Source organism: Thermoclostridium stercorarium subsp. stercorarium DSM 8532 (genome assembly GCF_000331995.1).
In the GTDB taxonomy this organism is placed as follows: domain Bacteria; phylum Bacillota; class Clostridia; order DSM-8532; family DSM-8532; genus Thermoclostridium; species Thermoclostridium stercorarium.
This window is the reverse complement of sequence record NC_020134.1, coordinates 1,324,577-1,382,247: the sequence shown is the minus strand read 5'-3', so window position 1 is coordinate 1,382,247 and position 57,671 is coordinate 1,324,577. Positions and strand designations below refer to the sequence as shown.

Below are 57,671 nucleotides of genomic sequence, written 5' to 3'. Positions count from 1 at the left end.
CCTCAGGCCATGCATAGCTTCCGCCGCCCCTGAAATGAGGAGCATTTCCGTCCTCAAAATAGAAATTATACGGATACGTTCTGTAAGTGCTGTGGTATGTCGGTTCACCGTCGGTCAAAAGAATAAGGTATTTTTCTATCGGATTTTCGTTAGTGCTTCTTGTGTCCGTTAATCTGTAATAGGCGCGTCTTAAACCGTCACCGATGTTGGTTCCGCCGTTAGCCTCAAGAGCGTTAACTCTGGATTTCACCGAATTGAGATTGGTTGTAAGAGATTGCACTATTCTGGCTACATCGTCATAGGTAATAAGCCCCACCTTAACTCCGCTTTTGCCACTGAGGTTGTCAAGAAATTTCAGCGCGGCTTCCTTTACAATATCCAGCCTCGATTTTTCTCTGCTTCTTGCCTGAATTGTCTGACCCGCCAGGTTAAAATTCATACTTCCGGAAGTGTCTATAACAAGATATATTTCTCTTTGAGGCTGCCTCACCGCCGTTGCCGGTATCGGATTGGGCTTTATCCGGTAAGTAACGGTGATTTCTTCATCCAAAAGTATTTTTGATCTGCTGATTTCCCTTGAAAGCTCAAGGACGGCTTTGGTATTGGGTTCAAGTGTTACCGCGCCAGCTGCAGAGCTTGTCCATAACCCCAACAACAATGTAAGCACAACAGCGAATACCATAATTTTTGAAAATACTTTTTTCTTACCTGAAAGCATTGTTATCATCTCCTTTCATTCTAATTTTTTATTTCATCTTCTTTTGGATAAAAGCCATCAGGTAACTTACACTGTTGTCAACATCGTCCTTCAGCGATTCAATAACAAATCTTTCATTTTCGCTTATTTCTTCATATACATCAACAAGTTCCCCTCTCTTCATCTCATTCAAATGCTGCTCTAACAGCGTAACTCCTTTTTCGCCGTTGATGAAGTTGGCCTTTATGAGTTTCTTAAATGTTTCAAGAAAGAGTTCGTCATTTATGTCATGAACAAGGGCAAAAATATTTTTCTCAAAATCCGGGCTGTTCAGGGATATGGTATTTTCCTTAACGAGCAGCGTCGCGCTCTTGTCCCAGAAACTTGTTATTTCTACATTCTCATTTTCGGCTGTTTTTTTGATTATATCGAATGTTTCGGCATTGTATTCGCCGACAAAAGCTTCTATTCTTTCCTGGCTCAGCTCCTCAATCTTTACCGGTCCGCGAATTCCTTCCACTTTTTCAGACTCTTCGGCCTGTTCGTCAATGATCCCTTCATTTTTGGCAAGTCTGTAAAGCAGCGCAATGGATTGTTCAATGGTGGCATTGCCCTTCGGATCTATAACATTGTTGCCGTAACCGGTGAGAATCTTGTTTTCAAAACAGTAATCAATATAGTATTTTGCCCAGTCGCTTATTTCAGATTCATCACTGTATTCATAGCTGTTTTTTACGGAAAAATCCTTTTCAGGCGAAATACGCATCAGCAAATTAACAACCAAAGAGGCTATCTCCTGCCTTGTTATATAATTATCCGGAAAGAAATTACCTTTTCCGTCGCCTTTTATAATGCCGGCATTATATGCCCTGACAATTTCCTGCTCGTATTTATGATTCAAAACATCATTAAAGGGTTTTTCATTTTCGGTATTGACCTGCTTTCCTGTTTTATCAAACACTTTCAAAGCCAGCAGAACATATTCGTATCTTTTTATATTGCTCTGGTAATTTGTCTGAAGTTCTTCCGGAACAAGGCCTTTAGCAATGGCCTCGGAAATTTCCTCTTCAGCCCAGTGGCTTGGTTGGCTCTTTGTATCGGTAGATGCCTGTGCCAATGCATTTACATTAACTGTTGCAAAAAACACCATGCCCGCTATTGCTGACACAATGATTTTCTTAAACCTGGACACGCTTAATCACCTCTTTTTAATTTGAAACATTATAATACTCATTCAGTCTGAATTTCTCAATATAAACCGAATTTTCGGCCTTTGCAAGAGACACGATATAGTCGTAACGATATGTAAAATATTCGTCGGTTATGCCGTTTGTCCTTTGAACAGTGGCATCGAAATTCACGTAGTAAAGTTTTATTTTATCCGAATAAGCAGGATGCGGAGTAACGGTAAAGTTTTTGATTTCCACAATTCTCTCCATGTTGTTTCTGAGCGGGAAAGAGTTTAGCGGATAATTTTCGCCGTAATTATCGTTTAATTCTATTAATTTGACTCCTTCTTCGTCAGTTGTAACACCAAGAACGTTCAGGAACTCGGATACCTGTTTTGTTCCCTGCTTCCATCTGTAAGACAGCAAATTCATTCTTTCCCGGTCAAGTTCGGTAAACCTTGAAAAAAACTTTGTAACAACTGCTTTTTCGGTTTCGTAGATTTCTCCGTCGGAAGGATTCCTGTAGCTGCCGTCATCATTTTTGGTCAGGTCGAGATAGGAAAGCCTTGTAATATTGTCATTATTAAATACAAACAGCCTGTTTTTCATGCCCGGCTTTATGTTTGATTCTGTGGCTCTGAGGATGCTGAAACCAACGTCGCTTTTCGTCAGTTCAACGTCGTACCTTATTTCCACTCTCATTAGATCAATATTTTCCGGCCCAATATCTCTCATTTTCGTATAAGTATTGTCTTCATTCTTCCGGTAGCTCGACGAAAACACGTCATCGGGTATTGCCTTCGCCTTGCAGTAAACCTTTGTAAAGTAGAGATAATTGTCGCCGTTTTTGGAAACAAACTCGGACACTATATTAGGAGTATCCTCTCCGTTTCCGGACTTCAGAATTTCCACATTATACCCTATAATTGTCATTCCGTTTACACTAACATATCTTGGAAGATGAATTCCTACCTCCGGATTACCATCCCCCTCTTTTATGGTTTTGTCGGCAATATAACCCCGAATATTGTCGGGAATTATGCCCGTTCTTGAATACTCATTGTAGCTGTCCACAGATGTATCGGCATATAAAGCGGTAAAATATTCGGAAATAACTTTCTTCGCCTTTAAGTCGTCATCAGCGGATATTGTTGCCGTAGCCGGCTTTTCTCCCACTCCTCCTTCATTCACGGTAACAGAAGCGGGTTGCATAACACCGCAACTTGTCCCGAATATTAAAACAGAAGCAATCAATAAGACAATACCTAATTTTTTCATATATCTCACCTCAGAGTATTCCTCTTAGAATATCCGAAAATTTTATTCCGTCAACTTCTTCGGTAAATCTGTCAAACAATTCTTCCCTTCCCGGGAAAATTACATTTCCTGAATTTAATACAACAGCCGCATAATCCCAGTTTCTGAAATTTTCAACGTTTGTATTGCCTACAATTCTCGGAAGCCTTGGATTTCCGTAACTGTCAAACTCCGCGGCAGACCCCCCGACTTTATTTCGGGGATCGTAGCCCCTGCCCGCGGCGATAATCGCCCCGTTCAGCGTGGCACCGTTTTCAACCGTAACCTTGCCCATTGTAAAAATTATTCCGTTTACCGTATCCCTGCTTATAATCAATTCCTTTTCAGGATTCAGATTTATAATTAAATAGTATTTTGAAGTATCTGAATAATTATCTTCGATGTATTGAACCAGATCCACTGGTTCGTTGTTGCCACCTTCAAATTTGATTACGGATTCCCACCGGTTTGCGTCAATTTCATCAAGTGCATCCCTAATTCTCAGAAATTCGGTTGTAGCACCCAAATTCCACGGCTCATGCATGCCGGGAGTAAATTTATAGCTTACTTCACTGTCCTGCGAAGCCGGGTAGTCCTTCCTTGCGAATACTTGTACTTGGCCTTTCAGATAACTCATAAGTATTTCCAGCCCTTTGGGCATTCCGGAAAACATATCGCTGTATTCATCCCAGTCATAATGTATAAACCTGTTAAGCAATCCGGGCTCAAGCCCTTCCACGGTGTCACCTATTCTGCATACCACAGATGCAGGTATCTCGATATCATTGCCCGCAAAATAAATCCTGTTATTTGCAGCAATGGCCTTGTGGCATAAGCCGGTGATTTTCGAAGGAACGTGAATATTGTTCGACCACGGCGTTACTCTGCTGCGTATTTCCTGTATCCAGTTCGTCCACGTCTCCCAATTAGCAGTCAGGTTTCTGTTCTGAGTCCAGCCGACATCTCCGAGTATAACCGAAAAACCGTTTCCGCCGTTTTTCTTTAAATCTTCGATATACTCCGCGGTATTGTCAAACCCTCCTGAAAGATATACAGGTCTGTTGCCTCTCCACGCCAAAGCCACATCTTCCAGCTGATACATTGTTCTGCCTCTTTCCACTTCCATCACGAAAGTCGAACCATTGACAAACGCATAGCCGTTAATGACAATCCTGGAGCGGATAAAATCATTGTTAAAACCTCCGGAATACATCGGAGCTATATTCAATACCGCGCTGGACGTGTCGTGGAAATACCCGTCTCCGTAACTTAACCCGAAATAATTACCGTTAATCGCTATATACGAATTTGCTCCGTTCATTTCTATATCGTCGAAGGTATACGCATCCCGTATAATTACTATACTGTCATCATATCCGAAAGCCTGGATTCCCTCTGCAACCACATCGTAATCCACAACAATGGCGCACTGCTGGCCCGCCGTTTCGTCAAACGTCCCTACGCGAAGCAGATTGTTTGTAAAGGCACTTCCTTTCTGAATGTGAAGAATTGCATTTTCTACCGCGCATATACCGCCCATGTAATACTGTTCCATCCGGTTAGGCTTATCAAGTCCGGTTCCAAAAACATACACATCACCGTTTATTGTTGAGACGCCGTCGCCTTTTGCCACAAGATCTCCCAAAGTATACACCGCACCGTTCAAAACAAACGGCTTATAAAGCCAAACTTCATATTCCTTAACCGCAACTACCTTTCTCCCGTAAGACCTGAACATTCCGTTTTCCATCTGGGCTTCAGCCGTAATCTCCAGCGGGAATTTCAGCTTATTGCCAATACGTTCAAATTCACCGCCATACCATGAATAAGACACTTTTACGCTCGCTTCATTCATCGAGGGATCCGCATATACAGGGATACTGTAACTGTTTATGACTTCACTGTCTCCTGCGTTTAACCTTTCAATTATGTCGTTTATAAACTGCTCCTCGCCCGTAAAAACAATTCCCCTTTTGGCGGCGAAATCCTCACTCGGCAGGTACTGATCAAGGTTGGAAATGGTTCTTTCCAGTGCTGACTCCGCAGCAATATATGCCATCTGGTTATGTTCTTCGCTTCTGACTATATTAAACAGCCGAACGGTGGAATAGGCTACGGCACCTCCGACAAGCATAACCACAAGCATTACCATTAAAACTGTGGGAATTGTGTTTCCCGTTTTGTTTTTTAAAATCCCCCTCATTTTTTCCATCTTTTTCAAGGCCTGTACACCTCAAACATAAATTCGAATTTGTCTGACTCATTGATAACAGGCTTTAAAGCCACCTTATATCGGTATACGTTTATACCCGCAGTACCCATATATTCCAAATCAAAAACATATTCCGGGTACTCATTGCCGGCCAGATCCTTTACTGGCAAGTATTCAAATTTGCCTGCTCCAGCGCGATTTAAATTCAGCGCTTTTTTGTTGGTGCCGGTAATTTCGGCGTCGTTCCGTACAGAATATGCGACATTCTCCTTAATGACCCTGATTACCGCATACCTTTTCAGCTGTTCTTCAGAATATTTTGATATTTTCGACATTGAGAAGAACAGCGAATAGATAACAACCGACAAAATTGCAACAATGGCTATCGAAACAACGGCTTCAATCAGTGTAAAGCCGTCTTTACAAATCCGGAAACAGGCGTATTTCGGCAGATTCCTACTCAGTCTCTTACCATTCATATCAGATATACACTTTCTCCTTATCGCTTTTTCTTTCTATGATATTTCCGTCCCTATCCATTATTCTGACCCTGTCACCCGTCTGTTCGCGTTTTATTATTAAGTTTCTTCCGGAATCGTTTCTGATGTAGACATTGACCCATATGTTTTCATTTTCCTTAACATCGTTTGCTATGTTGGATTGAATGAAAAAGGTATAATCCCTGTTTTCATTTTCAGGCAGACTGCCGGTTAATTTTTCGTTATAGCCGTTGGCATCAGCATATTCTATAGTATACTGGCTCTTTCCCAGTATAAGCGTTACGTCCACAGGCACGCCCACATGGTAACGTATTCTTTCACTTCTGTTGAATTGGGAATAGGTTTCAAAATTGTACCCTGCAAACAGGTACCCTCTGTGAAAAATTTTGAAATCGGCATTCATCAACGTGATTTCTGATGAACTGCCTGCGTTCCGGATACCGGTGTTTTCAAAAGCCTGCGTGTTTCTGGAGGGAAATGCTATATCAACCTTGTCCGTATCTTCTATGAAAACCGGCAAATCATTATTCTCAATAAATCTTTCAAACGCGGCTCTGGTAAACCTGGCAAGGTTATCGGCAGCATCTTTGTCAATGGAATAAAAGTATATGCTTACATTTACATCAAATAACTGTTCATTTGAGCTTGTAAGTCCGAACTCAGATGCGGTTTCGTCGCCGGCTGGGGTGATGTTAAGACTGTTTACGCTAACTTTTCTGCTTCCGCCCTCAACAAACTTCAAAAGCTCATTAATCCCTTCTTCAGTCAATATCGTCTTAAAACTTACCGGGAAAGCGTAGTATGTGGCATTTTCTTCGGTCAGTTCAATCGGACTGCCCAAGGATATGCCTTTCAGCCTTGTCCCGATTAGAAGCGCCAGATTTTCTACGAATTTAACACTGTCGGCAAAACCTGCATTGTCCATAAGATATTCGCCGAGCCGCTCATCTATTATTTCATTTTCTTTAATCTGTTTTTTAAATGTTTCAATGTTACTGTAATCCCTTTCAAGGGCGTCAAGCTGAGTCTGTACCGTTTGTATCCTGTTTTTTGCCTCTTTTATTTTCTGCATTGAAGACAATAACACAAACTTGACGAATACAAATATGTATACCAGAACGGCAAGAATAATCAGCATTGCTTTCTCTTTCTTAGTCAGGGTCATCAGTTTGCACCTCCCTGACTTTTAAGCGTATAGTTAAGTGTGAACTCTACATCGCTCTGGCTCTCTTCTATTGAAAGACTGTAGTTAACCGTATCAAAAATTTTAAGTCTTCCCAGATTAGCCATATAATCCACCGCTATAAAACTGCTTTCGGCAATGCCTTTTATTGTGACAGACTTTCCGTTGTAATTGACCGAGTTCAGAAAACACCCGGAAGGCAGCGCATTTTGAACGGTTAAAAGTATCTGTGAAGCTGGCACGTTTTGGGTCTCAATAGCGTTTATAATCGCCTTTTTGCTGCTTACCTTGCCTGTTATTGAAGCAAGCTGCGCCTTTACAGCGCGCACTTCATTGTATTTTTCATCACTAAGTTTTTTTTCAAGCGCCGCGGCCCTGCCTTCGAGTATCCGGACATAAATACCCGGCGTAAGCAAAACGGCAATCCCGATGGCAATAACCAGAGCCATTACCATTACTTTTGCCATGGGGATACTTTTTTTCTCTTTTTTTAATCCTTCCTCAAACGGAGTCTCTTCCACCAGAAAATTTATATCCTTCATTAAAATTCCTCCCTCAATGAAGCTTTGTCATGGGTAAGCATTCATTGCTTTAATCAATGCATAGCCCCGTTTGTACGCACTCATTAAAGCAATGACTAATTCACATTTTTATAAAACAGGCTGTATTGGGAAACAACGGGTTTTTTCAGGTTAAACCTGAATCTGCCTTCATTCGTGGACTCCGGCATTAATATCACGGTAAGGTTTTTTTCGGTTAAGTTATAAACAAATTTGCTTTCATCAGTGAGACCTTCAACCACAACAGTGGAATCAAAATAAAGTTTCCCACCGTCAAACTTCCACTTTCTTAACTCACCGTTAATCGTCAGACTGATAGTTTTGTACTCATTGCCTGCAATACAATCTTCAAAGGATATCTTCTCGGCGCCTTCTATATCGCGGTTAAGCCGTGAAAAGGCGTCCTGGACCGTAAACTGCTGTCTTCCGAACCTGGAATACGCCGCAGTTGAATTTGTGCTGAAAACCATAAGCTCGGTCAGTATCGCGGATATCATAACAACAAGCAGAAGCGCCAGTAAAAGCTCTGGAAATGTAAAACCTTTATTGTTTTTAATGTTAATCCCCTCCGGAATATTTTTTGTGCACTCCCATCCAAAAGATGGGAGTGCAATAATTAAATCTTTTACGGTTCTTCTTTTTCAGTCAGTTTTTATTGTAACTCCTGGCTTTTCCTCTTCCTCTTCCGTTCCTCCTTTAACAGCCTCAACAGTAACTACTTGCGTTTTTACATCGACATTTATTTTCCAACCCACTTTGTCAGGTGCTTGTGGCTTCATATCTTTAGAACCGTCCAAAAAGGGCCCATATTCGCCTGGTATATCAGTACCATCAATCTTCTCCGCGTCTACAGTACTTAGATCTCCTTCAAACGCAGCATTGCTTGGTTTTGTAAATGTTACTCCATTCTTTTCATCAATTTTAATTATACAAGACAATTTCTGTATAAGATCATCGGGATTTTCTTTGTCCACGTCCAGACAGCTCAGATCAGTGTCATTAGTAAGATTCATGTACGTTAAAATTGCCCTCTTGATATTTTCCGCGGTCTCGGCGTCTGCTCTTGTCTTGCTGGAATTAAGCACTCCTCCGAAGAGCATAATCGCCGTGGCTGCGATAACAGCCATGATGAGTATTGCCACAAGCAGCTCAACGAGCGAAAAACCTTTGTTTTGTTTTAGCAGTTTTTTCATCATTCTCAAACCTCCTAAAATTTTTTTATTTTAAGCATAAAAATGCTTAATAGGCCTCACGCTTTTAAATAAATTCCTGTTTTAATCAGGATAAAGGCAGTTTTTATAATCAGTAGGTGCTCAAATTCTGGTAAACGCTGAGCATCGGATACAATACGCTGAACAGTATAAATGCAACTATTCCGCCCAAAACTATCATTATTAACGGTTCAAGGAATGTCATAAGCCTCTGCAGCTTTTCTTCGGTCTGATCCTCATAAAAGTCAGCCGCTTTCTGAAGTGTTTCATCCAGATTTCCCGCCTCTTCGCCCGTTTTTATCATTGACAGCACCAGCGGCGGAAAATACTGCATTTCAGTGATTGACTGCGTCAACGTTCTTCCCTGTTTTAGGGTTTCAATGGCTTTCTCCATTCTTTCCTGAATTAATGAATTGCTGATTATCCTTTTTGTAATCTGAAGGGATTCAATAAGCAGCACGCCGCTCGAAAGCAACGTGGACAATGCCCTGCTGAACCTTGCGGTAAGTATCGTCTGAATTACATCCTTAACAATCGGGAGCTTAAGGGTTACTTTATCCAGAATTCTCTTTCCACGGTCTGTTTTAGACATGGTTTTTATTCCATAAATAAGCAATGCTGTTCCAAATAGAATAATATACCAGTATGAGCTACAAAAATAGCTTATGTTCAGCAATGTCTGGGTTAATGCCGGAAGATCCACATCCATTCCCCGTAATGCCTCGCCAAAGGTGGGAATCACCTTTAAAACCAAAACCGCCACCACAATAACCGCAACGGTCAACACTATTATAGGATACGTCATTGCACCTTTCAGTTTCTGTTGATGTTTATGTTCCTTTTCAAAATGTTCGGCCATTTTCACAAACACTTTGTCCAGCTGTCCGCTGACCTCTCCGGCTTCAACCATGCTTAACAGTATTGGCGGAAAGATATCTGGAAAGCTGCGCATGACATTTGACAGCGAAATACCCTTCTGTATGTTATTGTAGACATCGTTAAGGCATTCCCTGAGTGTCGGGTTTTCGGTCTGATATCTAAGAACGTCCAGCGCACCGGCAATGGATATGCCTGCTTCAAGCATAATCGCAAACTGGCGGCAGAACTGAGCAAGGTCCGCTATTTTAACCTTCTTTCTGAAAATTTTAAGCTGCGTTACGTCGTTGACAAAATTTTTTTCAGTAATTTCCAGGGGCTTATACCCATGCTTGTTGAAAAGGTCAAGCAACACTTCCTTGCTCTCAACCTTTGTTTCACCTGTGAAAATTTCCCCTTCGCTGTTTTTTACCTTATAAGTATATACCGGCATATAAACCTCCTGTTATAATGCTACTCCCAACGCATTAACAAGATAATTAAGCCTGTCCTTGTCAAGAGACGGACTGAATTCCAAACCGCCGATTTTGGCAACATTTATCCTGTAAGCAGGCAATCCGAGGTTTTCTTCGAAATATTCCTCGATGCCTTTCATCTGTGAACCTCCGCCTATAAGGAAAATTTTGCTTGGATGTTCACCGTTACAGCGCGTAAGATAGAAGTCTATGCACATCTTGATGTCCTTAATTATTGAATCCATTACTCTCATTGCGGCTTTGGAGCAAAGATACTCGTTGCACGGCGTCAAAATGGTGGACAAACCGTACATTTTCTTGTAAAGTTCGGCTTTGTGATATTCATGAGGCTGCAGGTCCAGTTCCTTGATAATCTCCTCGTCAATTTTGCTGCTGCCTTTGAGGATTACCCGATTGAACTCGGGAGTCTTGTCCTTCAGTATGTTAATAATAGTGGTTTCCGAACCCAAATCAAACACGATGCATGTGTTGTTGTCATGTCTTGGATTCAGCGGCTTTTTAAGATCATGCCCTGTGTCTATGTCGAGCTTGAAAAACTTCGATACACTGTTGGACGGAATATCAACCGCTATAGGCTTCAGCTTCAGCTGGTTCAGGATATTTATGTAATTATCTATAATTTTCTTGGATACAACGGTTACAAATACTTTTATCTTCTTCTGCCCGTCCACGACTGTTTCGCCGAGAAGTTTATAGTCAATCCTGTTGGAATTCATGTCCACAGGAATTGTGTCCCGAATCTCTTCCCATATTTTTTTGTCAACTTCGCTTTCAGGCACTTTATCAATCATAATTACCCTGGATATGATGTTGGTGCCCGACATAACTATCTTGGCTTCTTTAGAGTTGATGTTATGCTCTCTCAGGACACGACTTATTTCCGCAACAACAGCGTCCTTATCCTTTATTGCTCCGTTTTTTATGCAGCCTTTCGGTGTATCTCCGATACCATAATTAAGCACCGATAATACATTGTTTTTGCTCTTTTTGACCTGCACGATTTTGATATACCGAAAGCCAATATCAATTGTTATAAAATTGTTGGAGAAAAGATCCACCACTGCCATTTTTACTCCCTCCTTTCTTATTTAATTTTTTTATTCCAGCGCTATTAACTTTTTCATTGCCACAGGGTCCATGGCATACTGGCATGCATTTTCATAAGTAATCAAACCGCGTTTATATAAAGAAGCTATGCACGCATCCATGGAATGCATGCCGTATTCTCCGCCCGTATGAATGCTGCTGTTGATCTGATACGTCCTCGACTCCCTTATCATGTTTGCTATCGCAGGAGTTACTATCATGACCTCTGTAGCGACCACTCTTCCCGCATTATCAGCTTTCTTTATCAACTGCTGCGAAACAATCCCCTGTAGCACCGTCGACAGCTGGCTGCGTACCTGCCCTTGCTGATGCGGAGGGAATACGTCTATAATTCTGTCAACAGTCTTGGCCGCTCCCAATGTATGCAGTGTTGACAGAACCAGATGTCCCGTTTCAGCAGCGGTTAACGCAATGGAAATTGTCTCCAAATCTCTCATCTCACCAATCAGAATAACGTCGGGATCTTCTCTTAACACTGCTCTCAATGCGTTGCTGTAACTTTTAGTATCCGAGCCTATTTCACGCTGATTTATCACGCTTTTGTTGTGTTTATGCAAATATTCGATAGGATCTTCAATGGTTACAATGTGGCATCTTTTTGTACTGTTAATATGATCTATCATTGCGGCAAGGGTTGTGGATTTACCGCTTCCGGTAGGCCCTGTTATAAGGACAAGGCCTCTCTGCCTTTCCGCCAGTGAATAAAGGATATTCGGAAGCCCCAATTCACTGATTTTCGGTACTCTCGACGGAATAACCCTTATGGCTATGGCATAAGTTCCTCTTTGCCTGAAAGCATTGACCCTGAATCTTCCGACACCGGAGAGCATATAAGCAAAGTCAATTTCTCCTTCTTCTTCAAGAAACGCGAACTGCGAGTCGTTCAACAACTGCTTCACCAAACTCAGGCAATCTTCTCCTGTAAGTATGTGGTCATCGACAAAAAACAGCGAGCCGTGTTTTCTTATGACCACCGGTAAACCTGCACAAATATGAAGGTCTGAAGCATCCATCTCTACGGCTTTTTGCAAGTATTCGTTGATATTCATAAAATTACACCCTAATCATTTATTGAAACTACGCTTAACATTTCTTCAAGCGACGTAACTCCTGATAAAACGAGGCGGGCACAGCTGTCTTTAAGTGTCCGCATTCCGTTTTTTAATGCCACATGCATCAATTCTTCGTTGGTGGCGCGGCGCGAAATCAAATCCCGCATTTCAGAATTTATCGTCAGAATTTCGTAAGCCGCAATTCGCCCCTTGTATCCCGTGCCGTTGCATTCCGGACATCCTACAGGCTTGTACAGCTTTGTTTCCTCATTTACATTCAGTATTTTCATTTCGTGAGGTTTGGCTACGTATTCCTCCTTGCAGGCATTACACAGCCTTCTTACAAGCCTTTGGGCCAGAACTCCGACAAGGGATGAAGCTATAAGGAACGGTTCGATACCCATATCCATAAGCCTTGTTATGGAACTTACCGAATCGTTGGTGTGGAGCGTGCTTAATACCAGGTGACCTGTAATAGCTGCGCGTATTGCTATTTCTGCAGTCTCCCTGTCGCGTATCTCTCCCACCATGATAATGTCCGGGTCCTGTCTTAAGAAAGCGCGAAGCGCACTTGCAAAGGTCATCCCCGCCTTAACATTCACCTGAACCTGGTTTATGCCCCTGATTGTGGCTTCCACCGGATCCTCAACGGTCAGAATGTTGACGGTTGGCTTGCTTAACTCTCTCAACGCAGTATACAAAGTGGTGGACTTACCGCTTCCCGTCGGACCCGTAACAAGCACTATCCCATGGGGATGGGAAAGAATACTGTCAAATTTCTCTATGTCGTCATCAAACATTCCCAGTTCGTCCTTTGTTCTGTTGAACCCTTCCTTATCGAGGATACGGATAACGACTTTTTCACCGAAAACGGTAGGAAGTGTCGACACACGGAAATCATAGTTCTTGTTATTAATTTTCAATGCAACTCTTCCATCCTGGGGAACCCTCTTTTCGGCAATGTTAAGTCCGCTTATTATCTTTATGCGTGCTATCAGTATCTGCTGGATTTTTTTGTCCTGTCTCATAAACTCGGTAAGTTTTCCGTCGATTCTGAAACGTATCATTACACAGTCTTCATATGCTTCGATATGAATGTCGCTGGCTCCTTTGTCAACGGCGCTTTTGAAGATCATATTTACAAGCCGTACTATCGGAGCGTTTTCAACGTCGCTTATATCTATTGTTTTTTCAATCTGTTCCTCTTTCTTTACCTCTATTTCTATTTCTTCTTTTACCTTCTCAAGTTCGCTTTCAATATCAATTACTTCTGTTTCCTCTTCTTCCGCAGGCTCTTCAATTTTCTCTTCCTCTTTATAGTAAACCTCAATCTTTTCATTAATAATGTCGCCGTCAGCAAGAAGAGGTATTACTTCATAGCCCGTTGCAAGCCTTACATCATCTATAGCATATATATTGGCCGGGTCGCTCATCGCCACGTAGAGGGATTCACCCTCTACCTTCAGCGGTATAAGGTTATACGATTTTGCAAGTTTTTTATCAACCAGCTTTACAATTTCTTCCTGAATCTCCACATCTTTAAGATCTGTGTACTGAACCCCAAGCTGTTCTTCCAGTGCCTGGTATAACTGTTCCTTTGTTATAAAGCCTTCCCGGACCAATATTGAACCCAGCATTTCTCCTGTTTCTTTCTGAATTTCAAGAGCTTTTCTCAGCTGTTCGTTGTCAACCAATCCCTGGGAAAGAAGAATACTTCCCAGTTTTTGCTTATAGATTGTTGCTTTGTTTTCGGAACTTTCCTGTTCCTTTTTCTCTATTTTTTCTTCCGGTTGAACCGGGCTGGTTTCCTTTATTTCTGGTTCCTGTACCGTAAAAACTTTGTCAATTAAATCCCTCAGAAGGTCGGGATCAACCATCACAGGTTTTATGTCAAGGCTGGTTATCAAAGACGCACTGTCGATGGCGAAAATGTTTTTGGGATCTTTCATCGCCAGGAGTAATGTATTGTCTCTCTTTTCAAGGGCAAGCATTTCGAATTTTCTCGACAGTTTTTCCCCAATCAGGTACGGAATACTTTTATCAGGTATGGTGTATTCCGAAAGATCGAGAAATTCATAACCTTCCGTCTCAGCCAAAAACCTGAGCAGTTTACTTTTTTCTACTGTTATGTTGTCGTAACCATCAATTTTTACAGTTACAGACATTATTTTTATCACCTTATATAATTTATAAAATCATATCTTTTATTGGGATTTTCTGTACTTTAATTATATTTTCTGTGGAATATAAATCCTATAAGGCTTTAAACTTATTTAATTAGGAAACTTTTACTAATTTAACATAGGACTTTATGTCTATATTTTTTTTGTAATTAAAAATAAATTATGTTAACAACCCTTTATTTTATCAATGTTTATATTTTTTATTAACGAAAAAAGTCGAAGTTTGCATTTAGCCGGAAATTAACGTATAATTGAACAGTAAACATAAAGCTTAAATATTTAAAGAATTTAAAGAAAAGGCAGATTGGTATGGCTAACAAAGGCAAAGACAAAGATTTGACAAAAGGTTCTATTTTGGGGGGACTTATTGAATTTTCAGTTCCGCTTCTTTTAGGTCTTATTTTTCAGCAACTGTATAATACGGTTGACACTCTCGTTGTTGGAAATTTTGTAGGAAAAGAAGCACTTGCCGCCGTTGGCAGCACCACACCGATAATTAATACCCTTATCGGTATTTTCACAGGTTTTTCCATGGGGGCAAATGTAATAGTTTCTCAATACTATGGAGCCAATGATGAAAAATCGGTACACGATGCCGTACACACATCAATAATTATGTCTTTTTTCTTTTCGATTATCATAACGGTAATTGGAATAGCATCGGCTCCGATTATGCTCAATCTGATGGACACCCCGGATGATGTAATTCATGAAGCATCGGTTTACCTGGAAATCTATTTTGCCGGTGCAACAGGACTGGTATTTTACAATATGGGATCAGGAATACTACGCGCTGTCGGAGATTCAAAACGTCCGCTTTATTTTCTTATTTTTTCAGCGGTCGCAAATACCGTGTTGGATTTAGTATTTGTTATTAATTTTAAGATGGGAGTTGCAGGCGTGGCATGGGCGACGGTAATTTCACAGGTTTTAAGCGCCATACTGGTGCTTATTGTGCTTTCACGTACGTCGGGTCCGTACAGAATTTACTGGAATAAGTTAAAACTTAACAAACCCATGCTGGAAAGTATAATAAAAATTGGTTTACCATCCTCCGTGCAGCAGGGTATTACCGCATTTTCAAATGTTTTCGTCCAGGGATACATAAATAAATTCGGGTCTGCGTTCATGGCGGGGTATTCGGCATACGGAAAAATAGACGCCATCGCACTTCTGCCAATGCAGGCTATTGCAATGGGTTGCACGACATTTGTCGGACAGAACATCGGAGCGGGTAAAATCAAACGGGCAAAAAAGGGAATAAACATATCTCTGATATTATCAATGGTGTTTACCGTTATTCTTCTTATACCTTTAATTATATTTGCCGAGCAGGCAATCATGCTTTTCAACAGCGAACCTGACGTAATATATTACGGCACACTGTATATGCGCTTTGTCTCTCCGTTTTATCTGCTGAGCTGCATTAATCAGGTTTATGCCGGAGCACTCCGCGGTTCGGGAGATACCCGCGCGCCTATGATAATAATGCTGAGCTCCTTCGTAGCCTTCCGTCAGATTTATCTTTATGTTGTCTCGAACATATTCAGGGACAATTTCTATCCCATACTGTTTGCTTACCCTGCAGGATGGCTTGTATGCAGTATTCTGCTTGTTATCTATTACCACAAATCCAACTGGGAGCACAAAAGGATAATTATAAAGAACAACAATGTTACTGAGGAGAATTAAGTTTGAATACAAAATGAGTAGGAGGCTGTTCGTTATTTGAATGGCCTCCTTTTCTATCACCGTAAATATGTACGATTCTCACACTTTCTGGCTACAGCCCATGCCAGATACACAACAAGAAAGCCGGCTTCATTAAGAAGCCGGCTTTCTTTTGGCTGCGGACTAAGGATTCGAACCCTAACCAAATGAGCCAGAGTCATTTGTGCTACCATTACACCAGTCCGCATCGCTTTCGCACTTCATATTATAATACATGTTTTTGATTTATGCAAGAGTTTTTTATATGAAATATTTTTACTACAGTTGCAATATTTGGATTACAAAAGTTAATCAATTCGCTATTTAGTATTTAGCTTTTATCTGTTACCTTTAACAGTTCTTAAATTAGTATTTCAGTTGTTAGAAAAACTATTATCTAAGATATTGGCATAATAGAGTATTCGCTTAAGTACGTTGTGTATTTTTCTTTTTAAAACTAAAGCAAAAACCCGCTTACTGAATTCAGCGGGTTTGCTTAAATTCGTTGTAAGGTGATGTTTACGATAATTTAAATTCCTTTCAATTGTAATTTCGGCTTTCATCTACTCCCATAAATCCCTTATCAATTTCTCAATTCTCTCTTTACGCTCTTTTGTCTTCTCAATGTCAATTGTAATATGTTCATCCGTTATGCTCAGTACATCTCCTTCCCTGGCTTCTGGCGGAAGGTGGGATTTATGAATATTAATTATCCTTCTTTCCTCAGTTTCGCATACTGCGTATTCACCTTCAAAACGATCAATTATTACCTGCATATTACCCTCCTTTACTGCGGCGGTTTACATACACTGCACGGACTATAGCCTTTTTCCTTCGCATCCTTCAGAGATATCGGTATTTTAGATTCTGAAAGATATCTACAATTATCAGAATGGTATTTCGAACCCGTTTTCGTTATATATACGGTTACGTTTTTGGTTTCCGACGCTTTTTGCTGTGTTGAAGCAGATGTCGAAGGTACCGGTGAAGGTGTCGGCGTACCTGTTGCCTTTGCAGCAGGTGTCGGTGCAGGTGTCAGTGTGGGATTTTGCAGAATTCTTCCTTTTTCAGTATTAATCTTAATATTGTTGCCGTCACTTTCCATTATAACCGTTCCGGCTTCATCGGTTCTGTATGTCTTCACACCGGCCACTTTCAGTCTGTTCAGAATAATACTGTCCGGATGCCCGTACTGATTATCCTTTCCCACACTGATTACCGCATACTTCGGTGAAACGGCCTTTAAAAATGCAGGACTTGTAGAACTGCTGCTGCCATGATGCCCAACTTTCAGCACATCAGCTTTCAGGTCGTAATTTTTATTCAGCATTTCATCCTCGGATACTTTCTCAGCATCCCCTGTGAAAAGAAAAGATGTTTCCCCAAAAGTAAGTTTTATAACGACGGAATAATTATTCAAATCATCATAATTGTCACTGTTCGGAGCAAGTATTTCAGCATTCACGTTTTTCCCTAAATCTAAAGCTCCCCCTGCCGTTGCAGTATTTACTTTAAGCCCTTTTTTCTGTATGGCAAGAAGCACATCTTCATATGTTTTCGTATTGTGACTAATTTTGGGCATATACACTTTTCCGACTTCAAAGGTGTTTATAACCGTATCCAATGCTCCTATATGGTCTTCATGCGGATGAGTACCGACCACTACATCAATCTTGTTTATGCCCAGATTTTTTAAATAAGCTGTAATCAGGTCGCCATCTGCATTGTTTCCTGCATCAATTAACATATTCTTCTCAGGCGCCTGAACAAAAATACAGTCCGCCTGTCCCACATCGATAAAATGGACTTTTAGCGTTCCGTAAACATTATCCGTTGCCTTCTGGCCATTGGCATCTTTTGTTGAATCTGTACCCGTTTCCGTTGTTTCAGTTGCTTCAGAGCCGCTTACCGGAGATCCGTCAGCCGCTTTTTCAGACTCTGAATTGTTTCCGGCATTAATTCCGGGCGATGACAATTCCGCATCGTTCTGAGCAGTAACGTTGTTATCAACGGTATTTGAAAATTCCAAACTTATCTGATTATCATGGGTATTGACCGAAACAGTATTACCAGCGTCCTTTATCAGCTGACTGCCGGTGTTTTCTGTAATTACAGCGGCGCAGGCCGATAATATAAGAAGACAATAAAACAATGACGCCAAAGCCATCTTCCACGGCCTTTTGCTTCTAAAACCAAGAGGTAACATGGTAGGATTTTTATTAACCGCATTTTTTCTGCGAAAATACAGCAAAGCAACCAGATAACCAAAGTAGGGCAGAAACAGACCTATCAAAAACCATAAATACGGATTTGCATTATATTTCTGCGACCTGTAATATGTGGCGTATGCCAAGAAAAAATACACTAATATGGCAATGATATTTATTATCATTACTTTACCCTCCCCTAACTATTTATGTAAACAATTATAACATACAAATAAAAAAAGGGCATGTTTATACGCCACAATGCACATCATATTGGTTATATTACGTCCCTGATGCTACCTGTGTTCCCTTCAGCCCGGTTAAAACTGTTATAATGTGTAAAATAACTAATTTGAATACATGAATGCTAAATTATCAGATAAGGTTAACGTAAAAATTCACAGCGGACAAAAAGTATATTTTAGTGTAATTTTGCGGAACAGCATTGAATTACTGAAATGCTTTGCGATTAATATGTTTTAAATTGTTAAATCTAATAAAATTTCTGGCAGAACCCCGACAAAACAAATTTGGGTTTATTGAGAAGTTTTATGTAAGAAAAAACAGCTGATGGTATTTCAGACAGAGTTATAGTCTTAAGTAGTGGTGTAAATTTCGTGGAAGCTAATTGACAAAAGTAACCACGATATGATTTCTACTTTATTAGGGAAACAAAACAAAAACAAATAAAGTAGAGGAGGTCATACCGTGGCTACTAATAATAGAATGGCACTTTTAGAACAACTTAGCAAGTATGTTGTTGAAAAAGATAAAGATTTTTTAAAAGAAGCATTAACATTACTCATTAATGCCCTAATGGATGCGGAAGTTACATCAATAATAGGTGCTGAAAAGTATGAAAGAAATGATAGTAGAAACAACTATCGCAATGGATATCGCCTAAGAGAATGGGATACTCGAGTAGGAACATTACAGTTAAGCATTCCCAAGTTACGTCACGGAAGTTATTTTCCAAGTCTTTTAGAACCGAGGAAAATGTCAGAGAAAGCATTATTGAATGTAGTTCAGGAAGCCTATGTTCATGGAGTAAGTACCAGGAAGGTGGATGAACTTGTAGAAGCTCTTGGAATGAAAGGGATTGATAAAAGCGAAGTATCAAGAATCAGTAAGCAACTGGATGAATTTGTAGAAGAATTTAAAAACCGTAGACGAGAGTTGTCAAGAATTTTGTGTCTGATTAAAGTAACGTAACTGGAAAATTTGTTGTATTTCATAAATGTGAGCATTTATCATTGGTACCGCTTTTTTCCATTTTGTCCGCCTCAAGTTCTCCCTCTGTAAATATATGTTAATTTCCAATACTTCGACAGAGTTAAAGTAACCACCCGATCTTATCCGAATTTTTTCAACTAGACTGTTGATACTCTCTACACTGTTGGTAGTATAAACATGCTTCCTCAAGGATTCGGGGTATTTAATGAAAGCCATATAATGTTCTGCTTTCTCCATGAGAATGTTCATATATCGGCTATATTTACTCTTAAATTTACTGCAAAGGTCATAAAACTTTTGAACAGCTTCATCAAAGGAAGAAGCAAATTTTATTTTATCGAGTTCTTTATTGAATTCTGCGGCATCAGCTTTGGTCATGTATTTGCGGATATTTCTCTGAAGGTGTACAAAACAGAGCTGATGATCAGCATATGGATATACAGCTTTGACGGTCTCGATAATACCTGGGAAATCATCACTTACAACCACTAAAACTCGTTTAAGACCGCGGTTTATCAAGTCTTCAAAGACCTTGTTCCAATCGGCTCTGTTTTCTTTGCCGAAGAAGGTGTAAAGGCCAAAGATGTCTTTCTTACCTTCCATATCAACGCCAAGGATTATGTAGCATGCGGCTTTCTTCACTTTTGAGCCGTCTTTTATCTCACAATGATAAGCATCGATTAATAAAGCAAACACCGATTCGGGTAATTCCCGTTGTTTGAAAAGGTCTAATTCACTTTTTAGGTCATCTTTGATTTTGTTGAGTTCATCATCAGAGTAAGGAAGGTTGAGGCTTTTGAGGGTATTTAAGAGAGAAGATTCTGAATAACCGTTGACAACAAGGGACATAAGAAGGTCTGTATAGGATTCATCCACCCTTTTATACGGTTCAGGTAGGATGTGGGGTCTGAAATCGCCAGTGCGAGTTCTTGGGACAGAGATGTCCAGGTTACCCATAGGTGTACCAAGTTTTCTATCATAAAAGCCGTTGCCTTTGTCGTTCTCGTTTTTCAAGAGATAGATTTGGCGTTCAGACAACATAAACCAGTCGAGCAAATCCTCCAGCAACTTTTTGAGGGCAGGGCGTGATGGATCTGAATCAGAGCAATACTGGTTTAATACTTTTTCAACCGCCATATTTTTGACTGTTTCATAATAGGTATTTTTATCCATAATTACCAGCCTCCTTTGTGATTTTATTATACACCAGACACAATTTTATTTTAACACCCCCGTAGACTGGAAGGAGAATATCCTTACCTTTGGCTTGATGCCACTTTCCCCAAGGTTCGGGAAGGAGGCAGGGTATGCAGTATGGCACTAGTTATAGCAGTAGGAGTTAATCAACAAGGTGAACGGGAAATATTAGGTTTTGATGTAGGGATGAGTGAAGACGGGGCTTTTTGGGAGGAGTTTTTAAGAAGGCTGGTAGCAAGGGGTCTAAAAGGTGTAAGGCTTGTAATCAGTGATGCACATGAAGGGCTGAAGGCTGCAATAAAGAAGATTTTAACGGGAAGTGCATGGCAAAGATGCCGTGTACATTTTATGAGAAATGTATTAAGCCAGGTACCAAAGCATTATCAGGGGATGGTATCATCGATAATACGGACAATATTTGCCCAGAATGATCAGGAATCTGCGAGGGAACAGTTAAGGCATGTAGTAGATGAGCTTAAAAATCGTTTTCCAAAAGCAATGAAAATTCTTGAAGAAGCAGAAGAAGAAATCCTGGCATATATGGCTTTTCCTCGTGAGCATTGGGCACAGATACACTCTACCAATCCGCTGGAGAGACTTAACCGTGAAATTCGCCGTCGAACGGATGTTGTTTGCATATTTCCAAATCGTGAGGCGGTAATCCGATTGGTAGGAGCAATGCTCATGGAACAAAATGATGAATGGAAAGTAGGGCGGCGTTATTTCAGTTTGGAATCAATGTCAAAGATTACATCGATAAATGAATTTACATTGACGCCAGTAGCTTTATTACATAAATGAGGTGAAAAAATGATAAAGTAGAAATCATTTTACACCACTTGACAAGACACTATCCAGACAGACTCAAACATATAGTTTTAAATTGCATGCATTAAGATTCTCAGAACAAATAAAAAAGAGACAGTTTCAACTCCTCATAGGTAAACTCAAAAACATAGGGCATTTCAATCTTTGCAGGTAAAAACTTCTAACCAACCGCCGCCGGCGTCAGGCGTTACTTTCGCACCTTTCAATCCTTATAGGTAAACTTTAAAACCGTTGTGGATATAATGAATATGGCCAGCTAGGATTGTTTTAATTCCTTACAGGTAAACTTAAATCTTTTTTGGAAAGACAAGCCTTCGCTAAAAACGGTGAGTTTCAATTCCTTATAGGTAAACTTCAAACCCTAAAACCTGGCATAAAAAGCCGCTTTTATAAAATTGCAGTTTACAAGTTTTTAAGCATTAAAACCCGTAAATATTTGATACTGCTCGATTTTTACATCTGCCGATCCCTTGCTTTTATAAGCTACTGGCCATCGACAGAATTATTCCATAAATCAATTTACCATATATTTTTTCTATTTCAATTTATGCTTATAAATGAATAACGCCCGGGGTATTTTTAACTTGTCGCAGCATGAATTTGAATTTATTTCTGTAAACAATAGCCGCAACATCTTATGGTGTGGCTGAAAACTCCGGATTAGATCTCTTTCAGCTGTTATTAATATAATACCAACCTTAAAAGTTTTGCAAAATTATATCTATAGTAGGCAAAAGGTAAACAACTTAATTAACATTCAATTCGCTTCTAAACAACAAAACCCGCTAACCTTTGCTGTTAGCGGGTTTTATTTGGAGCTGGTGGGCGGACTCGAACCCCCGACCTGCTGATTACAAGTCAGCTGCTCTACCGGCTGAGCTACACCAGCATATCACTAAATGGCGACCCAGAAGGGACTCGAACCCTCGACCTCTAGCGTGACAGGCTAGCGTTCTAACCGGCTGAACTACTGGGCCAGTTTTAAAATGGTGACCCATGGGGGACTCGAACCCCCGTTACCGCCGTGAAAGGGCGATGTCTTAACCACTTGACCAATGGGCCCCAGAAGACTGACGAATATTATTTTAACTGCTGACGCTATAAAAGTCAAGCATAAATTTTATGATATTTTTGTTACAACAAATAAATGCTAATTGGAAAAACAAATGCAGCCCAAAGCTGAAGAGAGGCTGCATTCTTATTTCTTTCGTTTTTTCTTTTTCCCGTTTATGTGTTCCAAAACTTTATTATCCGTGTTCTTTTTCTTTTTGCCTGACTTGCCCCGTTTTTTCATGCCATTGCCATTTGAATCTTCCGCGTAAGGATCTGCCTCACGTGCGTTCACTGTCAGTACAAAATCCACCTGTCTTGTTTTCGGATCGGCATTTGTAACCACAACTTCGACAGTATCACCTATACGGTATATCCTGCCTGTCCTTACTCCAATGAGAACCTGCATTTTTTCATCATACTCATAGAAATCATCGTCCATGCTGGTAAGCCGTATCAAACCTTCTACGGTATTCTCAAGCTCTACAAACATGCCAAATGAGGTTATGCCCGAAACAATTCCGGTGAAGGTTTCCCCTATATGCTCCTGCATATATACGGCTTTCAGCTTCGCTTCATATTCCCTTTCGGCCTCCTCTGCGCTTCTTTCCCTTTCTGAACAGTGTTTAGTAACATCAGGAAGAATAGCCGAGTAATGTTCGTTTCTTTGTTCGTCGAATTTTCCGTGCAGATACTCCTTCATTATTCTGTGTATTATCAGATCAGGATACCTTCTTATCGGTGATGTAAAATGGGAGTAATAATCCGCGGCAAGGCCGAAATGCCACGTATGCTCATCGCTGTACTTTGCCTTCTGTAAGCTTCTCAACATCATTGTACTGATAATTCTTTCCTGCGGCGTTCCTTTAACTTTGTCAAGAACATCCTGCAAAGCTCTCGGATGCACATGGCCGCTGCCTTTAATTCTGACTCCGAAATTAAACAAAAACTCATTCAGCCTTTTGATCTTATCGGGATCGGGATCTTCGTGAATACGGTAAACAAACGGTATGTCGGCCCAGTAAAAATGTTCGGAAACCGTTTCGTTGCACAGCAGCATGAATTCTTCGATTATCTTGTTTGCAATTGTAATTTCATATTTTCCTATATTTACCGGCTTGCCGTTTTCATCCACGGTAATCTTTGTTTCTTCAAAGTCAAAATCAATAGCACCTCTCAGGCTGCGCCTTTTCATCAATATTAAGGCCAGTTCCTTCATTTTTTCAAACATCGGAACCAGCGGCCTGTATCTTTCAATTAAATCCTGATCCCTTTCTTCAAGTATTTTATACACATCGGTATATGTCATCCGTTCATTAACGTTAATTACGCTTTCAACGATCTCATGGTTTATTACACGGCCTAAGGGGTCAATTTCCATAAAAACTGAAAAGGCAAGACGGTCAACTTTGGGATTAAGGCTGCATATGCCGTTTGACAACTCCTTTGGAAGCATAGGAATAACCCTGTCGGGGAAATAAACGCTGGTTCCCCTTTTTAACGCTTCTTTGTCCAGTGGCGAGTTTTCTTTGACATAATGGGATACGTCTGCTATATGAACACCGAGGAGATAGTTCCCGTTCCCGGTAATTTCAAGGGAAACAGCATCATCCAAATCCCTTGCATCTTCGCCGTCAATGGTAACCATTGTTAAATTACGTAAATCCCGTCTGCCGGCGTAGTCTTTGGGAGTTAATTCCTGCGGTATGCTTCTGGCTTCCTGTAAAACCTCATCTGGAAACTCGACGGGTATTTTATATGCTTTCAAGATTGAAAGTGCTTCAACGTCCGTCGTATCCGCATCTCCAAGTATCTCAATAATCTGACCCTCTGCATTTCTTTCGGGTTCTGGGTATCTGGTTATTTGAACAACAACTTTCTGATGCGGTTTCGCACCCATTGACCTGTCAAGGGGTACGATGATATGCCCCTTTATTCTCCTGTGATCGGGAACAACGTAACCTACCGAATAGCTTTTTTCAAATGTGCCGACTATTTTATCGTTGGCGCGGGAAAGGATTTTGACAATTTCTCCTTCCGAATGCCTGTCGTCATTATAAAATTTTACAATACGGGCAATAACCCGATCGCCGTCCATAGCTCCCTTAACTCTGTCGCTTTGTATGAATATATCACTCTGATCGGGCTCGTCAGGCAACACAAAGCCAAACCCGCGCTCATGGCCCTGGAAAGTTCCTGTTACAAGGCCGATTTTTTCGGGAGCAACATAACGGTTCTTTTTGGTTTTATATATATGCCCTTCCTGTTCAAGCTCATCCAGGCATTTTCTGAAAAGCTCAATGTCTTCCTTTGGTACGTCAAGCGATACAACAAGCTCTTCAAATGTCAATGGGTGATATGAGCTATCGTGTATAAATCCCTTAATTCGCTCTTTTCTTTCCTCTAACATTACATCAGCCCTTTTCCGTTTTTCTTTGGCGCATTTATTTATTAATACAGCTATTCATACCATGTATTAATATCATTTAACATAAAAAATATAAATATACAATATTTTTACTTTATATATCATATTTAATATTTTTCATCGCATTAAGGCCTATCTCGAAAAATTTCTCCAGCGACAGGCCAAGTTCATTACATGTTGATATCTGTTCCTTATGTTCCCTATTTATAAATCCTTCTTCGTTAAATTTTTTTATAAGATAACCCACTGTCAGGTCGGAAATACTTCTGCCAGGAATGGCTGAAGCGCATTTTTCAATAAAGCGGGGCAAATGATCGCTGCAGTACAGTGCCTTATCCACCTTTCTCCTTCTCGGAAACCCCAGCTTTGGATTGTGGGACTTGATGGAATAAATTATTGCGGGATCAACACTAAGGCCTTCCAGAATATCTGCAGCCACCAGGCCGTGTTTTTCCAAATCCCCTTCTACAATATCCAGATCAATGTCATGAAGAAGCCCTGTAAGCCCCCAAGCCTCGGTTTCTTCATGCAAGAACTCTGCCAGTTCCCTCATAATGGCTTCCACCGCCAGACTGTGCCGTATTTTTTTCTCATCGGACAGCCTTGCTTTTAATTCGTCAAACGCCCTTTTCCTGTTCATATTTATCCCCCCGATTAAAAACGCTAAACATTCTCTGCCGTACAACTTCCATTATAACACAGGAAAAAGTTATTACCGCAATAATTTTTGCTTGATAATACCAGATTAAAATGGTAGCATATATATCATGTCCAGTTCGCAAAATCCTGGGCGGCACCCATTTATGGTGCCAAAACAAAACTACGGAGGTTTTTTATTATGAACAACAAAGTCTTGTACATTGCCAGAGCGGCATTGATTGCCGCAATTTACACAGTCGTAACCGTTCTGGTTGCGCCTTACGCTTATGGCATATTTCAGTTCCGCGTTTCAGAAGCCATGACAGTGCTTCCAGCCGTGATGTCTTCAGCAATACCGGGTTTATTTGTCGGGTGTCTTGTTTCAAATATTATAGGAGGTTACGGACCGATAGATATAATTTTCGGCAGCCTCACTACACTCATAGCTGCCATTTTTTCAAGGCAATTGAGAAAATATCCATGGCTTGTTCCTCTTCCGCCTGTTATATTTAACGCCGTAATTGTGGGCGGTTATTTACATTTCCTGTATTTTAAGGACACCCCGCTGCTTGCATGTATGGGCTGGGTAGGACTTGGAGAGCTGCTGGCATGCTATGCTCTTGGTTATCCGCTTCTTATGCTGCTGACGAAAAGATTCGGAGAATATTTTAAAGATTGGTAAACCGCAAAAAACCGCAGGCCTCTTTTACATATACGCAGCCTGCGGTTTGTCAAATGTATTCCATACCTGTTTTTAATGCTTTAATTTCCATCGGGATTAGATTACGCTTTTTTTCGGGCAAAACTTCATAAAGGGCCTTTTCGAGATTATCCACCGTTACTGTTTTTCTTTCCTTGATCAGCTTCCCAAGAAGAATTATATTAGCAAAAGCCATATTTCCCATCTCCGACGCCATTTTAGTGGCAGGTACCTTAAATGATTCAATGTCGCCGCGCTTAACATCCCTGTCCACTATCGACGAATCCATTACTATAACTCCTCCCTCCTCGACAAGATTCTCAAATTTGTCCAATGACGGCCTGTTCATCACTATTAATTCGTTACAGCTGTATAAAACAGGCGAATCAACGGGACGGTCAGAAATAACCACACTGCTGTTTGCCGTTCCACCACGCATTTCAGGGCCATATGAAGGAAGCCATGAGACATGTTTTCCGTCCAGCATTCCGGCATATGCCAAAAGTTTTCCTGCCATCAGTATCCCCTGACCTCCGAAACCGGCCAGGATTATTTCATGAACCATTTCTCATACCTCCAGGTTTTCTCCTTTGAATACTCCGATGGGGTATTGGGGAATCATCTCTTTTTCAATCCGTGTCATGGATTCAACAGGGCTAAGTCCCCAGTTTGTGGGGCATGTCGACAATAATTCCACAAGCGAAAAACCAAGTTTTGCAAGCTGTACCTTAAAGGCTTTTTTTATTGCCTCCTTTGCCTTTTTAATATGTTTTACATCATGAAGTGAAGCTCTTTCAATGTATGTCGGTCCCTGAAGTGTCGCAAGCATTTCACAGACGTTTATCGGGAAGCCGTGTAATTCTGCAATCCTTCCGTAAGGTGTCGTGGTTGTGAACTGATTTAACAGTGTTGTAGGAGCCATCTGGCCGGAAGTCATTCCGTATATCGTATTATTAATAAAAATTACCGTTATGTTTTCGCCCCTGGCAGCCGCGTGAACAATTTCCGCCGTTCCGATTGCCGCCAGATCCCCGTCTCCCTGATAGGTAAATACAACGCAGTCGGGCTTACACCGTTTAACCCCTGTTGCAACTGCGGGAGCCCGTCCATGGGGCGCCTGGATCATATCACAGGAAAAATAATCATAGCTGTTGTATGAGCATCCGACAGAGGATATACCCACCGTTTTCCCCTCAATCCCCAGTTCGTCCAAGACTTCCGCAACAAGTCGGTGGGCAATGCCATGTGTGCAGCCCGGGCAATAGTGCATGGACACATCCTTTAAAGCGTTAGGCCTTTGAAAAATTACAGCCATACATTCCCCTCCGTTTCCGCATGGGCGTCAATTTTAATACAACTCTTTCTCAACCTTTCCTCACATGTTCGTCATACATCCGGCGTATTATTTCCAGAATATCGTCCCGGACCGGAACCATTCCTCCCATACGTCCGTGAAAGTAAACCCTGCGTCTGCCGTTTACTGCCAGAAGCACATCCTCGATCATCTGGCCTGAACTCATCTCAACCGTCAGAAAGGCCTTTGCCATGTCCATCACCTTATCAAAAGCTTCTGCAGGAAAAGGCCAAAGGGTTATTGGCCTTATAAGCCCAACCTTTATACCTTCACGCCGGGCAATTTCTATTACGCTTTTGGCAATTCTCGCCACCGTTCCGTAAGCAACTATGAACAGCTCGGCTTCCTCATGTCTGTAAAGTTCATAACGGCACTCTTTCTGTTTAATAAGTTCATATTTTTTCTGCAGTTCCCGGTTCATTTTTTCAAGTACTGCCGGATCCAGATGTATTGAAGTAATTATATTCTGCTTTCTGTTATTGCCGTGACCTGTTACTGCCCAGGGCTTTTCATAATGTTCCACGGGTTCTTCGTCCCTGAACTCAACCACTTCCATCATCTGACCGAGAATACCGTCGCCCAATATCATTACGACAATTCGGTATTTGTCGGCAAGATTAAATGCCTCAACCGTTAGTTCATAAAGTTCCTGAACACTGGACGGAGCCAGAACAATCTGACGGTAATCTCCATGCCCGCCGCCTTTACATGCCTGGAAATAGTCGCTTTGAGACGGTTGGATGCCTCCAAGACCCGGGCCTGCCCGCATAATATTTACCACCACCGCAGGAACTTGAGCACCGGCCAAATATGAAAGCCCTTCCTGTTTCAAACTTATCCCCGGGCTTGAAGAAGAGGTCATTACCCTTGCCCCGGTACTTCCTGCACCGTAAACCATGTTTATTGCTGCCACTTCGCTTTCAGCCTGCAGAAAAACACCGCCCGCTTTTGGAAGTTTTCTGGCCATATAGTGGGCAATTTCGGTCTGCGGCGTAATGGGATAACCGAAATAATAAAGGCATCCTGCCCTTATAGCGGCTTCAGCAATGGCTTCATTTCCTCTCATCAACAGTTTCCGACCCATAAGCGCCTCCTTCATTTTTCTACCACAATGGCACAATCGGGGCAGATTACAGCACAAAACGCACAACCGATACATCCGGTCATGTCGGTAATTTCCGCCGGATGATAACCTTTTTCATTAAGACTTTGTTCATTTATTCTTATAATGCGCCTTGGGCATACACTTACACACAGTTCGCATCCCTTACACTTTTCTGATATAAACGTAACTCTTGCCAATAAAATTCCCTCCGGTTGCGGGTTTAACCATTTATATTCAAATTAAGAAGTTTATGTATTATTTCATTATATCATTAAATTTTCCATTTCTACAATATCAGGGAAATTAATTATCCTTTTCATCCACAGCACGGGTTCTTTCAAATCATGGACAACAATATCGTTTTTTGTCATAAACGCGTGAAAAGCAATGGGAATATTTGCAGACATGCTTATTGAGTGCGCAAACTCAATTCCTTTTACAATGTCGCCAGGAGTTGTGTGATTCATCAAGTGAGAATTGTTGATAAGGAAATCGACGTCCATTCCTGATGATTTTTTTATTTCTTCAAGTATTTCCAAAACCCCTGAAATGTTTGACGTTTCAGGACGAAAACAGTTAATAACAAAATAGAGGACAGCCTCGTCATCCCGTATTTCGCGCCTGTAACGCCCGATTACGAGTGCTCCGGCGTCGTCCCCGCCCGTATCCATTACAATTTGAAAACTTTTATCCATAAGGTACCTGCTGAACTCTCCGGTTAGTGCAGGCACGTCAACGTTAGTATTGGCAAATTTGGGCGCTATTACTTTAATGCCTTGCCTTTCCAGTTGGGATCGCGCCAAACTGCTCCTGAAATATGGGTTAACGGTATCCATATCGGCAAGGACAACCTTTTTTCCCTGCTCTGCCATTTTTATCGCCAGATTTACAGAAATCTCAGATTTCCCAACGCCATAATGGCCTGTTATTATGTGAATCCTTTTCTCCGACATTTTTTACCCTTTATTTATATTTAACCAAAATATATTATCATATGTCTTTCCACCGGCTTCTCCCAATGTCATACATATTATTACCGTAACGGTCGATCACCACAATCAGCGGAAAATTCACCACGGAGAGTTTTCTGACCGCTTCGGTCCCCAAATCCTCAAAAGCTATAATTTCCTGACTCTGAACAGATTTAGATATCAGGGCTCCGGCTCCTCCGACGGCCCCGAAATACACCGCGCCGTACTTTACCATTGCATCAATTACTTCCCTGCTTCTCTGCCCTTTGCCGATCATCCCGGTAATTCCCATTTCAATAAGTTTCGGCGTATAGTAATCCATTCTTCCGCTTGTAGTGGGCCCCGCCGAACCTATAACCCTTCCCGGCGGTGCCGGACAAGGCCCCATATAGTATATAACCTGGTCTGATAAATCAAAAGGCAGCTTTTCACCAGCAAGGATCATTTCAAACAGTCTTTTATGCGCAGCGTCCCTTGCGGTATATACCGTTCCGGATAATTCAACCACGTCGCCTGCCTTAAGAATTTCTATTTTATCTTTTGTAAGGGGCGTAGTTATTTTATGTTTCATCTATATCCCTCATTTTCCGGAACAGAATTCATCGTATACAATGGCTCATCCACTGTAAGCTGCGGGTTACCGCCTTTCAGCCCGTAAATCAATACCAGATTGGCGGGTTTTCCGGGTTTAGGATAAACCATTCTTATGCTCTTGGGTTCAATTTTATATTCCCTCATCCAGTAAAAAATCTCCACAAGCCTTTCGGGTCTGTGAACCATGAAAAAACGTCCGTGATACTTAAGAAGTTTTGAAGACACCGAAATAATTGACTCCAGCGTGCAATGAATTTCATGTCTTGAAACGGCTTTGTTGTCAGAAGGATTGATTAAACCCGTTCCAACCTTCCTGTAAGGAGGGTTTGTAACAACCGCGTCAAAATAGCCTACACCAAACCACTCCACCGCTTTCAGAAAATCGCCTTCAATAATCTTAACTTTATCACCGAGGTTATTGTATTCAACGCTTCTTTTTGCCATATCGGCTATGTCCGGCTGAATTTCAATTCCTGTAATATGTGATGCCTCTGTTTTCTGCGACAGAAGCAGCGGCAGTATACCAGTCCCGGTGCCCAAATCCACGATTTTCGAACCTTTTTCCACTCTTACGTAATCAGAAAGCAGAACAGCGTCAATCCCAAAACAAAAACCATCAATCTTCTGTATGATTTTTAAGCCGTTTAACTGAAGATCATCCAGTCGTTCTCCCTCTCTGAGGAAAGGCTGTTCCATTAAAAAAACTCCTTCTATATAGTCAGCTTGGGTTTTCTGAAAAAACAATATTACAGAAAGAGCCGGACTCAACGTCTGGCTCTGGCTCTGGCTGATAATAACCTTATAATATATTATTATTCCGGCTTCGGAGCGTCAACCGGGCATACATCGGCGCAAGCTCCGCATTCTATGCATTCTTCCGGATTAATAACATATTTGGTATCACCAGCAGAAATGCAACTGACAGGGCATTCGGATTCACAAGCTCCACAGCTTATGCAATCGTCTGTGATGTAATATGCCATAATCAAGTACACCTCCCAAATCATAGGAAACCTTTTGCGGTTTCCCCTGTTATCCTACAATATATTATAATTCGTGTCAATAGAAACAAAATAACAGTTTTCTTACGCCTATCGGCGAAAAAGGTTAATCCTCAAGCTGTTTCAGCAGTTCCATATCGGCTTCGTCCAACTGCTCCTCTGATTCCTTTTCAGCATCCTTTAAAAGTTTCACTTCCGAGGCGTGGTATTCCTTCAAATCGGGTTCGTTGTCGTTGTCCAGCTTGACCTTTACCTTCTCCTGAAGCAGGCTGACGTACACAACCGTCCCCGGCCCGTCAGGGGTCTGTACCAGCGCATTAACCTTCGGAATACGTTTCAAAAGATCCTCATAGACTTCATGCTCATACCTGAGACAACACATAAGTCTTCCGCAGATGCCCGAAATTTTTGTCGGATTAAGTGACAGGCTTTGCTCCTTGGCCATTTTTATCGATATGGGCTGAAATTCTGTCAAATGATTGCAGCAACACAGACACCTTCCGCATACACCAAGTCCGCCCATCATTTTTGCCTCGTCACGCACGCCAATCTGCCTTAACTCAATTCTTGTGCGGAATACCGCAGCAAGATCCTTCACCAGTTCCCTGAAATCCACACGGCCGTCGGCAGTGAAATAAAAAAGAATTTTATTATTGTCAAAAGTATACTCTACGTCAATTAATTTCATCTCAAGATTATGTTTCTTTATTTTCTCAAGGCAAATGCCAAATGCTTCCTTTGCCTTACGCTTATTTTCTTCCACATGTTGCAGATCCTCTTCGGTCGCCTTTCTTATGACTTTTTTCAGGGGAGCCACCACTTCGCTGTCATCCACTTCCCTTAAAGTCTGAACCACCTCGCCGCATTCAATTCCCCTTGCGGTTTCAACTATTACCTTTTCCCCGAGTTTCAAGTCAATCCCTGCAGGATCGAAATAATATATTTTACCGGCGTAACGAAACCTTACACCTATAACACTCACCATATATTAAACCTCCTGAATTTCCAGCAATAAAGTATCAATCCCCAGCTGCAAGTTAATGTTGTAGCTGAAATTGCGCCTCATTCTTTCAAGATTTGCTATCTTCTCAAAAAGGTTATGTTTTTGATAAGATGAAGCAATATGTTTAATGATACCTTTTTTATCAGAATTGATCAACCTGTCTTCCATTCCAAGTTTTAGCACCAGGCAGTCTCTGTATACCGACAGCAGAATATCAAAAACAGCCGGAATATTTTCCCTGTTATCCAGCAGTGTTTTGCGGAAATTTTCAATGTAATTCAAATCATCTGATTTTTCAAACAATTGAAATACCTGGGCGCGAAGATCGGTGATTGCCCCTTCCTCAATCATACGTATCGCGTTAAGCGGAATTCCGCTGGAAAATCTTAAAATAAACTCCCACTGGTCATTCGGTATATTATGCCGTGAACCTACAATCATTCTCATTTCTTCATCGGAATACGGTGTCATCCGTAAATTAACGGTACGGGACTGGATTGTAGGCAACAGAGCTTCAAAATTGGTGGTCAGGAGAATTATAATCACATATTTCGGAGGCTCTTCGAGAGTTTTTAGAAGACAGTTCTGAGCCTGAGGTGTCATAAGCTCCGCGTCGGGTATAAGATACACTTTTCTGTTGCCATAGGTGGGTCTGTGGGCGGCATGGTCCTGCAACTCACGGATGGAATCAACGCCTATCGACTTTTTGTCACTTACAACCTGAAAGAAATCGGGATTGGTTCCGCTGTTAAACGTCCGGCAGCTTATGCAGTTACAATTATATGAATTGGGATTCTGACACAAGAGGTCCTTTGCAAATGCACGGGCCAGCGTCTTCTTTCCTATGCCTTCAGGTCCTGAAAGTGCATATGCATGTCCCACCAAATCATGAGTTATCAGTCTTTTCAGATATCCGACCAACTCGCTCTGCCCTATAATTTTATCCAGTTCCAACCGCTAACATCCCCTGTCTTTTCAATATGATGTTGTGTTGTAATTACATTATAACATATGTACCTGATTACGTATAAATAATTGATAATCAATCAGATATGCCGTTACTACATAAATATATCCAAAATCAGGCCACGTATATCTTCAATTCTGGCAAGAATTTTCAAATGATCCCGTTCTTTTTTCAATACTTCCTGTGTCAGTTCCTCGAGGTTCTGGTTAATCCTTTTAACTATGGCGAAAATGCGGTGCCTTCCTCTTCTGTCCAGGTAGCTTTCCTTTGAAAACTTGGCAAAGCCACGGACGGCCTCTTCAAGAAACTCGGATATCATCTTTTTATATACCCTCAGTTCTGCAATATCCACTTTTTCACTTAACTTTTCGCCCTGCTTTATTATTTCATTTGCCATTTCCCTCAGTGTTTCATCCAGATTCTGTGATTCATGCCTTTGAAGATGGGTTTCAAAGGAAGTTTGTTTCTGTCCGACAACCCTGCTTCCTTCTGTATTTACCCTTCCTATGATATTTCTTTGGCTTCTGTTAGAACTGTCAATTTTAAGCTCCATTAAACTTCACCGTTTTCCCAAGATTTTTTCTAATCTTTATATCGGCAAATTAAATCATCCACATGCCTTTTTATTTGCAAAAAAACTTCTTCTGGCGGCAATAAACCGTTTATTCGCTTTATCCTTTCAGGATACATGTCTGCTATCATTACATAGCCCCTATATACCTTGTCATGAAAGGAAATATCCTCCCGTTCCAGCCTGTCGGGTTCAGATATGCCAAGCCGTCTTTTTAAGGCAGTCATCGGCTCTACATCCATAAAAAAAGTTATATCGGGAACCAGTTTCCGGGTCGCAATATCGTTTATGGCTTTAACCATATCCATTCCCATGCCCCTTGCAATTCCCTGATAAACGTAACTTGAATCGACAAACCTGTCGCAGATTACACATTTGCCGCTGTCCAGTGCCGGTATTATAACCTGTGAAACCAACTGTGCCCTCGACGCGGCATATAAAAGCATTTCCGTTATATTGTCCATTTCTGTGTTTTTGCTGTCAAGAATTATTTCCCGTATTTTTTCACTCACCGGAACACCTCCCGGCTCGCGAACAGTGACAACTTCAATACCTTTGCCGGCGATGTACTCCTTTAACAGTTTTACCTGCGTGGTTTTACCCGAGCCATCACCGCCTTCAAAAGTTATAAAAAGCCCTTTTTTCATTGAAATCCACCTTCTTCTTTGGAGTACGTTTTCACTACCCTTATTGTTCTTTGTCCTTTTTCGTCGGTACTCAGCCCATTAATTTCGGCTCCTGACCGGATTAACCTATCCAGATATTTTATATGATCCCTTGTTATCACCTCACCCGGGCATAAAACCGGTATACCGGGAGGATACGGTGTAACCAGTTCGGCGCTTGTCATGCCTTCGGCATCAGTTAAACCGACTTTTACAGATGAATCAAGAAAATCATAAAGCTCTGGTATACTGCATTTACCGGTTTTGAAAGGGAAATCAAATGATTTTTTTCTTGTCTTCCCTAAACTTCTGTCTATTTTTAACAAAGCATGCGTTACTTTATATAAGTCATCCGGTGTATCCGCGATGGTTGCGATAAATACCACATGGCAATAATCGCACATTTCAGCCGCAATTCGGTATTCATTATAAAGCATGTCATACAATTCATACCCGGTAATATTCGTCAGTGACGTATCTATCACAATCCTTGTCGGATCCCTTTTCAGCTTGCCGATAACATCGGGAACAACCCTCAGATTTTCCATACCGGAAAGCCTTGTCTTCATTTTCTCCAGATGATTAATCAACTCGTCATACCTACCGGCACCTTCTTCAACAGCAACTTTGCGCGCATATTCCATTGAAGCCATAATGATATACGACGGGCTTGTGGTGGTTATCATCGATATTGCTCTGCGAAGCTTCTCAACGTTTACGCGCTCGCTTCCGACATGCAGAACCGCAGCTTGCGTGAGAGCATTCAGAGTCTTGTGAAAACTTTGAATGCATATATCGGCCCCCTGCTCCAGTGCGGTTTCGGGAAATTTCCCGGAAAAAGCGAAATGGGCGCCGTGGGCTTCATCAACTATAAGTATTTTCCCGTTTGCATGCAGAAGCCCGGCCAGTTCGGCAAGAGGCTGACAAATCCCATAATAGTCAGGAGTGGTCACAAGGGCACCCTTGACATCAGGATGTTCGTCCAATGCCCTTTTCCATGAAACCAGCCGCGAAGGGAGTGCCAGATTGTATTCTTCATCGTATTCGGGCATTACAAACACCGGTTTAATGCCAAACAGCATCAAAGCATGAATAACTGATATATGGCAGTTTCTGTTAACAAGTACTTCATCCCCTCTCTTGAAGCATGAGAGGAAAGCGGCATGAATCCCGGAAGTTGAACCGTTTACAAGGAAAAAGGACTTTCTTGCCCCGAAGACCTTTGCTGTAATATCCATGCTTTCCGATATCGCCCCTTCGGGTCTGTGAAAATTGTCCAGCCCCGGAAGTTCGGTCAAATCAAACTCAAGAAGATTATCTTTAAAACGCGCGTCAAAACCCTTACCCTGCTTATGCCCGGGCATGTGCATGGGAATTCTTCCCGCAGAAATAAAATTATTAAGAGCGTCAATTAACGGTGTATCCAATGGTTTTCCCATTTGTTGCCTTCCCAACTTTTCATATTTTCTTTATTTAAGGATATTTTAAGTCGTGGGCAGGCTAAAAGCAAGAACGATACCGCATATATTTTTCATTCACTTTAAAAATCCTCTTTAAAATCAGATTTAACAAGAAAATCAAGGGTAATATATTAAAAGATAAATTTTATGGAGGTGCTTATGAATAACCGCTGGAAAGTTGAAAAACCTTTCGTTTTTGTAATATTCGGCGCTACGGGAGATCTTACGAAGAGAAAGCTAATCCCTGCAATATACGCACTGGCCATCGACAATCTCCTCCCCGATAATTTCTATATACTTGCGATAGGCCGAAGGGATTATACATCCGAAATTTTTCAGAATTTGATGGAAGAAGCCGTTAAAGATTATTCCCAGAGGGACTTTGAAAAAGAGGTATGGAACGGGATAAAGGGCCGTATAACATATATAAAATTTGATTTTTCCGCTCCGGAAGGATATTTGCTTCTGAAAAAGCATCTTGACATATTTTCGGAGAAAGGAATCCATAATCATTTGTTCTTTCTCGCCGTGGCGCCAAACCTTTTTGAACCGATAATAATTGAGCTTAAGAAAAACAATCTTCTTTCCGAAGGCAACGGCTGGAAAAGGGTAATGATTGAAAAACCGTTCGGCGAAAACCTGGAAAAGGCTTCCGAACTAAATAACATACTCACCGACGCCCTTCCCGAGGAAAGAATATACCGTATTGATCATTACCTTGGTAAGGAAATGATCCAAAACATCCTGACGTTACGTTTTTCCAACAGCATATTTGAGCCACTGTGGAACAGGTTCCATATCGATCATGTTCAGATAAGCATTCCCGAAACCGTTGGAATTGGCAGCCGCGGCAGTTATTATGACCGCACCGGCGTGCTTAAGGACATGGTTCAGAACCACATGTTTCAGTTACTTGCCATTATAGCAATGGAACCTCCCGTCAAACTCGACGCCGAGCATATAAGATTTGAAAAAATCCGGGTAATGCGCGCATTAAGGCCTTTCCCCGACAATCTCTCAGACAGCGAGATTGTTCTGGGGCAATATACCGAGGGCATTGTAGACGGTAAAGCCGTTCCCGGTTACCTGCAGGAAGAAAAAGTTGACCCGAATTCCAGAACGCCTACTTTTGCGGCGCTGAAACTCTGGATAGACAATTACAGGTGGCAGGGTGTCCCTTTTTATTTGCTTACAGGGAAACGCCTGAACAGGAAAAATGCCGAGATTGCCATCCAGTTTAAGGAATCTCCGGGAGTAAAACTTTACAGTGATTACGCCTGCGCGAAGCCTAACATTCTTGTTTTCCGCATACAACCCTATGAAGGTTTTTATTTCCAATTAAATGCCAAAAAACCCGGAAATTATTACGAGATGATGCAGGCAAACATGGACTACTGTCAGACGGCGGAATATGGGAACAACTCTCCCGAGGCTTATGAAAGGCTTATAATGGAAGCAATACGCGGAAACAATTCCCTTTTTACAAGCTGGGATGAACTCAATGTTTCATGGCGGTATATTGAGGATCTTGAAATGAAACTCAGCAGAAATTCCGTTCCCGTATACCCGTATCCCGCAGGCAGTGTGGGACCCGAAGCGGCGGTAAAGTTAATGGAAAACGACGGAAGGGCATGGTGGAATATGGATAACAGCATTAATTTCTGCACAAGGAGGATTTAATAAATGAAAATATACGACATCAGCATGGAAATAAAAAATGACATGATGGTGTATAAAAACCAGGCTCATAGGCGCCCCGCACTGGAACAGACACGATATATCGGCAAGGACGGGGTTAACGAATCGGTGCTTCACATAAACCTACATACCGGAACCCATATGGATGCGCAATGGCACGCGCTGGAAAACGGTAAAACTATTGAGGAAATTGATCTTTTCAAATGCATAACGCCATGCAGAGTGCTGGATTTTACCCACGTCGAGGGCTCAGTTACAAAAGATGAATTAACGATGAAAAACATAAAAAAAGACGATTTCATTCTTTTAAAAACAAAAAATTCATTCACTGATGATTTTGATTTCGGTTTTGTATACCTTGACAGTGAGGCAGCAGAATATTTGCAAAGTTTAGGAATAAAAGGTGTAGGTATAGACAGCCTCGGAATTGAACGCGGGCAAGCAGGTCATCCTACACATAAAGCCCTGCTATCAAAGGGCATAGTAATTCTCGAAGGCTTGAGGCTTAAGGATATCGAAGAAGGGGAATATCTCCTGTGCGCATTACCGCTGAAAATTAAAGGCGGGGACGGCTCACCCGTCCGTGCATGTCTTATTGAAATGTAAAATAAATTACCCCCCGGACTGATAAAACTGATCCGAGGGGTTTTTAACATTACTGTACTTTAATTTCTGTCCAAATCCTGCTGAATAATGATCTTGAATCTCCGAGGTCGATGAATACTTCACATTTATCCAGTACTTCCTCAGAAGGGTTGTAAGCGTCCATTTCGGCTACTTCCGGGTTTTCCTGCATAATTCTTTCAAATGCTTCGGTAACAGGCGACGCATATCCCACATATAAACTGTTCTGATAAGCGTTTTCAGGGTCCAGCATAAAGTTTATAAACATCTCTGCTTCTTTTTTATGCTGGCTGGTCTTAGGGATAACCATGCAGTCAAACCATAAATTCGAGCCTTCTTTCGGCACGACATATTTAATGTAGTCAATTCCTTCCCAGTAAATATCCATTGCAGAACCCGACCAATCCACCGCAATGGCGGCATCCCCGTTTATCATCATATCCTTTATCTCATCAACATAATACCCGTTAACCAGCGGTCTTTGCTGTATTAACAGCTGTTTGGCCTGTTCCAGCTTTTCGGTGTCGGTGGTGTTAAGCGAATATCCCAGCTTTTTCAATGCCACGCCTATGGTATCCCTCATACTGTCAAGCATCAGAATTTTCCCTGCATATTTTTCGTTCCACAGTATATCCCAGCTGTCCACTTCCTCATCAACCATTTCGGTATTGTACAAAATTCCCAGAGTTCCCCAGAAATAAGGCACCGAATATTCATTTGTAGGGTCATAGTTCAGATTTTTAAATCTGTCGCTTACATACTTGAAATTCGGAATATTGTTAAAATCAATCTTATAAAGCATGTCCTTTTTAATCATTTCCTCAATAACATAGTCCGACGGAAAAACCACGTCGTACTGGGTACCACCGGCCTCCAGTTTGGCCAGCATGTGTTCGTTGGTTTCATACAAATCCAGTTCAACCTTTATTCCCGTTTCCTTTTCAAATTTTTCCAGCAAGCCGGGATCTATGAATTCTCCCCAGTTGTATATCTGCAGAACAACCTTATCCTTGCCGCATCCCGGAAGTACCAGCAATCCTGAAATTATCAGCAGGCCTGTTATAATCAATATTCCAGCTCTTCTTTTCATGGTATAAGCTCATCTCCTTTTGTCGTTCTTTTATTGATTAACAGCAGCAGTATTACCACTGTCAGCAGCATTAAAGTAGTCAGCGCATTAATGGATGGCTTAACACCGCGTTTTGCCATCGAGTAAACAAGTATGGACAGGTTTGTAACACCCGAACCGGTGGTGAAAAAGCTTATGACAAAATCATCAATCGACAGCGTAAAAGCTATAAGTGCGCCTGTAATCACCCCAGGCATTATCTGAGGTATTATTACCTTTCTTAACGCGTACGACGGAGTGGCGCCCAGATCCAACGCCGCTTCGGTCATATTTTTGTCCATCTGTTTAAGCTTTGGCATAACCGACAAAATCACATACGGTATGTTAAAAACCGTATGAGATATTAGCATTGTCAAAAATCCAAGCCTCATATTCACCGATATAAACAGCGTCATCAGCGCTATACCCGTTACGATGTCTGGGTTTAAAACAGGGAGGTAGTTAATGTTAAGGGCAAGCTTTTTTCCAAAAAGCCCCATATTGTGAATCCCAATGGCCGAAAAGGTTCCGATAACGGTTGAGATTATCGAAGACAGCAGAGCCACCAAGAAGGTGTAATAAAGAGCCTTTATTATATCCCTGTCACGGAAAAGTTCAGCATACCATTTAAAGGTAAAACCGCCCCAATATCCTCTGGATTTTGATTCGTTAAAACTGTAGACAATCAATACCGCTATAGGAGCGTACAGAAAAATAAATATCAGTGTCAGATAAAACCTTTTCAGAAATTTTACCATCTCGGTGCACCTCCATTGCCGTCGTCCTTCTCAACCTTCGACATAATTGCCATGGATATCAGTATCATTATCATCAGAATAATTGACAAAGCCGAACCGAAATGCCAGTCACGCTGAACGGTAAACTGCTGTTCAATCAAATTCCCTATCAGAAGTTCCTTTCCTCCGCCGAGCAACTGGGATATTACGAAAGTACTCACCGCGGGCATGAAAACCATTGTTATACCGCTTATTATCCCAGGAACCGTCAGGGGGAGAATTACCTTCACAAAGGTTACCAATTTGTTTGCTCCCAAGTCCATCGCGGCTTCAAGAACGCTTTTGTCTATTTTTGACAATACAGTATAAATCGGCAGCACCATAAACGGCAGGAAGTTATAAATCATGCCCAAAATAACCGCCGTTTGCCCCGGCATTATCGAAAGCGTGGGTAATCCCATCCACGAAAGAAGTCTGTTTATAAAACCGTTTGGCGACAGTATTGACATCCACGCATATGTCCGCAAAAGAAAATTCATCCAAATCGGAACCAGAAAAAACATCAGCACTATATTCTTATATTTGGCCTTAATGGTCGATATTATAAGAGCCACAGGATAGCCAAGGATAAGGCAGCATATAGTCGAAATTATCGCCAGCTTGAAAGATTTCCATATTACGTTCAAATACATAACATCAAAAACCCGTTTATAATTGTTCAGCGAAAAAGTGAGCGAAGACGGGTCCTTGATGTTGCCTTCGGTCAGACTGTAAAACAGCACCAAAAGCAGCGGAACAACAATGAAGATGACCATCCACACCATATATGGATATGCAAGGAATCTTGCTTTATTTTTCACTTAGCTCCCTCTTTTCATTACATGTATGTCTTCCGGATTAAAAGTTAAACCTACATTAGCACCAACCGGCGCCATATCGGTACTTTGAATCATATATTCAAAGCCGCCGCCTTCAACAAGCATTTCATAATGAACGCCTTTAAACACAACCGACGTAACCACGCCCTGGATAAGCCCCTTATCCGGATCGGTGATATCTATGTCTTCGGGCCTTATAACCACATCCACGGGTTCATTGTGGCCGAATCCCTTATCCAGGCATTTAAACTTCCGCCCTGAAAACTCCACCAAATAATCCTCTATCATCACGCCTTCAATGATGTTGCTCTCCCCTATAAAGTCAGCCACAAACCTGTTTACCGGCTCATTGTATATATCCACCGGTGTTCCCACCTGCTGTATTTCACCGTTATTCATTACCACAACGGTGTCAGACATCGTCAGGGCTTCTTCCTGGTCGTGGGTTACATAAATAAACGTAATCCCCACATTTTTCTGCATATCCATAAGCTCAATCTGCATTTCCTTACGGAGCTTCAAATCCAGGGCACCCAACGGCTCATCCAGCAGAAGAACTTTCGGTTCATTGACCAAAGCCCTGGCAATTGCAACACGCTGCTGTTGTCCGCCGCTTAAAGAATCCACATGTCTGTTTTCAAATCCTTCAAGGTCGACAAGTTTCAGCATGCGCTTTATTCTTCTGTCTATTTCATCTTTCGGGAGTTTTTTTATTCTCAACCCAAAAGCTATATTCTCATACACATTCATATGAGTAAACAATGCATATCGCTGAAACACCGTATTTATGTTCCTTTTATACGGAGGTACATCATTAATCCTCACACCGTCAAAGTAAATGTCTCCTTCATCAGGGTCCTCGAAACCGCCTATCATTCTCAGAGTAGTTGTTTTCCCGCAGCCGCTTGGGCCTAAAAGGGTAACAAACTCATTTTCCCTGATGTAAAGATTAATATTTTTTACAGCCGTAACACCGTTATATCTTTTGGTCACATTCACAAGCTCAATTATTTTTTTGCTCATTCAAACCACCTCCCTGCAATATTCAGAAACTCGGCGGAGTCGAAATCCAGAGTACCTGTGCTGTCCTTTTTCCACCGTTTTTTATGCTGTGGGGCTGGTTTGCCTTATAATGGAAGCACTCTCCTTTTTTTACCTTGTAACGCTCTTTTCCAAGGGTTAAAATTATAGTACCCTGTAATACATATCCGAATTCCTCACCCTGATGGGGATCATCCTCTTCGGTTTCCCCGTTTTCACTCAGTTCAAGGATAATAGGCTCCATATCCTTCTTCTGCGCATTCGGAACAATCCATTTTATCCGGTAACCCTTTTCCTCAACTTCTTTCACAAAAACATCCTTCTCCTTGAAAACCACCTGTTCGGCTTTTTGTTCACTAAAAAATTCAGGTATACTGCTGCCGAGGCATTCCAGTATATCCTGAAGGGTGGCAATGGACGGGGATGTTAAATCTCTTTCAAGCTGAGAAATATATCCCTTGGTAAGTTCGCACCGGTCAGCCAGTTCTTCCTGGGTCAATCCATATTCCAGCCTTAACCTTTTAAGTTTAGCACCTATTTGCATATAATCCCTCCAAAACAATCTGCACCCATATAAACATAAAACCAGCCTGCAATCAGCATTATAGGTATTTTAAAACTAAAATTTTTCTCTTAAAAACAGTTTATTAAGATAAAAAAGTTTAGTTATATTAAACCCCAAATTTTGTATAAAACTTAAAGTTTAATATTGCTAAACTCAGAACGAATTATATTATTGCATGTTTTACAGGGTATGTCAATATATATTTTTAAAATATTTCAAGACTATAAATTGCAATATTAAATGCCGTGAAAAATTTGGTAAATCCATTGCTTACTGGAATAAATTCTATACATCATACCGCCATTTCTATGGCTGACCTATAACCAAACATTCTTCTTGGATATTCATTAATCCATCTCTCTATACTTTTTATTTTTGCTTTACTTACTTTTGATATATCTGTTCCTTTTGGTATAAATCTTCTTATCAGTTTATTAATATTTGATAGTGTCTTGTCAAGTGGTGTAAAATGATTTCTACTTTATCATTTTTTCACCTCATTTATGTAATAAAGCTACTGGCGTCAATGTAAATTCATTTATCGATGTAATCTTTGACATTGATTCCAAACTGAAATAACGCCGCCCTACTTTCCATTCATCATTTTGTTCCATGAGCATTGCTCCTACCAATCGGATTACCGCCTCACGATTTGGAAATATGCAAACAACATCCGTTCGACGGCGAATTTCACGGTTAAGTCTCTCCAGCGGATTGGTAGAGTGTATCTGTGCCCAATGCTCACGAGGAAAAGCCATATATGCCAGGATTTCTTCTTCTGCTTCTTCAAGAATTTTCATTGCTTTTGGAAAACGATTTTTAAGCTCATCTACTACATGCCTTAACTGTTCCCTCGCAGATTCCTGATCATTCTGGGCAAATATTGTCCGTATTATCGATGATACCATCCCCTGATAATGCTTTGGTACCTGGCTTAATACATTTCTCATAAAATGTACACGGCATCTTTGCCATGCACTTCCCGTTAAAATCTTCTTTATTGCAGCCTTCAGCCCTTCATGTGCATCACTGATTACAAGCCTTACACCTTTTAGACCCCTTGCTACCAGCCTTCTTAAAAACTCCTCCCAAAAAGCCCCGTCTTCACTCATCCCTACATCAAAACCTAATATTTCCCGTTCACCTTGTTGATTAACTCCTACTGCTATAACTAGTGCCATACTGCATACCCTGCCTCCTTCCCGAACCTTGGGGAAAGTGGCATCAAGCCAAAGGTAAGGATATTCTCCTTCCAGTCTACGGTTTTTAAATTCTTCTACAAATTCATCCAGTTGCTTACTGATTCTTGATACTTCGCTTTTATCAATCCCTTTCATTCCAAGAGCTTCTACAAGTTCATCCACCTTCCTGGTACTTACTCCATGAACATAGGCTTCCTGAACTACATTCAATAATGCTTTCTCTGACATTTTCCTCGGTTCTAAAAGACTTGGAAAATAACTTCCGTGACGTAACTTGGGAATGCTTAACTGTAATGTTCCTACTCGAGTATCCCATTCTCTTAGGCGATATCCATTGCGATAGTTGTTTCTACTATCATTTCTTTCATACTTTTCAGCACCTATTATTGATGTAACTTCCGCATCCATTAGGGCATTAATGAGTAATGTTAATGCTTCTTTTAAAAAATCTTTATCTTTTTCAACAACATACTTGCTAAGTTGTTCTAAAAGTGCCATTCTATTATTAGTAGCCACGGTATGACCTCCTCTACTTTATTTGTTTTTGTTTTGTTTCCCTAATAAAGTAGAAATCATATCGTGGTTACTTTTGTCAATTAGCTTCCACGAAATTTACACCACTACTTAAGACTATAACCATTTCTTTAGTAACTAGAATATATTTATTTAATTCCATACTTTACTACCCAAATTATGTTCCTTTATTTGGATGTAATATATTTTTTAACATTAGTTTAGAAGTATTAGAAAATTTACCACTCCAAATACACGTGTTCTCAAAAAAACAGGCCATCCAACCTGCTAAACTCAACAAATTTTGATATGTATAATCTAACTTTAACAATGTGATTTATTGTCTACAGACAATATTTCAGTTTTGCTTTATTATACCCATAGAGGTGTGGGAAATGTTAGAAAATGAATCTGCTAATGCTCGCTTTGGAAGGCTATTACGAGAATTCCGTAATAACCTTGGTTTAACTCAAGAACAACTCGCTTTAAAAGCTGGTTATGACAGAACATTTATAAGTCGTGTTGAACGTGGTTTAAGCAATTTAACACTATATAGTGCTGAAACTTTGGCAAATGCATTAGGAATTCCATTATATAAATTCTTTATAGAAAGTGAGGAAAAGAATATGCCAAGAGCAACAAAAGAATTTGTTTTAAACTATGCCATGAATAGATGGCAACTAAACTTTAAAAAGAATGTTGGGCCTACATCTGAGCTAATACGTTCTTGTGCACCGCATAATTTTGAAGAATGGAAACAGTATTATTTTAATCATGGAAAGAGTGAATCACATATTGAGAAATTAGGTAAAATTCTTTATGAAAAAATTAGTACGGTTCTACCCGAAGAAGAAAGATTTCATCCAAACCTTTTAAAAAGCATAAGTGAACAAGATTGTATTGATTACATGTTTGATGTTGTTTTAAGAAGAACATACGAAGGATATATGAAGGAGCATGGAAAATGAATGAAGCTGCTTTAATAATTGGAGGAATCCCATTTTATGATACCCCATCAGATATTGAAGGTTCTCCATACTGGGTAGACTTATGGGCATCAGTTAACGGTTATAAAATTGGACTTCAGATTAAACCTAATTCATATAAATCTGCGTCAATGGCTATATATACAGGGAAAAGCCGAACTTCTCAAGAGAAAGGGCATAAGTTATTTCAGCAAAAATATGGTGGAAAAGTATTTATAATCGTGCCAAAGGAAGGAAAAGTTGATGCAATAACAGAACAAAAAATAATTGATGAATACAATAGACTGTTGTCTATGCCAAAAGGTAAACATGAATGATAAATAAAAAGGCTCTTTTAGAGCCTTTTATTCAGAACATTTTCAATTGCTGACTAATATTTTGAATTGGTTCATAATCTACACAATAACAGTTATTGCCTGTATATGATATATTTGATATTCTATTTATCACTATATCAGTTTCTTGTTTAGTTTTCACACTAAATCCATGATGAGAGCACAAATATAATTTTTTACCCTTAGACTCTTCATTCTTTATAAAATTTATGTGCCTAATAAGTCTATCATTAATGTAATTATTTAATTCCGCAACTGAACTCATAATATTTTTATGAATTAAATCAGAGAAAGACTCATCTATTTCATAACCTATTCCATTTCGCTCAGAAGCAAGTGCTGCTATTAAGGTTGTACCTGTTCCTAAAAAAGGATCTAGTACTGTATCACCTTTTATTGAATACATATTTACTAACCTGTATGCTAATTCAAACGGGAAGGCAGCGCTTCGTTCTCTTGAAGTAAAACCAGTGATATTTTGACTAGTGCCCTTAAATTCCCAAACATCAGAAAACCAAACATTACGCTCTTCCCAAAAGTAGGCACTTTCACGCCTTTTTTGTATGTCTTTGCTATTTTTAAATATTCTTTTATCACCTTTTCGAAATATTAAAATGTATTCATGTTCAAAAGTAACATAGGCGCCAGGGGGGTACATCCCCGAACCCATAAATTTATTTGGTGCATTTGTAGGCTTTCTCCAGATAATATCTGGAAGAGAAATGAAACCTATATTTTCAAAGTTATATATTATCCGCGAATGATTAGTAAAAAGCCGGAATACTTTATTAATAGTCCTTGTTGCATTTCCAATGTTAATGCAAGCAATACCACCTGGAATTAAAACTCTATAAATCTCTTTCCATACATAGTTTAGAAATTCATGAATTAGCATAAAAGCAGCATCATAATCTTTCTTGTAAAATGCTTCAGCTACTTTAGGATTTTGCTTGGAAAAAATATCATCCCACATCTCGATCATTGGATAAGGTGGTGATGTAATAACTAATGCTACTGATTCATTATCAATTTCGGTCATATCTTGAGACGATTTATAAAAAACTTTTTGATATGTCTTCATATGTATTCCTTTCTTGAGTATCATTTAGGATTTTCAATAAAATTTTAAAACACCACAAATACAGATTCAGACTCTGCTTTTATTACATTAATCCAATTTTCTAATATATTTTAAATCATTAAACGATTATGATGTTTTAATATGGAGCTTATTATCACAACGTATATAAAAACCTCACTCATTTTAACCATACATATATGTATGTGTCAATACTCTTTCGACATTTATAACTTTTCCTGTAGCTATTGTTCAATGTAGACTAATATTTATTTAAACTATAAAAAAAGGATAGTGTCTTGTCAAGTGGTGTAAAATGATTTCTACTTTATCATTTTTTCACCTCATTTATGTAATAAAGCTACTGGCGTCAATGTAAATTCATTTATCGATGTAATCTTTGACATTGATTCCAAACTGAAATAACGCCGCCCTACTTTCCATTCATCATTTTGTTCCATGAGCATTGCTCCTACCAATCGGATTACCGCCTCACGATTTGGAAATATGCAAACAACATCCGTTCGACGGCGAATTTCACGGTTAAGTCTCTCCAGCGGATTGGTAGAGTGTATCTGTGCCCAATGCTCACGAGGAAAAGCCATATATGCCAGGATTTCTTCTTCTGCTTCTTCAAGAATTTTCATTGCTTTTGGAAAACGATTTTTAAGCTCATCTACTACATGCCTTAACTGTTCCCTCGCAGATTCCTGATCATTCTGGGCAAATATTGTCCGTATTATCGATGATACCATCCCCTGATAATGCTTTGGTACCTGGCTTAATACATTTCTCATAAAATGTACACGGCATCTTTGCCATGCACTTCCCGTTAAAATCTTCTTTATTGCAGCCTTCAGCCCTTCATGTGCATCACTGATTACAAGCCTTACACCTTTTAGACCCCTTGCTACCAGCCTTCTTAAAAACTCCTCCCAAAAAGCCCCGTCTTCACTCATCCCTACATCAAAACCTAATATTTCCCGTTCACCTTGTTGATTAACTCCTACTGCTATAACTAGTGCCATACTGCATACCCTGCCTCCTTCCCGAACCTTGGGGAAAGTGGCATCAAGCCAAAGGTAAGGATATTCTCCTTCCAGTCTACGGTTTTTAAATTCTTCTACAAATTCATCCAGTTGCTTACTGATTCTTTATACTTCGCTTTTATCAATCCCTTTCATTCCAAGAGCTTCTACAAGTTCATCCACCTTCCTGGTACTTACTCCATGAACATAGGCTTCCTGAACTACATTCAATAATGCTTTCTCTGACATTTTCCTCGGTTCTAAAAGACTTGGAAAATAACTTCCGTGACGTAACTTGGGAATGCTTAACTGTAATGTTCCTACTCGAGTATCCCATTCTCTTAGACGATATCCATTGCGATAGTTGTTTCTATTATTATTTCTTTCATACTTTTCAGCACCTATTATTGATGTAACTTCCGCATCCATTAGGGCATTAATGAGTAATGTTAATGCTTCTTTTAAAAAATCTTTATCTTTTTCAACAACATACTTGCTAAGTTGTTCTAAAAGTGCCATTCTATTATTAGTAGCCACGGTATGACCTCCTCTACTTTATTTGTTTTGTTTTGTTTCCCTAATAAAGTAGAAATCATATCGTGGTTACTTTTGTCAATTAGCCTCCACGAAATTTACACCACTACTTGAGACTATAACTGGGTGTTAAAATAAAATTGTGTCTGGTGTATAATAAAATCACAAAGGAGGCTGGTAATTATGGATAAAAATACCTATTATGAAACAGTCAAAAATATGGCGGTTGAAAAAGTATTAAACCAGTATTGCTCTGATTCAGATCCATCACGCCCTGCCCTCAAAAAGTTGCTGGAGGATTTGCTCGACTGGTTTATGTTGTCTGAACGCCAAATCTATCTCTTGAAAAACGAGAACGACAAAGGCAACGGCTTTTATGATAGAAAACTTGGTACACCTATGGGTAACCTGGACATCTCTGTCCCAAGAACTCGCACTGGCGATTTCAGACCCCACATCCTACCTGAACCGTATAAAAGGGTGGATGAATCCTATACAGACCTTCTTATGTCCCTTGTTGTCAACGGTTATTCAGAATCTTCTCTCTTAAATACCCTCAAAAGCCTCAACCTTCCTTACTCTGATGATGAACTCAACAAAATCAAAGATGACCTAAAAAGTGAATTAGACCTTTTCAAACAACGGGAATTACCCGAATCGGTGTTTGCTTTATTAATCGATGCTTATCATTGTGAGATAAAAGACGGCTCAAAAGTGAAGAAAGCCGCATGCTACATAATCCTTGGCGTTGATATGGAAGGTAAGAAAGACATCTTTGGCCTTTACACCTTCTTCGGCAAAGAAAACAGAGCCGATTGGAACAAGGTCTTTGAAGACTTGATAAACCGCGGTCTTAAACGAGTTTTAGTGGTTGTAAGTGATGATTTCCCAGGTATTATCGAGACCGTCAAAGCTGTATATCCATATGCTGATCATCAGCTCTGTTTTGTACACCTTCAGAGAAATATCCGCAAATACATGACCAAAGCTGATGCCGCAGAATTCAATAAAGAACTCGATAAAATAAAATTTGCTTCTTCCTTTGATGAAGCTGTTCAAAAGTTTTATGACCTTTGCAGTAAATTTAAGAGTAAATATAGCCGATATATGAACATTCTCATGGAGAAAGCAGAACATTATATGGCTTTCATTAAATACCCCGAATCCTTGAGGAAGCATGTTTATACTACCAACAGTGTAGAGAGTATCAACAGTCTAGTTGAAAAAATTCGGATAAGATCGGGTGGTTACTTTAACTCTGTCGAAGTATTGGAAATTAACATATATTTACAGAGGGAGAACTTGAGGCGGACAAAATGGAAAAAAGCGGTACCAATGATAAATGCTCACATTTATGAAATACAACAAATTTTCCAGTTACGTTACTTTAATCAGACACAAAATTCTTGACAACTCTCCCCAGTGTCCATATTCCTTTCTATCGTTAACTTCTTTCGGCCTTTCCTCTATGCTGCTTCCCTTAAGATTTTTCAGTGCTATCTTCTTAACCCTTTGATATATGCGTTTTTTACCATCCTTCTTCACTGGCAAATATTTATTCGTTAGTCTTAAAAATACATCCCCTCTGTCAATGTAGTTATATAGTGTTTTCGTGCAGATACTCGTTTTAAACTTCAGTCCCTTTGCTTTTATTTGTCCAATAACAGCATCAGGAGAATATTTTTCATTTATTATCTTTGATTCTATATACCTCACTAATTCATGGTCATTTCCTATCTTTAACCGTGGACCTTTATTCTTCCCGTTCTCTACATATCTCCTTTGGGCTACATCTGCACAATACTCTTTTCTGTATGTTAAATCACTATTTTGTAAATATATTGTCCCACGGGTTATTTCTCTTTCTATTGTCCTTCTGTGCCTGCCCAACCTCTTTGCTATTTCCGTTACTGTATACTTTTCTTTTAGGTACAACTCTATGGCGTATCTTTCTCTTTCATTTAGGTGTTTGTTTTTTCTTGTTTCTGTGTTATTATTCATATATAACTCATGGTACTCCTTTGCTAATGTTTTTCTTTGGTTATTAAACATTTTACAATGGATTACCATGAGTTTTCTATATATTACGGCATTTTATTTTACAACTTCCCAAAATATTTCAAGACAATAGTCGAAACCATATATGACAATATATGGTTGGATGAAAAACACAGAACTGCACAAGAATGAATGGAACAAATTATACATAAAAAGATCAGGGTTTGCCGATTTCTGAAAACGGAAACACTCTGAAGATTGCTTTACCTTCTATACTTGTAACGGGAATTGGGCCGAAAGTGCGGCTGTCAAGACTGTTCTCCCGGTTATCGCCCATTACAAAAACATATCCTTCAGGAACCGTTAAAGGGTATTCCATCCCCATCTCCGGGGTTATTCCCTTGACATAAGGCTCCTCCAGCAGCTCGCCGTTTATATATACTTTACCGTCATGTATGTCAATTTCATCGCCTTCAACCGCAATTATTCTTTTTATAAGTCGGTTTGTTCTGAAACTTTTCCTGAAGCGTAACTTCACATCCTGCAAAAATACTTTGTATTTGTTTACAAACCCGCTGGTATTCTCACCTCTGAGAAAAACGACAATATCCCCTCTTTGAGGTTTCGAAAACTGATAGCTGAGTTTATTTATAATAAGGGTATGCCCCTCCTGTAATGTGTTCTGCATCGAAGACTGATGGACGGTTGTCAGCGCAAAAAACTGGCTTTGCAGCAATGATGCCACAATTACCGCACCAATAAAATAAAGAATCCATTCCAGTATTTCTTTCCCTATATTTGTTTTATTAGTCTTCTGTTCTTCATTCATTGCCATCCTCCGTTCTTTTTAATGCTTTCCCATTTCCGAAAACTTCAGCTGCTTAATGTGGATTAGGCCTAATCAAGGCTTTTTCTGAGCAGGGCCAAAATTGCGTCATTCCTCGTCTCCAGCGTGTACGGATGTATAAGTTTTCCACTGTCAAGCAGATACATAATCGTCGCATCGGCACACATGACTATGCATCTGTTCAGGTCCTTATACGCATATTCCCGGGCTTTTTTCGCCATGTCAAAATCTCTGCCGGGTTCAATAAAATCTGCTACAAATATAATCTTTTCAAGCATCGTCATGCCAGGCCTACCCGTTGTGTGCCAGTATATCGCATTCAATATCTCTTCATCATAAATCCCGTATTCTTCCCTTGCAATATATTTTCCCAATATGCTGTGCATCAGAGCATGGGAATGTTTTTGTATTTCATCCGTTTCTATGCCGTATTTTTTTATCAATTCATCTTCTTTTTCCCTGCCGACATTTTTTGCGCAATCGTGCAAAAGGCCTGCTATTCTTGCCTTTTCCACGTCCGCACCGTAACGGTTAGCAAGCCTGACGGCTTCTTCCATAACATTCAAAGAATGAATATAACGTTTTTCAGTCAAATTTTCTTTCAGCTTTCTTTTCATTTCATAAATATTCATGGTTATACTCCCCGATACAAATTGTTTTTCTCTATATATTCATATACCGCCCGGGGCACCATGTACCGCACCGAAAGCCCCTGTTTCAACCTTTTTCGTATTTCCGACGCGGAAATTCCAATATGCGGGGCACTGGAACAGAGAATTCTGGCACCGTATTTTTCCCTGAATTCATTTATCATATTTTCAAGCTTTTCCTTTAATACATTGGGCCTTTCAGCCACTATGATACTGGCCAGTTCAAATATTGTTCCTATTTCATGCCATGTCGGGAACTGTATGATTGAATCCCCTCCGCAGATAAAAAACAATTCCTCGTCGGGATATATTTCTTTCATTTTTTTCAACGTATCCGAAGTATAGGAAAACCCTTCCCGCTTCAGTTCAATATCCGATATATCAAAAAAAGGATTATCCTCAATTGCGAGTTTTACCATATCATACCGGTACTGCGCCCGTTCCAGGTCACCAACTTTTTTATGAGGTGGATTACCGGTAGGTATAAAAATAATCCTGTCCAGTTTGAATTCTTCACGTATAAATTCTGCCAAAATCAAATGTCCGCTATGGATAGGGTTGAAAGACCCGCCGAAAATACCAAGCAATCCGTTCACTACCTTTCTGTTATTCGGGCAGGCATTGCGTTATATGCCAGATGGCCTTGTCAATAAGTTCATTAGTTGTATAATTCTCGGATCCGGGTATAATTATATTGCATTTTCCTATAGGTATTAAGACCTTAACCGCCTCGGAAGAAGACACTGCCTCCGCAATTTTCGGAGTTATCTCCCCCATCATCCCGTTTGCGGCAATAATACCTATCCCGCCGATTATAACATCTACGTTCCTGATATTAAAAACGATGGCGTTCTCTCCGGTCGCGGCCCTGTCTGCGCCGGCTTTAAGCATCGCATTAGTTGCAATTACGTTTGTTCCCAAACCAAGAATTTCTGCCTGCGGCATCCTTTGTTTTATCCTTTCAACAATTACTTTGCCCAGACCTCCGCCCTGGGCATCTATAACTGCTATTCTCATTCTTTTTTCCCCTTTTTTCACTGCGTTTTCTGTAATCAAAAACGATATTTCTTACGGTATTCCGCCGGGGTTATTTTCATGTATTTTTTAAACCTGTCTATGAAATAACTGAAGTTATTAAATCCTACTTCCATCGCTACATCAAGTATTTTTCTGTCGGTATTTCTCAACAGATCACAGGCTTTAATAACCCTTATATAATTTAAATATTCAATCGGCGTTTTTGCAACAATTTTCTTAAAATATCTGCAAAAATGGCCTTCACTCATATTGGCCATCCGTGAAAGCTCGCTTAAATGTATATGCCTGTTGTAGTTTGTCTGAATATATTGTATTACGTTCTTCAGCCTGTCACATTTATACTTTAAATCGCGTTCAGTTTCAGTCTTCGCATTTCTCAAAAGTAACGAAAATATCGAATACAGGTGCGCTTTTATTAACAACTCATAAGTATACTCTTTTTTCCCTGCAATCTCAATGATTTTTTTCAGATGGTCTATCAATTCCCTCTCCCACAGTTCCTCGCCCGCTATTAGCGTGGTAAAAACATACTGCCTGTTTTTTATCGGGTTAACATAATCATTTTGTATTTTATCATAGGGATTGCTGTTTAGTAAGTTCGGGTGGAACACAATTGCTGAAAAGCCCCATACTCCGCCGTCCGAAAATGCGCTGTGAATTTCACCGCTTTTAATGAACAGCGCCTGCCCTTCCTTCACCATGATTTGATTGTCCCCTACCCTGAAAGTAGCCGTTCCTGCAGTCATAAGGAGAAATTCCAGTTCATCGTGCCAGTGCAAGTCCAGCATCCCGGAAGGATCGTGGTAAACCATCGTATAAAAGCCTATCGGGAAAGTAAAATCTCCGTGTTGCCTGTTTTCTTTCAATAAATTAAAATCCACCGCCGACCACCTGAAATATCAATATATTTGTATAAACAATAAATATATCGCAAGATCATCATTGCAAAATATCAATATAATTTTATTGTATTTATCGGCAGAATGGAATTTATATATAAACCACCGTTTTATTATAAGTGTCAGGAGGTGTAAACCTTGAAATTCAGTGATGGTTACTGGAAGTTAAAAGACGGGATTTCACTTTTCACTCCGGTCGATATACGGGATATTAAATTTTCCGATAACAAACTCACTGTCTATGCAGCCACAAAAGTAATCCGCCACCGCGGAGACACTCTTAACCTGCCGGTGATTACAGTTGAATACTCTTCTCCATTGCCTGACATCATCGGTGTAAAAATTTATCACCATAAGGGTAAAAAAACAAAGGGACCGGAATTCGAGCTCAGAAAACAGCCAGACACCCCCGTCGACGTGAAAATTGCAAATGACGAAGCAATTCTCACCAGCGGCAAACTATCGGTAAAAGTCAAAAAAGGAACCCAATGGCGCGCGGATTTCTTTTATGGCGACAGGTATTTAACAGGGAGCTCCGGCAGAAGCGCAGGCTATATCAAGACTTCGGAAGGCTTAACTTACGTCCGTGAACAGTTAAATCTCGGCATCGGGGAATGTGTATATGGTCTTGGCGAAAGATTTACCCATTTCGTTAAAAACGGGCAGACTGTGGATATATGGAATGAGGACGGCGGTACAAGCAGCGAGCAGGCATATAAAAATATCCCGTTTTATATAACAAACAGGGGGTACGGCGTTTTTGTAAATCATCCCGAACGGGTTTCGTATGAAATAGGCTCCGAGGTTGTGACCAAAGTCCAGTTCAGCGTTCCGGGGGAATATCTTGAGTACTTTATTATCGGCGGTGAAACATTAAAAGACGTACTTAAGAATTATACAGCCTTAACAGGAAGACCTCACCTTCCGCCTGCGTGGTCATTTGGTTTATGGCTTTCCACCTCCTTTACGACAGATTATGATGAAAAAACGGTATTAGGCTTTATAAACGGAATGTTTGAACGGGACATTCCGGTCAGTGTTTTTCACTTTGACTGTTTCTGGATGAAGGAATTTCAATGGTGCGACTTCACCTGGGACAAAGATGTGTTTCCTGATCCCGAGAGCATGCTTCAGAAACTAAAGGCAAAAGGACTTAAAATATGCGTATGGATTAACCCGTATATTGCTCAGAAATCTTACCTTTTCGATGAAGGAATGGAAAAGGGGTATCTGCTGAAAAACAAAAACGGCGATGTCTGGCAATGGGATATGTGGCAGGCAGGCATGGCACTTATTGACTTTACCAATCCCGATGCGTGCAAATGGTATCAGGAAAAGCTCAAAGCACTTCTTGACATGGGAGTAGACTGTTTTAAAACCGACTTTGGCGAAAGGATTCCCACCGATGTAGTGTATTACGATGGTTCCGATCCTGAAAAAATGCATAATTACTACACTTATCTGTACAATAAAACTGTTTTTGATCTGTTAAAACGCGAACGGGGTGACAGAGAAGCCGTCGTATTTGCACGCTCAGCCACCGCTGGCTCACAGAAATTCCCGGTTCACTGGGGAGGCGACTGCACCGCAGACTACCCGTCAATGGCAGAATCACTTCGCGGCGGGCTTTCCCTGTGCGCTTCAGGGTTTGCTTTCTGGAGCCATGACATAGGCGGATTTGAAAATACCGCAACTCCTGATTTATATAAGCGCTGGGTGGCTTTTGGGCTTTTATCCACTCATAGCCGGCTGCACGGAAGTGAATCCTATCGGGTACCATGGCTTTTTGACGAAGAGGCTTCAGAAGTCTTAAGCTTTTTCACAAAACTGAAATACAAACTTATGCCATATATATTCGCCGCCGCATACGAAGCGTCAACGAACGGTATACCGGTAATGCGGCCGATGGTCCTTGAATTCACGGATGATCCAGCATGCGACTATCTTGACAGGCAATATATGCTGGGCGAAAGGATTCTTGTGGCACCGGTTTTTTCGGAAGATGGATCGGTGAATTATTATGTACCGGAAGGAACCTGGACCAATTTTCTCAGCAATGAAAAAATTCAGGGCGGAAAATGGCTCAAAGAGGTTCACGGTTATTTCAGCCTTCCGCTTCTTGTACGGCCTGACAGTCTGATTGCAGTCGGCAGTAACGAAAACAGGCCCGATTACGATTACGCGGAAAACGTTACTTTCCATCTGTTTGAGCTTCAGGACGGACACAGCGCCGAATCACTGGTATACAATCAATACGGCATAACCGAACTTACACTCAAGGTAACGAGAAAAGGCAACACTCTTGTGGTAAACGCAAAAGGAAACGGCAAGCCATGGAGAATACTCCTTCGGAACATATTTGATATACAAAAAACAGACCAGTTCGACGTGTTACCGGATAAATTTGGCGTCATTATTGAACCGGCAGGCAACTTCGGAGAATTCTCCATAACGGTTAATGAACGGTTCTGAACACTCCGGCTCCTGCAGTGCCGTTACTTTAATCACTGTCACGATTTTCAGTCCACAGGTAAAAAGTTTCAGCCCTTGTTTTTACCGCTGTTAAGGAAAGACGGTCTGGACATGCCGGTTTATGTTTATCATGAATAACCATTCATGCGTAAATGGCAATGTATGGGCACTCACATTGCCGATATCAGTGCGATGACAAAGGATAGGCAAATCTCATTCAGACAGCTGTAATTTGTTGCGTATTCCTGTTAAAATATACATATCCCTGTATACCCATAACAATTTTCAGTTTTTCAGTGCTGCAAAAAGGCTTACCGGTATGGAACTTATGCCGGTATTGAATTAAAACCTGAAAAACAGAGGTAAAAAATATGACGAACAAAGAAATATTTCAGATTGCCATGGAACAGTCAGCCCTGGATATCAACTGCAACGCCGGGGATTTTTTAAAAGACTGCAACGTAGTTGTCAAACACAAATTAGGTCAGTCGGCCAAAAAATATTACAAAGAACCCATATCATGCATTTTTGTGTCATACGGAAACAATATAGTGGCTTCCGTAAAAGACGAATTTCACGACATTGTAACCGAATATATCAGCAAATTTGAATTCTACCATTGTTTTGAGACGCCAAACCTTCATTGGCTGGATGAGCGGTTGGCTGAAAAAGGTCAGAAAGTCTGCCTAATGGCCGAATATTACCTGCCTGACGTTAATAAATTAATCCCACTTCCATGCAATTACGAACTCAGAATACTGGAACAGCCCGACTTTGTGAATTTATACAGGCCTGAATGGAGCAATGCGTTATGTAAAGACCGTAAAGAACTGGACATTCTTGGGATTGGAGCTTTTGACGGGGACAAACTCATCGGTCTTGCCGGATGTTCCGCCGATTGCGACATGATGTGGCAGATTGGTGTGGATGTGCTGCCCGATTACCGGAGGAAGGGAATTGCTTCAGCGCTTACCAGCAGACTGGCGCTCGAAATATTGGCTCGCGGTAAAGTTCCGCTTTATTGTTCCGCATGGTCAAACATCAGATCGGCGCGAACCGCCGTAAAAAGCGGTTTTGTTCCGGCATGGGCGGAAATGACAGTTAAACCGCAAAAGATAGTTGCTGAATTGAACAAATAATATTCTAATATCCATGGACAAAAGAACGCATTTAAGGATATCATTTTACTAAGATTAAACTGTAAATATGGGGGAAATTTCATGAAAGTATGTTTT

At 40.6% G+C, this 57,671-nt stretch carries 53 protein-coding genes, 4 tRNA genes and 5 pseudogenes (2 of these 62 running past the window's edge); 12 read left to right on the top strand and 50 right to left on the bottom strand.

Annotation, left to right across the window (positions count from 1 at the left end; genetic code table 11):
- From CST_RS06010 to CST_RS05950, 13 genes are all read right to left on the bottom strand, one after another.
- On the bottom strand, positions 1 to 718 hold the 5' end (the start) of the coding sequence (locus CST_RS06010) for a vWA domain-containing protein (RefSeq protein ID WP_015358949.1). Its footprint begins 1,268 nt before the window's first position; only the first 718 of its 1,986 coding nucleotides appear in the window; its start codon is at positions 716 to 718; its stop codon lies beyond the left edge, outside the window.
- Positions 719 to 746: 28 nt separating this feature from the next.
- The gene (locus CST_RS06005) at positions 747 to 1,889 is read right to left on the bottom strand and encodes an S-layer homology domain-containing protein (protein ID WP_015358948.1); all 1,143 of its coding nucleotides are present in this window, start codon (positions 1,887 to 1,889) and stop codon (positions 747 to 749) included.
- 16 nt (positions 1,890 to 1,905) lie between these two features.
- Positions 1,906 to 3,144 (bottom strand): hypothetical protein, encoded by a 1,239-nt coding sequence (locus CST_RS06000; protein ID WP_015358947.1) that lies wholly within the window; start codon positions 3,142 to 3,144, stop codon positions 1,906 to 1,908.
- Between the two features lie 10 nt (positions 3,145 to 3,154).
- Positions 3,155 to 5,374, bottom strand: a complete 2,220-nt coding sequence (locus CST_RS05995; protein WP_242823605.1) for a hypothetical protein — start codon at positions 5,372 to 5,374, stop codon at positions 3,155 to 3,157.
- 5 nt (positions 5,375 to 5,379) lie between these two features.
- Positions 5,380 to 5,853, bottom strand: coding sequence for a PulJ/GspJ family protein (locus tag CST_RS05990; protein WP_015358945.1), 474 nt, complete (start codon positions 5,851 to 5,853; stop codon positions 5,380 to 5,382).
- 1 nt (position 5,854) lies between these two features.
- Positions 5,855 to 7,039: a type IV pilus inner membrane component PilO gene (locus CST_RS05985; protein WP_015358944.1), complete on the bottom strand. Its 1,185-nt coding sequence runs from the start codon at positions 7,037 to 7,039 to the stop codon at positions 5,855 to 5,857.
- Positions 7,039 to 7,599 (bottom strand): PilN domain-containing protein, encoded by a 561-nt coding sequence (locus CST_RS05980; RefSeq protein WP_015358943.1) that lies wholly within the window; start codon positions 7,597 to 7,599, stop codon positions 7,039 to 7,041. Before CST_RS05980 ends, CST_RS05985 begins: the two co-directional genes overlap by 1 nt.
- Positions 7,600 to 7,694: 95 nt before the next feature.
- The gene (locus CST_RS05975) at positions 7,695 to 8,114 is read right to left on the bottom strand and encodes a hypothetical protein (protein WP_015358942.1); all 420 of its coding nucleotides are present in this window, start codon (positions 8,112 to 8,114) and stop codon (positions 7,695 to 7,697) included.
- A gap of 144 nt (positions 8,115 to 8,258) precedes the next feature.
- Positions 8,259 to 8,813, bottom strand: a complete 555-nt coding sequence (locus tag CST_RS05970) for a type II secretion system protein (RefSeq protein WP_015358941.1) — start codon at positions 8,811 to 8,813, stop codon at positions 8,259 to 8,261.
- A 106-nt stretch (positions 8,814 to 8,919) separates the two neighbouring features.
- Positions 8,920 to 10,137 carry a type II secretion system F family protein gene (locus CST_RS05965; RefSeq protein ID WP_015358940.1) on the bottom strand — a complete coding sequence of 406 codons (1,218 nt, stop codon included), beginning with the start codon at positions 10,135 to 10,137 and terminating at the stop codon, positions 8,920 to 8,922.
- A 12-nt stretch (positions 10,138 to 10,149) separates the two neighbouring features.
- Positions 10,150 to 11,247 carry a type IV pilus assembly protein PilM gene (gene pilM, locus CST_RS05960; protein ID WP_015358939.1) on the bottom strand — a complete coding sequence of 366 codons (1,098 nt, stop codon included), beginning with the start codon at positions 11,245 to 11,247 and terminating at the stop codon, positions 10,150 to 10,152.
- A 30-nt stretch (positions 11,248 to 11,277) separates the two neighbouring features.
- Entirely contained in the window at positions 11,278 to 12,336 is a 1,059-nt protein-coding gene (locus CST_RS05955; RefSeq protein ID WP_015358938.1) for a type IV pilus twitching motility protein PilT, read from the bottom strand.
- Positions 12,337 to 12,347: 11 nt separating this feature from the next.
- Positions 12,348 to 14,504, bottom strand: a complete 2,157-nt coding sequence (locus tag CST_RS05950) for a type II/IV secretion system protein (RefSeq protein WP_015358937.1) — start codon at positions 14,502 to 14,504, stop codon at positions 12,348 to 12,350.
- A gap of 327 nt (positions 14,505 to 14,831) precedes the next feature.
- On the opposite strand from CST_RS05950, the gene CST_RS05945 reads away from it, so the two are divergent.
- The gene (locus CST_RS05945; RefSeq protein WP_015358936.1) at positions 14,832 to 16,214 is read left to right on the top strand and encodes an MATE family efflux transporter; all 1,383 of its coding nucleotides are present in this window, start codon (positions 14,832 to 14,834) and stop codon (positions 16,212 to 16,214) included.
- 152 nt (positions 16,215 to 16,366) lie between these two features.
- Here CST_RS05945 and CST_RS05940 read toward each other — a convergent pair.
- From CST_RS05940 to CST_RS05930, 3 genes are all read right to left on the bottom strand, one after another.
- A tRNA-Gln gene (locus CST_RS05940) sits at positions 16,367 to 16,440 on the bottom strand.
- Positions 16,441 to 16,795: 355 nt separating this feature from the next.
- Positions 16,796 to 17,008, bottom strand: a complete 213-nt coding sequence (locus CST_RS05935; RefSeq protein ID WP_015358935.1) for a DUF3006 domain-containing protein — start codon at positions 17,006 to 17,008, stop codon at positions 16,796 to 16,798.
- 11 nt (positions 17,009 to 17,019) lie between these two features.
- Positions 17,020 to 18,624: a ComEC/Rec2 family competence protein gene (locus CST_RS05930; RefSeq protein ID WP_015358934.1), complete on the bottom strand. Its 1,605-nt coding sequence runs from the start codon at positions 18,622 to 18,624 to the stop codon at positions 17,020 to 17,022.
- A gap of 523 nt (positions 18,625 to 19,147) precedes the next feature.
- On the opposite strand from CST_RS05930, the pseudogene CST_RS05925 reads away from it, so the two are divergent.
- Positions 19,148 to 19,615, top strand: a pseudogene (locus tag CST_RS05925) (IS256 family transposase); the annotation flags it as partial.
- A gap of 3 nt (positions 19,616 to 19,618) precedes the next feature.
- Here CST_RS05925 and CST_RS05920 read toward each other — a convergent pair.
- Positions 19,619 to 20,845 (bottom strand): IS256 family transposase, encoded by a 1,227-nt coding sequence (locus CST_RS05920; protein WP_015358103.1) that lies wholly within the window; start codon positions 20,843 to 20,845, stop codon positions 19,619 to 19,621.
- A gap of 60 nt (positions 20,846 to 20,905) precedes the next feature.
- Between CST_RS05920 and CST_RS05915 the strand changes: the two are divergent.
- Positions 20,906 to 21,670 (top strand): annotated as a pseudogene (locus CST_RS05915) (IS256-like element ISCth5 family transposase); the annotation flags it as partial.
- An 840-nt stretch (positions 21,671 to 22,510) separates the two neighbouring features.
- Here CST_RS05915 and CST_RS05910 read toward each other — a convergent pair.
- The 5 genes from CST_RS05910 to CST_RS05890 form a co-directional block, all read right to left on the bottom strand.
- A tRNA-Thr gene (locus CST_RS05910) sits at positions 22,511 to 22,586 on the bottom strand.
- A gap of 11 nt (positions 22,587 to 22,597) precedes the next feature.
- Positions 22,598 to 22,674: transfer RNA gene (locus CST_RS05905), tRNA-Asp, on the bottom strand.
- Between the two features lie 10 nt (positions 22,675 to 22,684).
- A tRNA-Glu gene (locus CST_RS05900) sits at positions 22,685 to 22,759 on the bottom strand.
- A 136-nt stretch (positions 22,760 to 22,895) separates the two neighbouring features.
- Complete coding sequence (rnr, locus tag CST_RS05895) at positions 22,896 to 25,157, bottom strand: ribonuclease R (protein ID WP_015358932.1); 2,262 nt, start codon at positions 25,155 to 25,157, stop codon at positions 22,896 to 22,898.
- Between the two features lie 112 nt (positions 25,158 to 25,269).
- The gene (locus CST_RS05890) at positions 25,270 to 25,815 is read right to left on the bottom strand and encodes an HDIG domain-containing metalloprotein (RefSeq protein ID WP_015358931.1); all 546 of its coding nucleotides are present in this window, start codon (positions 25,813 to 25,815) and stop codon (positions 25,270 to 25,272) included.
- A 198-nt stretch (positions 25,816 to 26,013) separates the two neighbouring features.
- Here CST_RS05890 and CST_RS05885 point away from each other — a divergent pair, with 198 nt between their 5' ends.
- Positions 26,014 to 26,496, top strand: coding sequence for a QueT transporter family protein (locus CST_RS05885; RefSeq protein ID WP_015358930.1), 483 nt, complete (start codon positions 26,014 to 26,016; stop codon positions 26,494 to 26,496).
- A gap of 49 nt (positions 26,497 to 26,545) precedes the next feature.
- On the opposite strand, the gene CST_RS05880 is transcribed toward CST_RS05885, so the two are convergent.
- From CST_RS05880 to CST_RS05820, 13 genes are all read right to left on the bottom strand, one after another.
- Complete coding sequence (locus tag CST_RS05880; protein ID WP_015358929.1) at positions 26,546 to 27,079, bottom strand: 2-oxoacid:acceptor oxidoreductase family protein; 534 nt, start codon at positions 27,077 to 27,079, stop codon at positions 26,546 to 26,548.
- A gap of 3 nt (positions 27,080 to 27,082) precedes the next feature.
- Positions 27,083 to 27,829, bottom strand: coding sequence for a thiamine pyrophosphate-dependent enzyme (locus CST_RS05875; protein ID WP_015358928.1), 747 nt, complete (start codon positions 27,827 to 27,829; stop codon positions 27,083 to 27,085).
- A gap of 49 nt (positions 27,830 to 27,878) precedes the next feature.
- Complete coding sequence (locus tag CST_RS05870) at positions 27,879 to 28,952, bottom strand: 3-methyl-2-oxobutanoate dehydrogenase subunit VorB (protein ID WP_015358927.1); 1,074 nt, start codon at positions 28,950 to 28,952, stop codon at positions 27,879 to 27,881.
- Positions 28,953 to 28,963: 11 nt separating this feature from the next.
- The gene (locus tag CST_RS05865) at positions 28,964 to 29,170 is read right to left on the bottom strand and encodes a 4Fe-4S binding protein (protein ID WP_015358926.1); all 207 of its coding nucleotides are present in this window, start codon (positions 29,168 to 29,170) and stop codon (positions 28,964 to 28,966) included.
- Between the two features lie 66 nt (positions 29,171 to 29,236).
- Complete coding sequence (locus CST_RS05860) at positions 29,237 to 29,926, bottom strand: nucleotide-binding protein (RefSeq protein WP_015358925.1); 690 nt, start codon at positions 29,924 to 29,926, stop codon at positions 29,237 to 29,239.
- 37 nt (positions 29,927 to 29,963) lie between these two features.
- Positions 29,964 to 30,515 carry a Fe-S-containing hydro-lyase gene (locus tag CST_RS05855; RefSeq protein ID WP_015358924.1) on the bottom strand — a complete coding sequence of 184 codons (552 nt, stop codon included), beginning with the start codon at positions 30,513 to 30,515 and terminating at the stop codon, positions 29,964 to 29,966.
- Positions 30,512 to 31,234, bottom strand: a complete 723-nt coding sequence (locus CST_RS05850) for a tRNA1(Val) (adenine(37)-N6)-methyltransferase (RefSeq protein WP_015358923.1) — start codon at positions 31,232 to 31,234, stop codon at positions 30,512 to 30,514. The genes CST_RS05855 and CST_RS05850 overlap by 4 nt, the downstream gene beginning before the upstream one ends.
- A 116-nt stretch (positions 31,235 to 31,350) precedes the next feature.
- Positions 31,351 to 31,521, bottom strand: a complete 171-nt coding sequence (locus tag CST_RS05845; RefSeq protein ID WP_015358922.1) for a DUF362 domain-containing protein — start codon at positions 31,519 to 31,521, stop codon at positions 31,351 to 31,353.
- 124 nt (positions 31,522 to 31,645) lie between these two features.
- The gene (locus tag CST_RS05840) at positions 31,646 to 32,524 is read right to left on the bottom strand and encodes a PSP1 domain-containing protein (RefSeq protein ID WP_015358921.1); all 879 of its coding nucleotides are present in this window, start codon (positions 32,522 to 32,524) and stop codon (positions 31,646 to 31,648) included.
- 3 nt (positions 32,525 to 32,527) lie between these two features.
- A complete protein-coding gene (locus CST_RS05835) occupies positions 32,528 to 33,496 on the bottom strand; it encodes a DNA polymerase III subunit (protein ID WP_015358920.1) in 969 nt (322 codons plus the stop codon).
- Between the two features lie 107 nt (positions 33,497 to 33,603).
- Entirely contained in the window at positions 33,604 to 34,062 is a 459-nt protein-coding gene (locus CST_RS05830; protein WP_015358919.1) for a YaaR family protein, read from the bottom strand.
- Between the two features lie 29 nt (positions 34,063 to 34,091).
- A complete protein-coding gene (gene tmk / locus CST_RS05825) occupies positions 34,092 to 34,727 on the bottom strand; it encodes a dTMP kinase (RefSeq protein WP_015358918.1) in 636 nt (211 codons plus the stop codon).
- Positions 34,724 to 36,184 (bottom strand): aminotransferase class I/II-fold pyridoxal phosphate-dependent enzyme, encoded by a 1,461-nt coding sequence (locus tag CST_RS05820; protein WP_015358917.1) that lies wholly within the window; start codon positions 36,182 to 36,184, stop codon positions 34,724 to 34,726. The genes tmk and CST_RS05820 overlap by 4 nt, the downstream gene beginning before the upstream one ends.
- 180 nt (positions 36,185 to 36,364) lie before the next feature.
- Here CST_RS05820 and zwf point away from each other — a divergent pair, with 180 nt between their 5' ends.
- Positions 36,365 to 37,885 (top strand): glucose-6-phosphate dehydrogenase, encoded by a 1,521-nt coding sequence (gene zwf, locus CST_RS05815; RefSeq protein WP_015484979.1) that lies wholly within the window; start codon positions 36,365 to 36,367, stop codon positions 37,883 to 37,885.
- Between the two features lie 3 nt (positions 37,886 to 37,888).
- Complete coding sequence (locus CST_RS05810) at positions 37,889 to 38,509, top strand: cyclase family protein (RefSeq protein ID WP_015358915.1); 621 nt, start codon at positions 37,889 to 37,891, stop codon at positions 38,507 to 38,509.
- Positions 38,510 to 38,558: 49 nt separating this feature from the next.
- On the opposite strand, the gene CST_RS05805 is transcribed toward CST_RS05810, so the two are convergent.
- The 7 genes and pseudogenes from CST_RS05805 to CST_RS05780 all read right to left on the bottom strand — a co-directional run bounded on the left by CST_RS05805 (position 38,559) and on the right by CST_RS05780 (position 44,574).
- On the bottom strand, positions 38,559 to 39,617 hold the full coding sequence (locus CST_RS05805; RefSeq protein ID WP_015358914.1) for an ABC transporter substrate-binding protein: 1,059 nt from the start codon (positions 39,615 to 39,617) through the stop codon (positions 38,559 to 38,561).
- Entirely contained in the window at positions 39,614 to 40,393 is a 780-nt protein-coding gene (locus tag CST_RS05800; RefSeq protein WP_015358913.1) for an ABC transporter permease, read from the bottom strand. The genes CST_RS05805 and CST_RS05800 overlap by 4 nt, the downstream gene beginning before the upstream one ends.
- Complete coding sequence (locus CST_RS05795; protein WP_015358912.1) at positions 40,387 to 41,232, bottom strand: ABC transporter permease; 846 nt, start codon at positions 41,230 to 41,232, stop codon at positions 40,387 to 40,389. The genes CST_RS05800 and CST_RS05795 overlap by 7 nt, the downstream gene beginning before the upstream one ends.
- Positions 41,233 to 42,273, bottom strand: coding sequence for a spermidine/putrescine ABC transporter ATP-binding protein (gene potA, locus CST_RS05790; RefSeq protein WP_015358911.1), 1,041 nt, complete (start codon positions 42,271 to 42,273; stop codon positions 41,233 to 41,235).
- A 22-nt stretch (positions 42,274 to 42,295) separates the two neighbouring features.
- Entirely contained in the window at positions 42,296 to 42,835 is a 540-nt protein-coding gene (locus CST_RS05785) for a helix-turn-helix domain-containing protein (RefSeq protein ID WP_015358910.1), read from the bottom strand.
- Positions 42,836 to 43,148: 313 nt separating this feature from the next.
- Positions 43,149 to 43,307: pseudogene (locus tag CST_RS13385) on the bottom strand (IS30-like element ISCth2 family transposase); the annotation flags it as partial.
- 46 nt (positions 43,308 to 43,353) lie between these two features.
- Complete coding sequence (locus CST_RS05780) at positions 43,354 to 44,574, bottom strand: IS256-like element ISCth5 family transposase (RefSeq protein ID WP_015358908.1); 1,221 nt, start codon at positions 44,572 to 44,574, stop codon at positions 43,354 to 43,356.
- Positions 44,575 to 44,966: 392 nt separating this feature from the next.
- On the opposite strand from CST_RS05780, the gene CST_RS05775 reads away from it, so the two are divergent.
- Positions 44,967 to 45,539, top strand: a complete 573-nt coding sequence (locus CST_RS05775) for an MjaI family restriction endonuclease (protein WP_015358907.1) — start codon at positions 44,967 to 44,969, stop codon at positions 45,537 to 45,539.
- Positions 45,536 to 45,874: a hypothetical protein gene (locus CST_RS05770; protein WP_015484978.1), complete on the top strand. Its 339-nt coding sequence runs from the start codon at positions 45,536 to 45,538 to the stop codon at positions 45,872 to 45,874. Before CST_RS05775 ends, CST_RS05770 begins: the two co-directional genes overlap by 4 nt.
- Positions 45,875 to 45,905: 31 nt before the next feature.
- Here the strand turns inward: CST_RS05770 and CST_RS05765 are convergent, their stop codons facing one another.
- Both CST_RS05765 and CST_RS05760 read right to left on the bottom strand, forming a co-directional pair.
- On the bottom strand, positions 45,906 to 46,973 hold the full coding sequence (locus tag CST_RS05765; protein WP_015358905.1) for a DNA-methyltransferase: 1,068 nt from the start codon (positions 46,971 to 46,973) through the stop codon (positions 45,906 to 45,908).
- Between the two features lie 341 nt (positions 46,974 to 47,314).
- Positions 47,315 to 48,535 (bottom strand): annotated as a pseudogene (locus CST_RS05760) (IS256-like element ISCth5 family transposase).
- Positions 48,536 to 48,715: 180 nt separating this feature from the next.
- Here CST_RS05760 and CST_RS05755 point away from each other — a divergent pair.
- Positions 48,716 to 49,942: an IS256 family transposase gene (locus CST_RS05755; protein ID WP_015358103.1), complete on the top strand. Its 1,227-nt coding sequence runs from the start codon at positions 48,716 to 48,718 to the stop codon at positions 49,940 to 49,942.
- Positions 49,943 to 49,951: 9 nt separating this feature from the next.
- Here CST_RS05755 and CST_RS05750 read toward each other — a convergent pair.
- The 6 genes and pseudogenes from CST_RS05750 to CST_RS05725 all read right to left on the bottom strand — a co-directional run.
- A pseudogene (locus CST_RS05750) lies at positions 49,952 to 50,602 on the bottom strand (IS30-like element ISCth2 family transposase); the annotation flags it as partial.
- A 145-nt stretch (positions 50,603 to 50,747) separates the two neighbouring features.
- Positions 50,748 to 51,359, bottom strand: coding sequence for a signal peptidase I (lepB, locus tag CST_RS05745; RefSeq protein WP_015358901.1), 612 nt, complete (start codon positions 51,357 to 51,359; stop codon positions 50,748 to 50,750).
- Between the two features lie 68 nt (positions 51,360 to 51,427).
- Entirely contained in the window at positions 51,428 to 52,009 is a 582-nt protein-coding gene (gene yqeK / locus CST_RS05740) for a bis(5'-nucleosyl)-tetraphosphatase (symmetrical) YqeK (RefSeq protein ID WP_015358900.1), read from the bottom strand.
- 2 nt (positions 52,010 to 52,011) lie between these two features.
- Positions 52,012 to 52,623: a nicotinate-nucleotide adenylyltransferase gene (gene nadD, locus CST_RS05735; RefSeq protein ID WP_257745781.1), complete on the bottom strand. Its 612-nt coding sequence runs from the start codon at positions 52,621 to 52,623 to the stop codon at positions 52,012 to 52,014.
- Between the two features lie 10 nt (positions 52,624 to 52,633).
- Positions 52,634 to 53,044, bottom strand: coding sequence for a DUF3842 family protein (locus CST_RS05730; protein ID WP_015358898.1), 411 nt, complete (start codon positions 53,042 to 53,044; stop codon positions 52,634 to 52,636).
- Between the two features lie 35 nt (positions 53,045 to 53,079).
- A complete protein-coding gene (locus CST_RS05725) occupies positions 53,080 to 53,946 on the bottom strand; it encodes an AraC family transcriptional regulator (RefSeq protein WP_015358897.1) in 867 nt (288 codons plus the stop codon).
- Between the two features lie 156 nt (positions 53,947 to 54,102).
- On the opposite strand from CST_RS05725, the gene yicI reads away from it, so the two are divergent.
- The 3 genes from yicI to CST_RS05710 form a co-directional block, all read left to right on the top strand.
- Complete coding sequence (gene yicI / locus CST_RS05720; protein WP_015358896.1) at positions 54,103 to 56,436, top strand: alpha-xylosidase; 2,334 nt, start codon at positions 54,103 to 54,105, stop codon at positions 56,434 to 56,436.
- A 371-nt stretch (positions 56,437 to 56,807) separates the two neighbouring features.
- Positions 56,808 to 57,575: a GNAT family N-acetyltransferase gene (locus CST_RS05715; RefSeq protein ID WP_015358894.1), complete on the top strand. Its 768-nt coding sequence runs from the start codon at positions 56,808 to 56,810 to the stop codon at positions 57,573 to 57,575.
- 81 nt (positions 57,576 to 57,656) lie between these two features.
- A protein-coding gene (locus CST_RS05710) for a Gfo/Idh/MocA family protein (RefSeq protein WP_015358893.1) crosses the window boundary here: on the top strand, positions 57,657 to 57,671 show its beginning. It continues 1,014 nt past the right edge of the window; 15 of the gene's 1,029 nt are visible here — the first part of the coding sequence; it begins with the start codon at positions 57,657 to 57,659; its stop codon lies beyond the right edge, outside the window.

Bases quoted from the DNA above. Each gene is read 5' to 3' on its own strand.
- CST_RS05820 (WP_015358917.1), bottom strand. From the start codon at position 36,184: ATGGGAAAACCATTGGATACACCGTTAATTGACGCTCTTAATAATTTT.
- pilM (WP_015358939.1), bottom strand. From the start codon at position 11,247: ATGGCAGTGGTGGATCTTTTCTCCAACAATTTTATAACAATTGATATT.
- CST_RS05800 (WP_015358913.1), bottom strand. From the start codon at position 40,393: ATGGTAAAATTTCTGAAAAGGTTTTATCTGACACTGATATTTATTTTT.
- CST_RS05830 (WP_015358919.1), bottom strand. From the start codon at position 34,062: ATGGAGCTTAAAATTGACAGTTCTAACAGAAGCCAAAGAAATATCATA.
- CST_RS05880 (WP_015358929.1), bottom strand. From the start codon at position 27,079: ATGGTTCATGAAATAATCCTGGCCGGTTTCGGAGGTCAGGGGATACTG.
- CST_RS05810 (WP_015358915.1), top strand. From the start codon at position 37,889: ATGAAAATATACGACATCAGCATGGAAATAAAAAATGACATGATGGTG.
- CST_RS05785 (WP_015358910.1), bottom strand. From the start codon at position 42,835: ATGCAAATAGGTGCTAAACTTAAAAGGTTAAGGCTGGAATATGGATTG.
- CST_RS05805 (WP_015358914.1), bottom strand. From the start codon at position 39,617: ATGAAAAGAAGAGCTGGAATATTGATTATAACAGGCCTGCTGATAATT.
- CST_RS05970 (WP_015358941.1), bottom strand. From the start codon at position 8,813: ATGATGAAAAAACTGCTAAAACAAAACAAAGGTTTTTCGCTCGTTGAG.
- CST_RS05845 (WP_015358922.1), bottom strand. From the start codon at position 31,521: ATGGCATATTACATCACAGACGATTGCATAAGCTGTGGAGCTTGTGAA.
- CST_RS05870 (WP_015358927.1), bottom strand. From the start codon at position 28,952: ATGGGTCGGAAACTGTTGATGAGAGGAAATGAAGCCATTGCTGAAGCC.
- CST_RS05980 (WP_015358943.1), bottom strand. From the start codon at position 7,599: ATGAAGGATATAAATTTTCTGGTGGAAGAGACTCCGTTTGAGGAAGGA.
- CST_RS05920 (WP_015358103.1), bottom strand. From the start codon at position 20,845: ATGGATAAAAATACCTATTATGAAACAGTCAAAAATATGGCGGTTGAA.
- CST_RS06000 (WP_015358947.1), bottom strand. From the start codon at position 3,144: ATGAAAAAATTAGGTATTGTCTTATTGATTGCTTCTGTTTTAATATTC.
- CST_RS05950 (WP_015358937.1), bottom strand. From the start codon at position 14,504: ATGTCTGTAACTGTAAAAATTGATGGTTACGACAACATAACAGTAGAA.
- CST_RS05765 (WP_015358905.1), bottom strand. From the start codon at position 46,973: ATGAAGACATATCAAAAAGTTTTTTATAAATCGTCTCAAGATATGACC.
- potA (WP_015358911.1), bottom strand. From the start codon at position 42,273: ATGAGCAAAAAAATAATTGAGCTTGTGAATGTGACCAAAAGATATAAC.
- CST_RS05775 (WP_015358907.1), top strand. From the start codon at position 44,967: ATGTTAGAAAATGAATCTGCTAATGCTCGCTTTGGAAGGCTATTACGA.
- CST_RS05770 (WP_015484978.1), top strand. From the start codon at position 45,536: ATGAATGAAGCTGCTTTAATAATTGGAGGAATCCCATTTTATGATACC.
- CST_RS05875 (WP_015358928.1), bottom strand. From the start codon at position 27,829: ATGGCTGTAATTTTTCAAAGGCCTAACGCTTTAAAGGATGTGTCCATG.
- CST_RS05975 (WP_015358942.1), bottom strand. From the start codon at position 8,114: ATGATATCCGCGATACTGACCGAGCTTATGGTTTTCAGCACAAATTCA.
- rnr (WP_015358932.1), bottom strand. From the start codon at position 25,157: ATGTTAGAGGAAAGAAAAGAGCGAATTAAGGGATTTATACACGATAGC.
- CST_RS05965 (WP_015358940.1), bottom strand. From the start codon at position 10,137: ATGCCGGTATATACTTATAAGGTAAAAAACAGCGAAGGGGAAATTTTC.
- yqeK (WP_015358900.1), bottom strand. From the start codon at position 52,009: ATGAATATTTATGAAATGAAAAGAAAGCTGAAAGAAAATTTGACTGAA.
- CST_RS05850 (WP_015358923.1), bottom strand. From the start codon at position 31,234: ATGGAACAGCCTTTCCTCAGAGAGGGAGAACGACTGGATGATCTTCAG.
- CST_RS05995 (WP_242823605.1), bottom strand. From the start codon at position 5,374: ATGGAAAAAATGAGGGGGATTTTAAAAAACAAAACGGGAAACACAATT.
- CST_RS05715 (WP_015358894.1), top strand. From the start codon at position 56,808: ATGACGAACAAAGAAATATTTCAGATTGCCATGGAACAGTCAGCCCTG.
- tmk (WP_015358918.1), bottom strand. From the start codon at position 34,727: ATGAAAAAAGGGCTTTTTATAACTTTTGAAGGCGGTGATGGCTCGGGT.
- CST_RS05730 (WP_015358898.1), bottom strand. From the start codon at position 53,044: ATGAGAATAGCAGTTATAGATGCCCAGGGCGGAGGTCTGGGCAAAGTA.
- CST_RS05990 (WP_015358945.1), bottom strand. From the start codon at position 5,853: ATGAATGGTAAGAGACTGAGTAGGAATCTGCCGAAATACGCCTGTTTC.
- CST_RS05840 (WP_015358921.1), bottom strand. From the start codon at position 32,524: ATGGTGAGTGTTATAGGTGTAAGGTTTCGTTACGCCGGTAAAATATAT.
- CST_RS05860 (WP_015358925.1), bottom strand. From the start codon at position 29,926: ATGTCGGAGAAAAGGATTCACATAATAACAGGCCATTATGGCGTTGGG.
- zwf (WP_015484979.1), top strand. From the start codon at position 36,365: ATGAATAACCGCTGGAAAGTTGAAAAACCTTTCGTTTTTGTAATATTC.
- CST_RS05945 (WP_015358936.1), top strand. From the start codon at position 14,832: ATGGCTAACAAAGGCAAAGACAAAGATTTGACAAAAGGTTCTATTTTG.
- CST_RS05855 (WP_015358924.1), bottom strand. From the start codon at position 30,515: ATGAAACATAAAATAACTACGCCCCTTACAAAAGATAAAATAGAAATT.
- CST_RS05935 (WP_015358935.1), bottom strand. From the start codon at position 17,008: ATGCAGGTAATAATTGATCGTTTTGAAGGTGAATACGCAGTATGCGAA.
- CST_RS05955 (WP_015358938.1), bottom strand. From the start codon at position 12,336: ATGAATATCAACGAATACTTGCAAAAAGCCGTAGAGATGGATGCTTCA.
- CST_RS05755 (WP_015358103.1), top strand. From the start codon at position 48,716: ATGGATAAAAATACCTATTATGAAACAGTCAAAAATATGGCGGTTGAA.
- CST_RS05930 (WP_015358934.1), bottom strand. From the start codon at position 18,624: ATGATAATAAATATCATTGCCATATTAGTGTATTTTTTCTTGGCATAC.
- CST_RS05890 (WP_015358931.1), bottom strand. From the start codon at position 25,815: ATGAACAGGAAAAGGGCGTTTGACGAATTAAAAGCAAGGCTGTCCGAT.
- lepB (WP_015358901.1), bottom strand. From the start codon at position 51,359: ATGAATGAAGAACAGAAGACTAATAAAACAAATATAGGGAAAGAAATA.
- CST_RS05985 (WP_015358944.1), bottom strand. From the start codon at position 7,039: ATGACCCTGACTAAGAAAGAGAAAGCAATGCTGATTATTCTTGCCGTT.
- CST_RS05885 (WP_015358930.1), top strand. From the start codon at position 26,014: ATGAACAACAAAGTCTTGTACATTGCCAGAGCGGCATTGATTGCCGCA.